Annotated in this window: 47 protein-coding genes and 1 pseudogene (1 of these 48 running past the window's edge); 32 read left to right on the top strand and 16 right to left on the bottom strand. The window is 42.9% G+C overall.

What is annotated here, in order from left to right; all coding sequences use genetic code 11:
• Nucleotides 1–1,733: the 3' portion of a glucans biosynthesis glucosyltransferase MdoH gene (mdoH, locus tag H5114_RS00240; RefSeq protein WP_259395197.1), read on the top strand. It extends 406 nt beyond the left edge of the window; the window shows 1,733 of its 2,139 coding nt (coding positions 407–2,139); its start codon lies beyond the left edge, outside the window; the stop codon is at nt 1,731–1,733.
• Nucleotides 1,734–1,865: 132 nt separating this feature from the next.
• Here the strand turns inward: mdoH and H5114_RS00235 are convergent, their stop codons facing one another.
• Together H5114_RS00235 and H5114_RS00230 are read right to left on the bottom strand one after the other, a co-directional pair.
• Entirely contained in the window at nt 1,866–2,867 is a 1,002-nt protein-coding gene (locus tag H5114_RS00235; protein WP_182721907.1) for an NADH:flavin oxidoreductase, read from the bottom strand.
• Between the two features lie 9 nt (nt 2,868–2,876).
• Nucleotides 2,877–3,491: a LysE family translocator gene (locus tag H5114_RS00230; protein WP_182721906.1), complete on the bottom strand. Its 615-nt coding sequence runs from the start codon at nt 3,489–3,491 to the stop codon at nt 2,877–2,879.
• 213 nt (nt 3,492–3,704) lie between these two features.
• On the opposite strand from H5114_RS00230, the gene H5114_RS00225 reads away from it, so the two are divergent.
• Together H5114_RS00225 and H5114_RS00220 are read left to right on the top strand one after the other, a co-directional pair.
• A complete protein-coding gene (locus H5114_RS00225; RefSeq protein WP_124016245.1) occupies nt 3,705–4,190 on the top strand; it encodes a DTW domain-containing protein in 486 nt (161 codons plus the stop codon).
• Between the two features lie 96 nt (nt 4,191–4,286).
• Nucleotides 4,287–5,918, top strand: coding sequence for a methyl-accepting chemotaxis protein (locus H5114_RS00220; RefSeq protein ID WP_182721905.1), 1,632 nt, complete (start codon nt 4,287–4,289; stop codon nt 5,916–5,918).
• Nucleotides 5,919–6,019: 101 nt separating this feature from the next.
• Here the strand turns inward: H5114_RS00220 and H5114_RS00215 are convergent, their stop codons facing one another.
• The 10 genes from H5114_RS00215 to H5114_RS00170 all read right to left on the bottom strand — a co-directional run bounded on the left by H5114_RS00215 (nt 6,020) and on the right by H5114_RS00170 (nt 22,496).
• Entirely contained in the window at nt 6,020–8,671 is a 2,652-nt protein-coding gene (locus H5114_RS00215; protein ID WP_259395196.1) for a glycoside hydrolase family 3 protein, read from the bottom strand.
• Nucleotides 8,672–8,686: 15 nt separating this feature from the next.
• The gene (locus H5114_RS00210; RefSeq protein ID WP_124016243.1) at nt 8,687–9,412 is read right to left on the bottom strand and encodes a DUF6445 family protein; all 726 of its coding nucleotides are present in this window, start codon (nt 9,410–9,412) and stop codon (nt 8,687–8,689) included.
• A 5-nt stretch (nt 9,413–9,417) separates the two neighbouring features.
• Nucleotides 9,418–10,911, bottom strand: coding sequence for a tryptophan halogenase family protein (locus H5114_RS00205; protein WP_182721904.1), 1,494 nt, complete (start codon nt 10,909–10,911; stop codon nt 9,418–9,420).
• A 37-nt stretch (nt 10,912–10,948) separates the two neighbouring features.
• A complete protein-coding gene (locus H5114_RS00200) occupies nt 10,949–11,968 on the bottom strand; it encodes a cupin-like domain-containing protein (protein WP_310736377.1) in 1,020 nt (339 codons plus the stop codon).
• A gap of 45 nt (nt 11,969–12,013) precedes the next feature.
• On the bottom strand, nt 12,014–12,736 hold the full coding sequence (locus H5114_RS00195) for a SapC family protein (protein WP_124016240.1): 723 nt from the start codon (nt 12,734–12,736) through the stop codon (nt 12,014–12,016).
• Nucleotides 12,737–12,857: 121 nt separating this feature from the next.
• Nucleotides 12,858–14,453, bottom strand: a complete 1,596-nt coding sequence (locus H5114_RS00190; protein ID WP_182721902.1) for a tryptophan halogenase family protein — start codon at nt 14,451–14,453, stop codon at nt 12,858–12,860.
• 365 nt (nt 14,454–14,818) lie between these two features.
• Entirely contained in the window at nt 14,819–17,758 is a 2,940-nt protein-coding gene (locus H5114_RS00185) for a TonB-dependent receptor (protein WP_124016238.1), read from the bottom strand.
• Nucleotides 17,759–18,681: 923 nt separating this feature from the next.
• Complete coding sequence (locus tag H5114_RS00180; RefSeq protein ID WP_182721901.1) at nt 18,682–19,686, bottom strand: LacI family DNA-binding transcriptional regulator; 1,005 nt, start codon at nt 19,684–19,686, stop codon at nt 18,682–18,684.
• Nucleotides 19,687–19,741: 55 nt separating this feature from the next.
• Entirely contained in the window at nt 19,742–21,070 is a 1,329-nt protein-coding gene (locus H5114_RS00175; protein WP_124016236.1) for a glycoside-pentoside-hexuronide (GPH):cation symporter, read from the bottom strand.
• Between the two features lie 94 nt (nt 21,071–21,164).
• A complete protein-coding gene (locus H5114_RS00170; protein WP_182721900.1) occupies nt 21,165–22,496 on the bottom strand; it encodes a GH1 family beta-glucosidase in 1,332 nt (443 codons plus the stop codon).
• A gap of 383 nt (nt 22,497–22,879) precedes the next feature.
• On the opposite strand from H5114_RS00170, the gene H5114_RS00165 reads away from it, so the two are divergent.
• The 7 genes and pseudogenes from H5114_RS00165 (at nt 22,880) to H5114_RS00135 (ending at nt 31,165) form a co-directional block, all read left to right on the top strand.
• Entirely contained in the window at nt 22,880–24,187 is a 1,308-nt protein-coding gene (locus tag H5114_RS00165) for a sugar MFS transporter (RefSeq protein WP_182721899.1), read from the top strand.
• A 10-nt stretch (nt 24,188–24,197) separates the two neighbouring features.
• Entirely contained in the window at nt 24,198–26,819 is a 2,622-nt protein-coding gene (locus H5114_RS00160; protein WP_182721898.1) for an exo 1,3/1,4-beta-D-glucan glucohydrolase, read from the top strand.
• A 372-nt stretch (nt 26,820–27,191) separates the two neighbouring features.
• Complete coding sequence (gene cysQ / locus H5114_RS00155; protein WP_182721897.1) at nt 27,192–27,992, top strand: 3'(2'),5'-bisphosphate nucleotidase CysQ; 801 nt, start codon at nt 27,192–27,194, stop codon at nt 27,990–27,992.
• Between the two features lie 72 nt (nt 27,993–28,064).
• Nucleotides 28,065–28,970 (top strand): fructokinase, encoded by a 906-nt coding sequence (gene mak, locus H5114_RS00150; RefSeq protein WP_124016231.1) that lies wholly within the window; start codon nt 28,065–28,067, stop codon nt 28,968–28,970.
• Between the two features lie 216 nt (nt 28,971–29,186).
• Nucleotides 29,187–29,951 carry a YdcF family protein gene (locus H5114_RS00145; protein WP_182721896.1) on the top strand — a complete coding sequence of 255 codons (765 nt, stop codon included), beginning with the start codon at nt 29,187–29,189 and terminating at the stop codon, nt 29,949–29,951.
• Nucleotides 29,952–30,016: 65 nt separating this feature from the next.
• Nucleotides 30,017–30,700 carry a DUF2982 domain-containing protein gene (locus tag H5114_RS00140; protein WP_124016277.1) on the top strand — a complete coding sequence of 228 codons (684 nt, stop codon included), beginning with the start codon at nt 30,017–30,019 and terminating at the stop codon, nt 30,698–30,700.
• Between the two features lie 39 nt (nt 30,701–30,739).
• Nucleotides 30,740–31,165, top strand: a pseudogene (locus H5114_RS00135) (GFA family protein).
• Here the strand turns inward: H5114_RS00135 and H5114_RS00130 are convergent.
• The 3 genes from H5114_RS00130 to galE all read right to left on the bottom strand — a co-directional run bounded on the left by H5114_RS00130 (nt 31,162) and on the right by galE (nt 33,415).
• Nucleotides 31,162–31,521, bottom strand: coding sequence for a polymer-forming cytoskeletal protein (locus H5114_RS00130; RefSeq protein WP_124016228.1), 360 nt, complete (start codon nt 31,519–31,521; stop codon nt 31,162–31,164). The pseudogene H5114_RS00135 and the gene H5114_RS00130 overlap by 4 nt on opposite strands.
• A 112-nt stretch (nt 31,522–31,633) precedes the next feature.
• Entirely contained in the window at nt 31,634–32,119 is a 486-nt protein-coding gene (gene napF / locus H5114_RS00125) for a ferredoxin-type protein NapF (protein WP_182721895.1), read from the bottom strand.
• A gap of 273 nt (nt 32,120–32,392) precedes the next feature.
• A complete protein-coding gene (galE, locus tag H5114_RS00120; RefSeq protein WP_182698863.1) occupies nt 32,393–33,415 on the bottom strand; it encodes a UDP-glucose 4-epimerase GalE in 1,023 nt (340 codons plus the stop codon).
• Nucleotides 33,416–33,710: 295 nt separating this feature from the next.
• Here galE and phhA point away from each other — a divergent pair, with 295 nt between their 5' ends.
• The 7 genes from phhA to ompW all read left to right on the top strand — a co-directional run bounded on the left by phhA (nt 33,711) and on the right by ompW (nt 40,175).
• Nucleotides 33,711–34,508: a phenylalanine 4-monooxygenase gene (gene phhA / locus H5114_RS00115; protein WP_182721894.1), complete on the top strand. Its 798-nt coding sequence runs from the start codon at nt 33,711–33,713 to the stop codon at nt 34,506–34,508.
• Nucleotides 34,509–34,591: 83 nt separating this feature from the next.
• Nucleotides 34,592–34,933, top strand: coding sequence for a 4a-hydroxytetrahydrobiopterin dehydratase (locus tag H5114_RS00110; RefSeq protein ID WP_124016224.1), 342 nt, complete (start codon nt 34,592–34,594; stop codon nt 34,931–34,933).
• Between the two features lie 161 nt (nt 34,934–35,094).
• Entirely contained in the window at nt 35,095–36,633 is a 1,539-nt protein-coding gene (gene tyrR / locus H5114_RS00105; RefSeq protein WP_182698861.1) for a transcriptional regulator TyrR, read from the top strand.
• Between the two features lie 236 nt (nt 36,634–36,869).
• Complete coding sequence (locus H5114_RS00100) at nt 36,870–37,856, top strand: fumarylacetoacetate hydrolase family protein (RefSeq protein WP_124016222.1); 987 nt, start codon at nt 36,870–36,872, stop codon at nt 37,854–37,856.
• Between the two features lie 99 nt (nt 37,857–37,955).
• Nucleotides 37,956–38,606 carry a maleylacetoacetate isomerase gene (gene maiA, locus H5114_RS00095; RefSeq protein ID WP_182721893.1) on the top strand — a complete coding sequence of 217 codons (651 nt, stop codon included), beginning with the start codon at nt 37,956–37,958 and terminating at the stop codon, nt 38,604–38,606.
• Nucleotides 38,607–38,616: 10 nt separating this feature from the next.
• Nucleotides 38,617–39,297 carry a nucleotidyltransferase family protein gene (locus tag H5114_RS00090; RefSeq protein WP_310736370.1) on the top strand — a complete coding sequence of 227 codons (681 nt, stop codon included), beginning with the start codon at nt 38,617–38,619 and terminating at the stop codon, nt 39,295–39,297.
• A gap of 230 nt (nt 39,298–39,527) precedes the next feature.
• Nucleotides 39,528–40,175, top strand: coding sequence for an outer membrane protein OmpW (gene ompW / locus H5114_RS00085; RefSeq protein ID WP_124016219.1), 648 nt, complete (start codon nt 39,528–39,530; stop codon nt 40,173–40,175).
• A 90-nt stretch (nt 40,176–40,265) separates the two neighbouring features.
• Here the strand turns inward: ompW and H5114_RS00080 are convergent, their stop codons facing one another.
• Nucleotides 40,266–41,018 (bottom strand): SDR family oxidoreductase, encoded by a 753-nt coding sequence (locus H5114_RS00080; protein WP_124016218.1) that lies wholly within the window; start codon nt 41,016–41,018, stop codon nt 40,266–40,268.
• 431 nt (nt 41,019–41,449) lie between these two features.
• On the opposite strand from H5114_RS00080, the gene metA reads away from it, so the two are divergent.
• The 15 genes from metA to H5114_RS00005 all read left to right on the top strand — a co-directional run bounded on the left by metA (nt 41,450) and on the right by H5114_RS00005 (nt 57,468).
• Complete coding sequence (metA, locus tag H5114_RS00075) at nt 41,450–42,394, top strand: homoserine O-succinyltransferase (RefSeq protein WP_182698857.1); 945 nt, start codon at nt 41,450–41,452, stop codon at nt 42,392–42,394.
• 460 nt (nt 42,395–42,854) lie between these two features.
• A complete protein-coding gene (locus H5114_RS00070) occupies nt 42,855–44,048 on the top strand; it encodes an acetyl-CoA C-acyltransferase (RefSeq protein ID WP_124016216.1) in 1,194 nt (397 codons plus the stop codon).
• 162 nt (nt 44,049–44,210) lie between these two features.
• A complete protein-coding gene (locus tag H5114_RS00065) occupies nt 44,211–45,704 on the top strand; it encodes a CoA-acylating methylmalonate-semialdehyde dehydrogenase (protein ID WP_182721891.1) in 1,494 nt (497 codons plus the stop codon).
• A gap of 198 nt (nt 45,705–45,902) precedes the next feature.
• The gene (locus H5114_RS00060; RefSeq protein WP_182698854.1) at nt 45,903–47,060 is read left to right on the top strand and encodes an acyl-CoA dehydrogenase family protein; all 1,158 of its coding nucleotides are present in this window, start codon (nt 45,903–45,905) and stop codon (nt 47,058–47,060) included.
• 72 nt (nt 47,061–47,132) lie between these two features.
• Nucleotides 47,133–47,915: an enoyl-CoA hydratase gene (locus tag H5114_RS00055; RefSeq protein WP_182721890.1), complete on the top strand. Its 783-nt coding sequence runs from the start codon at nt 47,133–47,135 to the stop codon at nt 47,913–47,915.
• Nucleotides 47,915–49,033 (top strand): enoyl-CoA hydratase/isomerase family protein, encoded by a 1,119-nt coding sequence (locus tag H5114_RS00050; RefSeq protein ID WP_182721889.1) that lies wholly within the window; start codon nt 47,915–47,917, stop codon nt 49,031–49,033. The genes H5114_RS00055 and H5114_RS00050 overlap by 1 nt, the downstream gene beginning before the upstream one ends.
• A gap of 13 nt (nt 49,034–49,046) precedes the next feature.
• Nucleotides 49,047–49,946, top strand: a complete 900-nt coding sequence (mmsB, locus tag H5114_RS00045) for a 3-hydroxyisobutyrate dehydrogenase (protein ID WP_182721888.1) — start codon at nt 49,047–49,049, stop codon at nt 49,944–49,946.
• 12 nt (nt 49,947–49,958) lie between these two features.
• Nucleotides 49,959–50,717, top strand: coding sequence for an SDR family oxidoreductase (locus H5114_RS00040; RefSeq protein ID WP_124016210.1), 759 nt, complete (start codon nt 49,959–49,961; stop codon nt 50,715–50,717).
• A 138-nt stretch (nt 50,718–50,855) separates the two neighbouring features.
• Complete coding sequence (locus tag H5114_RS00035) at nt 50,856–51,059, top strand: hypothetical protein (RefSeq protein WP_124016276.1); 204 nt, start codon at nt 50,856–50,858, stop codon at nt 51,057–51,059.
• A 10-nt stretch (nt 51,060–51,069) separates the two neighbouring features.
• The gene (locus H5114_RS00030) at nt 51,070–52,074 is read left to right on the top strand and encodes a DMT family transporter (protein ID WP_182721887.1); all 1,005 of its coding nucleotides are present in this window, start codon (nt 51,070–51,072) and stop codon (nt 52,072–52,074) included.
• Nucleotides 52,075–52,112: 38 nt separating this feature from the next.
• Nucleotides 52,113–53,033: a M14 family metallocarboxypeptidase gene (locus H5114_RS00025; protein ID WP_124016209.1), complete on the top strand. Its 921-nt coding sequence runs from the start codon at nt 52,113–52,115 to the stop codon at nt 53,031–53,033.
• Nucleotides 53,034–53,223: 190 nt separating this feature from the next.
• Nucleotides 53,224–54,174 (top strand): hypothetical protein, encoded by a 951-nt coding sequence (locus H5114_RS00020; protein ID WP_182698849.1) that lies wholly within the window; start codon nt 53,224–53,226, stop codon nt 54,172–54,174.
• Between the two features lie 358 nt (nt 54,175–54,532).
• The gene (locus H5114_RS00015) at nt 54,533–56,125 is read left to right on the top strand and encodes an ABC-F family ATPase (RefSeq protein WP_182721886.1); all 1,593 of its coding nucleotides are present in this window, start codon (nt 54,533–54,535) and stop codon (nt 56,123–56,125) included.
• Nucleotides 56,126–56,267: 142 nt separating this feature from the next.
• Nucleotides 56,268–56,633, top strand: a complete 366-nt coding sequence (locus tag H5114_RS00010) for a hypothetical protein (RefSeq protein ID WP_165870084.1) — start codon at nt 56,268–56,270, stop codon at nt 56,631–56,633.
• A 22-nt stretch (nt 56,634–56,655) separates the two neighbouring features.
• A complete protein-coding gene (locus tag H5114_RS00005) occupies nt 56,656–57,468 on the top strand; it encodes an alpha/beta fold hydrolase (RefSeq protein WP_124016205.1) in 813 nt (270 codons plus the stop codon).
• The last annotated feature ends 203 nt before the right edge of the window (nt 57,469–57,671 follow it).

Here is a 57,671-nt window from a genome sequence, read left to right as displayed (position 1 = left end):
CTATTTTACTGCCGATTTATAATGAAGATCCGCTGCGCATTAGGGCCACAATTGAAGCCATGAGTGCAGATCTCATTGCCACTGCGCCAGGCAAGTATGCTTTCTTCATTCTCAGTGATACTAATCGAGCTAATGCTTGGATTGCTGAAGAGGCTACCTTCTTAGCACTTATCAATAAATATCAACCAGAGTGTCCAGTGTATTATCGTCGTCGTCACCAAAACAGTGAACGTAAAGCCGGTAACATCGGTGACTGGGTGCAACGTTGGGGCGGTGATTATGAAGCCATGATAGTGCTTGATGCTGACAGCATTATGAGCGCAAAGTCGATGGTGACACTATCACGTCGTTTAGCCGCCGCGCCTGGTGTCGGCCTTATTCAAACCTTGCCGACACTTGTTTTCGCCAATACCCTATACAGCAGGCTACAACAGTTTGCTAATCAATGTTTTGGTCCCATCTATGCTGCGGGCTTGTCGGCTTGGCATGGTTTGTCTTCAAATTTTTGGGGACACAATGCCATCATTCGCACTAGAGCCTTTGCTGAAGCCTGTCATTTGCCTATTCTGCCCGGTAAAGCACCTTTTGGCGGCCATGTATTAAGTCATGATTTTATTGAAGCGGCGCTGCTGCGCCGTGCGGGGTGGGGGGTACGTTTTGATACCGATATTGAGGCTTCATTTGAAGAAGCCCCTCCTTCGTTACTTGATGTGATGATCCGCGATCGCCGCTGGTGTCAGGGCAATTTACAGCATTCGGCATTTATGTTCGCCCGAGGGTTTTCCTTGCCAACCCGTTTGCATCTTTTGTCTGGGGTCATGTCTTACCTAAGTGCCATTTTTTGGTTAGCGTTAATTATGGTGGGGCTGGCGATTGCCGTTCAGGCGGCTTTTATTCGCCCTGAGTATTTTGCTAATCCATCGCTGTTTCCAACCTGGCCAGTGTTTGACTCTGAGCGCGCGTTAAGTCTGTTTGTGGTTTCAATGGCAATTGTATTGGCCCCCAAAGCCTTTGGCTGGTTTGCTGCGATGATTAATATTCCTCGGTGCTTAAGATTTGGTGGTCCCATCTTGTTAACCTTGAGTACCTTATTCGAAATGGTAATGTCTGCTCTGTATGCGCCAATTCTGATGGTGTCGCAGTTTGGCGTGGTGTTATCTATATTTCGAGGTAAAGACAGTGGCTGGATGCCCCAATCAAGAGATGACGGCGCATTGAGCTGGATACCAGTGATGCGTGCACATCTTGGCCATACTGTGTTTGGTGTTGTACTTGCTTTGACTGCAATGTTGCTAAGTAAGGAATTGTTTTACTGGTTATTACCGATCACCATAGGGTTAATGTTATCGATCCCACTTTCATGGTTGAGCGGCGGCGCGCGGCGCACGAAATGGATTAAAACCATTGGGTTACTGCGAGCGCCAGAAGAAAAGAAACCAGTTCACATTCTGGTTGAATTGAAAGCCAACCTGGCTAAAATGCCACATCTACAACACATGCATCCGTTCAGTCGACTGGTGAATAATCCACAGTTATTTACATGGCACCTTGCTCAGTTACCTGACTTAGATGAGCAAAAACCGTTGTTTTATGCTCCGAGGATCATTGCCGAGTGGAAATTGGAGCATGCTGAAAGCTTACCGCAATTAGAATCATGGTTAGAACCGGCAGAAGTCATAGCCTTACTCAGCAAAGCGGATTATCTACAAAAGCTGCAAACAATCGGCAAGTAATGTCTGTCATAGAATTAAAAAGGCCCGAATAACGCGTTATTCGGGCCTTTTTTACTACTCAAGCTTAGACTCTAGATGATGATTTCATATCGGCTATTATGACGTTGAGCCATGATGGACTTTACATCATGATTAATTGTTAACCATTACACGTGTTGCAAAATCAGTTGGCCCTGCCAAAATGGCGCGGCCAACTGCCACCAGATCTACTTGCTTGTTCGTTAAAATGGTCTCAATGTAATCAAGGGTTTCAATGCCGCCAACACCAATAACCGCAGCAGCAGTTTTACCTGTTAATGGCGCAGCATCGGCAACTAAAAAGCCTTCGCCGCGGATATCTTTAGGTCTGTTCCAACCGCCAATGCCTGACGACACATTGAGTATTTCCACGCCCGCATCAACTAACCACTGGCTAACTTGGCCCATATCGCTGTGGGATAGGCCTCCTGGGTAACCATCTTGACCGGGAATACGGGTCATTATGGCTAATCTAGGCGCGGCTTGTTTTATCTGACTGACCATCTCTAGCAAGATTCTGGCACGATTTTTAACACTGCCACCGTATTGGTCTGTACGTTGATTGGTTAGCGGCGATAACCACTGATTGATACCATAACCATGAGCACAATGGATTTCGACTAAATCAAATCCAGCTTTGTCGGCACGAATAGCGCTATTGACGAAGTCTTGCTGCCATCTTGCTATATCATCCTGTGTCATGGCGCGCGGTGTGGGTAATACGCGATCGTATGCTGGCACTACAATGCCAGAAGGACCCATAATATCGGTGCTAATAGCAGCACTGTCTTTGCCGCCGCAATGGGTAATCTGTAAGCCTGTTTTAACATCCATTTGGTGTAATAGCTTGGCAATTTGACTCAGTCCAGGTAAACAGGCGTCATCATGGGCGCCAAGCTGATTTGCTTCGCTGCGACCTGCTAGATTGACATGGCTATACTCTACCATCACTAAGCCCGCACCAGACTGGGCTAAGCCTTGATAATGGCTAAAGGTTTTCTCGGTGGCTAAACCATTATTGTCTGCCGTTTGGGATGCCATTGGCGGTACCACAACACGGTTTTTTAAGGTTAATCCATTGACTAATGTAAGGGGAGTAAAGCGTACTGCGCTCATTGCAACATCCTAAATATTTAACACAATCAATATGCCAGCAATCAACATAATACTGCCTGCGGTTCGATTGATTATGGTGACCGCATTGGGTGAGGTAAATACATGCTTTGCACTAGAGGCTAAATAAGCATAAGTCAGATTAACAGAACCAAAAGCCAGGGTTGCAGTAGCCAGTATGATAATAACATCGGTCACATCTACTTGGTTCATCGGCACAAAGGCAGGGAAGAAACTGACGTAAAATATTAAGGCTTTAGGATTGCCTAGCGCAATTGCTGTGCCGGTGATGATATTCTTAAGCTGACTGACCTTGGGCGTGGTGGCTAACTGAACGCCCCTTGCTGTGTTTCGCAGCATACTGACGCCAAGCCAGCATAAATACAGCGCACTAGCGTATTTTATTAGCTCAAATGTTGGCCCCATGGCGTTAGCTATTGCCGATAACCCAAACAGTGCTAATAGGATATAAATAAAATCCCCCAGCAATACACCAAAGGTAATGGCAGTACCATGATTAAATCCATTCGAAAATGATCGCGATACCACCGCAAATACAGCCGGACCTGGCACTATGGCTAAAATGAGCATAGTGAAAAACAGCGCGATAACTTGTTGTAATAGCATTATCTCAGCTCAACTCATATTAAGGGGTAGGATAACTTAGCAAAATATTTTTGCGATTATAGCGTAAAGTGATGCTGGTAATGAACAGGTTAACGCTAAAGTATCCATCTAATTTTTATTGATTTTTTTATCTATCTTGAGTTTATTCTATCGTTTTTGCATCTGTGTTACATTGCGAAATTAAATTAATCATTTGTTCAGTTGAGTATTGTTGTGAATATTATTTTGTTAACTCATCCTCGCGAAATGTTACGAGCCAATAATACGGGCAAGTTAGTGTCTCAGGTGTTAGGCGAGCGCGCTCGTGTGGTTGAGTGGCACCGTAAACAGCCTGATGCTGAATTATTACGTTTGATTGCAGCTGGTAAGGTGGGGTTAGTTTTCCCCAGTGATGATAAAAATATTTCGCAAAAAGTATGCGAGATATCTCAAAGACTATTATATTTAGTGCTTATTGATGCAACTTGGCAAGAAGCTCGCAAGATGTTTAATCAAAGTCCATATCTCAAAGCACTACCTAAAGTGTTATTAATTAATTCACCCAAGTCGATATACCCACTGAGGCGAAACCAAATAGAAGGAGGATTATGTACGGCAGAATGTGTTATACATTTATTGACCGAGTCAGAAAACATAATCGAAGCACAGCAGTTAAGTGAGTTATTGATGACATTTATTGACACTAAGGCCGGTGTTTGAATGGGGAATAAGCGTTAGCCATTATAGATTGATAAATTTGTTGTTTAATCACAAATAATAAAAATACCTAAATTACAACATTCATCGGAGGTTGCTATGTTTAGCACTATTCGCGCTAAATTCTCATTGATATTCATTATATTTGCAGTAGCTGTAGCCATTATGGCCATTACTAATGCCACTCAGAGTCAAAATCAACTAGAGCAGATCCATGAGCTCAGTCGTCAATTTAATCCTGCTATTTCAAGCATTATCAATGGTGATCGCGATTTATATCAAGCTCATTTAAGTGAAGTTCTTTTGCTTAGTAGTGAACTAAGTGCGCAGCAAAGAGATGATCAAATCAGTAATTGGCAAGAGAATGCCGATCAAGCTAAGCAGCGAGTTGCCGAATTTAGCCGTCTGTTAACACTTTACCCAGATGTGGTCAGTGGGCTAAACGGCTTTGATACTCAATATGACAAATGGTTTACGGCCTCGTCGTCGGTAATCAGTGCAGTTAAAGCGGGAGACTATCCCACTGCAAAACAACGTTATAAGGACGTGTCTTTATCTGAGTTTTCAAGATTGCGTGATATTTATAATACGGCCGGCGAGCGTGCCGATGAGCAAGTTAAATTAATCGACCAAAATAATACTCAAACAGCAAAAAATCAGCTAACAATATTATTTACAGTGTCTGGCATTCTGATTATTTTGACCATCTTCTTGGCTTATTACGGCCCTAAAGTGGTGGTGGATAGAATTAATGATGTGAACGATCGTATCACTGATATTAGTCGAGGTGATGGTGATTTAACCCGTCGATTAATCATTAGGCAACATGATGAAATTGGCGAGCTAGCCACAACATTTAATCATTTCATTGATCATTTACAGCAAATGATTATTGCTATCGATAAACAGTCTAATGAGGTTAATAGCAGTATTGGACAGCTAGCGGGCAATGCTGCAACTGCCAGCCAAATTAGCCAAGAACAGCATTATTCAGTGGATAGTATTGTTACCGCCGTCAATCAAATGAGCTCAGCGGTTCGTGAAGTGGCTAAAAATGCATTGGATACCGCATCTGAAATTAATAATGTGAATGATCAGACGGTTGAAGGTAAACGCATTCTGTCGTTGTCTATCGATAATATTCAACAACTGTCGACGTCTGTTCAAAATGCTGTGGTGGTTATTCAAGCCTTGTCGACTAATTCGTCACAAATTGCGTCGGTTCTTGATGTGATCCGCGGTATTGCAGAGCAAACCAACTTGCTGGCGTTAAATGCGGCAATTGAAGCGGCTCGCGCTGGTGAGCAAGGCCGTGGATTTGCGGTGGTTGCTGATGAGGTACGAACCTTGGCCAGCCGAACAGAACGATCAATTCAAGATATTCAGAATATGATTGAGCAGCTGCAACGTGGTGTTAACGATGCCGTTCATACCATTGAAGCGGGGGCGAGTTTAACCGCGACTACGGTCGAGTTATCTTCACAAACACGAATTTCCCTTGATTTAATTTTGCAAGCCACAGCCAAAGTGACCGATATGTCGACACATACCGCCGCGGCAACTGAACAACAAACCCATGTAACCGAGGAGATTAATCGTAATCTAACTGAGTTATCTGATAAAACCCGTCATTGCAATGATGTGATTGCTGAAAACCAACAAATTGCGCTAAAAACAGCTTCAGTGTGTCAATCATTACGCTCAGAAGTGGCTCGATTTAAGGTTGTTTAACACGAGATTGAATTGAGAGTGTAACGTTATAAAAATGGCTTAATGTTGATTACATTAAGCCATTTTTCGTTAGATCTTTTGAATATAATGATTTATTTTACTTACTGATACTCAAAGGTTTTACGTAAGCGTATGTCTGCAACCGATGCTCCAATCATCACTTCAAATGTGCCAGATTCTGCTAGCCAATCATTGGTGTTAACGTCCCAAAATGATAAATCACGTTGAGTTAAGGTAAAGCTAGCTGTTTTAGTTTCGCCGGCTTTTAACCACAGTTTATCAAAACCTTTTAGCTCTTTAATGGGGCGTGGGACGCTGGCTTTGACATCGTGTAAATACAGTTGAGCCACTTCTGCACCATCGACTTTACTGGTGTTAGTAATATCGACTTTGACTGTGATGGTGTCGTCGCCTGCAATACTCGCACTTGATAGACTAATGTTTTGGTAACTAAATTTGCTATAAGACAAACCATGACCAAAAGCAAACAAAGGCTTAATTTTTTGTTGCTCAAACCAGCGATAACCAATAAACACACCTTCGGAATATAATGACTCAGTTGCATTGTAATCATTTAACGCAATAGGTGCGGTATCGATGAGTTTTTTAGGCAAGGTTATCGGCATTTTACCGCTAGGATTAGTATCCCCAAATAACATGTCGGCATAGGCGTTGCCTGCTTCCATACCACCATACCAGCCCCACACAAGCGTACTTGCGCTATCGGCCCATGGCATTTCAACCGCCGAACCGCCAATCATAAACACGATTGTGTTGGGATTCGCTTTCAGCAGCTTGGCAATAACCTCATCTTGCTGACCGGGTAAGATCATGTCTGGACGATCAATTGATTCTCGGTCATCGGCATGGCTTAAGCCTGCAAAATAAAATACTGCATCAGCCTTCTTCGCCGCGGCTAAATATTCTTTTTCGCTATTGTACAAGCTGTTGGGTGTTTCCCAGCCCAAGGTGGCTTGTTGGTCGCCCTGATAGCGTAAGCTAACTGCATAGGTTTCGCCTGCTGTTAGCTTTATTGCTTTAGTGATGATGCTATCTGACTGTGCCGTGGTTGAGGTTAATAAAGGTTTATCATTGATAAATAGAGCAATGTTTCCGTCTGCTTTGATATTAAAGCTATGGCTGCCGCTTTCGATTGGTTTAAGGTTGGCTTTTATCTCCACAAATTGACGTTGGCCTTTTGCATCAAACTGCGGATCGGCAATCCAAGATTCACTGGCAAGCTTGGTCATTGCTTTATCAGTATAATAGTTAATTTGCCAAGACGGGGTGCCAGTCCAATGACGAGTAGTCAGATAGTCATTAGGAATAGGCATAAACTTGCTGCTGGCAGCTCGCATTAGGGTAATATCAACCTTGTTACCTAGTTTAGCTTTTAATCCCTCTAGCGGGCTAATTTCATATAAGGTTTTAACCTCGGATGAACCTCCACCAAAGCCGTGACGCTTGTCGGCATTGGGGCCTAAGACTAATACTCGTTTAAGTTTGTTGGCGTTCAATGGCAGGATATTGCTGTCATTTTTGAGTAGCACTATGCCATTGGCTGCAATAGTGCGAGCATCATCACGATGTGCCTGAGTATTACGCTCGCCCGATAGGCGCTGCTTATCCATCATGCCGATACTGAGTTCTAATCGTAAAATACGACGAACTTTGTCATCTAACACCGCTACTGGGATTTTGCCTGCATTAATCATTTCCAGTAATGGCTTGGCAAAAAAGTAGTCGTCAAAATCAGCGACATCGGTGCCCATCTCAATATCAAGACCGTTCATCGCAGCATCATAAGTGTTTATGTCGACATTCCAGTCAGTTAATAACACCCCTTGAAAACCCCATTCGCCTTTTAATATTGTATTAACCAGATGTGCACTTTGGTTGGCATTCGTGCCGCGAAACTCGTTATATGAGCCCATAATAGAATGGACATTGGCTTGTTTTACTGCCGCTTCAAATGCAGGCAAATACACTTCACGAAGTGTGCGTTCATCAGGTTTGGCATTCACTCCAGTGCGGTTGAGCTCTTGAGTATTTAACGCATAATGTTTTACGGTTGCACCGACATCATTAGCTTGAATCGCAAGCACTTCAGGTACCACTAGACTGGCAACTAAAAATGGGTCTTCTCCCATGTATTCAAAGTTACGCCCATACAATGGCAATCTTGCTAGGTTAACACCAGGACCAAGAATAAGGTCTTTATTACGATGACGCGCCTCTGCACCTAAAATATTGCCGTGCAGGCTGGCCATGTTTGGGTCCCAGCTGGCGGCTACTGCGGTTAATGGTGGTAAATAAGTGGAATAATCGTTAGTCCAGCCAGCAGGTGCCCATGAATTACGGTCAATTTCATAACGCACGCCGTGTGGGCCGTCAGACATCCACATTTCATGTATTCCTAAGCGTTCAATGGCTGGGATGTGAAACTTGCCCGCAGCATGTACTAATGACACTTTTTCAGCCAATGTAAGCTGTGGTAATAAGCGGTTAACCTCGTCTTCGACTTGGCTGATACGATCGCCAATACGCAACTTCTCGCTATCGGACAATACTGTTAATGCATGCAGGGTTTCAGGCGTAATATTAGGGTGTTCGGCAAGCGCTGCTGGACTGATGGTGACAAAACTGCACATCAACAGGGCGCTATAAAGAGGGCTTAAGGTGGTGCTAGACGCACTGTTTTGTGGCTTATTTTTATGGCGAATAGGCATTATTATCCCAAGAGGATTAACCATAACGTGTTCCTTATGTTATTGAAAATTTATAAAAATATTAGTGGTGAGCCGACCTGAACTAGGATTTGCATCAATGTCAGTTTGTGGGTTTACTATGGTTGAATGTAATAAGTTACCGGGGTAAATCACTAAGCGATTTGGGCGATATTCGATTTGATGATACAAGCTGTAATGCTCGTCGCTGGCAACAAAGTAACTGGCTGGTGTTTGGGTTTTGCTGTCGAGAAAAGGCTGCGCTTTGGTAAAATAGTCTTCGATATTTTCCGCCGTTATCCGCTCAAGATCGGTGAGGTTATGCCTAAAAAAGCCTGTATTGCCATGTGGACCATCGTTAAGATAATGCAAAATGGCAAAGTAATGCGGGTTTGTCGCATCGAAGTGAGGCAAACATTGTAGTGGAGCCAAGGTTTCTGGCTGTTTGTCGATTAATGAATAGACATATTGCTGCGGCTTTAATCGTAATGATGCTGGAATGCGATAAACGTCGTAGATCAGTTTGTACAGCGCATTGAGAACCTCGATAACATATTGCTTGGGCAATGATGTACGACATCCTGGGTAGTATGAGCCTTTATCTTGACGGAATGTGCTGTCATTGACCGCAATAGCGATCAACTGAGCGATATCTTCAGCAAAATTATCAATCACAATCACAGGTGTTTGTTGTTGGCCAATCAATTGCACCTGCGGTGCAATATGATTGACCTTGATAATGGGCTTGGTTGTTGCTGATACAGACATCAGGATTAGCCCTGCATCGCCGTTGATTTACAATAATGCTGCACAAAATCATGGTGTACAGGCAAGGTATCAACTTTGCGTTTTACGGTGGCTTTAATACTGTTTAAAAAGCTCTGTAATTCAGCATCGTCCATCATGTCGACAATTGGATGGTACTCTTTAGGTTGTAGACCTTGGCCCATCATAACTTGGATCCATGAGCTCTCACCAAACAGCTCACTGCCGTATTTGTAGACTTTGCCTGATTGGCTAAACATGTCGATACGATGTTGTAATGACGTTGGGATCGGCATGTTTTTGCAATAACGCCAAAAGCGGCTGTCTTCACGGTCAGTGACTTTGTAATGCAAAATAATAAAGTCGCGAATGTTGTCTAATTCAATCTTGGTTTGTTGATTAAATTCATCAATGTCGGCTTGAATTATCCCTTGAGATGGGAACAGTTGCAGTAAGCGGACAATGCTTCGTTGGATCATATGAATGCTGGTTGACTCTAACGGCTCTAAAAATCCCGCTGATAAGCCAATGGCAATACAGTTTTTATTCCAATGTTGACGACGCGTACCGGTTTTGAACTTAATGACTCTAGGCTTATTGATTGGTTGACCTTCAATATTGTTGAGTAACAGTTCGGTGGCATCGGCATCAGAGAGGTACTTGCTGCAAAATACTAAGCCATTACCAGTACGAGTTTGCAACGGAATGCGCCATTGCCAGCCAGATTCACGGGCAATTGAACGTGTGTAAGGTATGGGGTTTTGCACGGCTTCGGTTTGTACGGCAATAGCACTGTCGCACGGTAACCAATGACTCCAGTCTTCAAAACCAGAGTTTAAGGTTTGCTCAATGAGTAAGGCTTTAAAACCAGTACAATCGATAAATAAATCACCTTCGATGAACTCACCATTTTCAAGTTGTAATGCGCGAATATTGCCCGTGTCTTCATGTTGCAAAACATCGGCTATCTTGCCTTCAATGCGCCTCATTCCATGTTGCTCAGCAAATTTTCGCAGAAACTTGGCGTAAAGACTGGAGTCCATGTGGTAAGCATGGTTGTAATCTTGATTGGGCAGCACAGCAAAACGGCCTTGGCGAGCGGCTAAATGTTCGGTGCAGTAATCACCAATTTCGCTGACCATGTTTTTTTGTTGGCCTTTAAGCCAAAAGTGCTGAAAACCACAGGCCCAGCAGTCTTTGCCTAAAAAGCCAAATGAATGCAAGTAGTCTTTATTAACATCATGCCAGTTTTCAAATTGGATACCGAGTTTAAAGGTGGCATTGGTAGCTGCCATCACATCTTGCTCTTTTAATCCCAGTAAACGATGAAAGATATGCAGGGTAGGGATGGTAGCTTCACCGACACCAATAGTGCCGATTTCATCTGATTCGACTAAGACAATATCAAGATTTTTGCCCAATAGTTTGCTGAAGGCGGCAGCGGCCATCCAGCCAGCGGTACCACCACCGGCAATCACTACTTTTTTGACTGTTTTATTCATCTTGAGCGTCCTGTTTGATATCTTGCTGTTCGCAGCATTATCGTTTTAATTTGTTGATTAAATCTGCGCGTAACTTACGGGCGTTGAGTTCATCTAATGGCTTGGTTAACATGCCTTTAGCTTGATCTGGTATATGGCTGTCATCAATATCGTCGTGGTTAAAAATGTAATGTTCAAAAAGTGCTTTCCACGCTTGGCGTTGTGCTTTAGGTAATGATCGAAGGCTTAGCATGCTGTGAAGCAGGGCATTGTTGGGTCTGCCTAAATAGCCTGGTGTGTCACGCCACCAATGGGTAATGAGTACGTTAAAGTCGTCAACTCCGCGCACGTGATGCCACCACATGCTGGGAATAAACAACACATCACCCGGATTCAGTTGTGCGGTCAATGATGCCGCAAGTGCCTGCTTAAACTTAGGAAAACGCTCGAAGTCCGGTTCTGCAAAATCTACCATGCTGATGTCTTGTCCACCTGGAGCGAATTCCATTGGGCCGACATATAAATTGCTGATTTGCTCAGGCGGAAATAAGGTGAAAGTGCGTTTCCCCACAGCGTTACACGCGAGGTTGAGCGGAAAGTCAAAATGCGCTGCTACCTTGGTTTGGTTACCAAGCCAAATACTCGTCAATGGTTGCGTTGGCGATAAATCTAAACTGTTTTGTTCACCCAGCCCCGGCAGACATTGGTGTATGTCTGTTGAGCCCATGTAGATCCCAGCAGGTGTTTGGCTGGCATTTTCTTGTTTTAAGCGGCTTAATAATTGGTTGAAATCCAGGCGACCTGCTTGGTAATTAAAACCATTAACCTCTTGATTGTAAAATACCCGTCCATGTTGCTCGTGGGGAAGATAATATGCGGTCACCGCCGAGCCTTGATAAAATTGACACAGATAATCCATTGCCTTGTCTGCTGACTCAAGACCCGCTTGGACTAAAGGCCAGTGATGGCATAGGCCTTTAAATACCATGGGCTTATCTGCATGCTCAATATGAGCGAGCACTTGCTCTAAGGTCCAACCGCTTACGCTGTCGACAGCTTGTGTCGAGTGAGCTTGTATCGACTCTGATAGGTTTGGATTTGTATTGTGGCTCACCATTATCGATTAACCTTGAGCATTTTTAAGGTTAAGTAGCTCGCGAACTTTGCTTTGCGATGCCAGAGCCATATAAATGGCTTGTAAATAACCTTGCTGATGCAAAGTGCCTAGCACTTCTGCAGATAACGCGGCTAGGGTGTTTTCATTAATGGTATAAAAACCAATCATTTGATGTTTTTGGCCATTGTCTAGTTCGAGGTCTAAGGTAAACGATTCCAGTAACTCATGCTCAATTAATACATCGATAAAACGATTACTGTCACTGAGCCCATGATGAATCGCTTCAAGCATTTCACCGACTTCATCTAATAAAGGCGTGTTACCACCATAAGGAAAAAACAGCGCTTCACCGTCGTTATGGCTTACTCTTGGGTGGTCTAAATCGATGTGAATAACCCGTTGCTGACGCTCAATGCCATCTTCTTGAACGGTTTGTTGTCCTATCAAAAATGGCTGGCGACGCACACTTAGAGGAATATAAGATGCATTCCAACCAGCGTCAGATAAAAACAGATTCTCATTTTGCTTAAAACCAAATAATGCCACCGCATAAAACTGGCCAGTGGTAGCGTCTTTATGAAAGAAAATAGGGTAATGAGCTTGAATGCTACGAAATTCTTGCGGAAAGGTTAAGCCGAACCAAAGATTATCGCCTAACGCACTAGAACGGGTAGTGATAACCTTAAGGTCTTTATGATCGATGCTATTTAGTAATACATGTTGGCTCATTTTGATGTCCTATCTTGTTCGTTCAAATACGTTATGTAGTTATGATTATTGTAGGTGATCTTAGTTAGTCGTTTGATATTAGCTGTCTGCCATCCTAGCAACCCATCTGAGTTAATCTAGATTACAGCTTAGCAAATCCATATTGCACGACTTTGGCTAGCAAATCGCGATTGCTCAGTAAGCTTTTACTTAATACTTGAGTGCGCTGCTGATTATCATTAAACAGTTGCTGTGCCTGTTGTTGCATTGATGGTTTTACATGGCTGGGTAATTGAGTATTAAAACCCATGCCATAGAGCACATATTGAAAACTGGCAGCCGGAAATAAGGCTTCTTTATAGCTAATATCGTGTTGGTTTGGCACTTGATAGCGCCATAATTCAAGTTGCGCTTGCAGACTATCGGGTATTGATTGCTTATCGCGATGATCGCGCCAATAGCGGTCAACTTCACGTTGACTTATTACATAGTGCAGCTTTAAAAAGTCGATAATTTGTTGCCAGTGCAGTTGATAGCGCTGATTAACCCTTGCCGCAATCGTATCCATCACTTGGCGATTAGAGGGGAGTTGTTGGGCTAGGGTAGCTGCTGTCCATTCAATTAACGCTAATGCTGAGGCTTCTAGCGGTTCGATAAATCCTGCAGCCATGCCAATGGCAATACAGTTATTTTGCCAGCATTTGGCTCTATAGCCTGGATTGAACGATAATTTTCGTGGCGTTAGTTTGTCGGCCGTGGCGCTATCAAGCCCTAAATAAGTTAATAGGCTTTGCTCGGCGTCAGCGTCATTAGTATGGCTTGATGAATACACATACCCCACGCCCTTGCGTGTCGGCAAGCCTATGTCCCAAATCCAGCCATTTTGCTGAGCCGTTGAATGAGTACAAGATGCGATAGGGCTGTCTGCTTGCTCATAGGGTACCTGTACAGCAAGGGCGCTATCATTAAATAACACTGACTTTTGAGATAAAAATGGTACTTGTAAATGCTCACCTAATAACAGTGATTTAGTGCCAGTACAGTCGATAAATAATTGCCCGTGGATTTCACCATGTGCTGCAGTGATCACTTTGGCTATATCACCATTATCATGATTAATAATATGACTGACATGATCACGAATATGACTAACGCCAAGCTTTTGGGTGCAATGTTCGCTTAACATCTGGCTAAATTTGCCAGCATTAAGGTGGTAGCCGTAATTATTTTGAAAATGATATTGCGCCGATGCAATGGTTTTGGGCGCTAATCCAAGTTGAGTCAACACTGCTTGACTACTGACCGCCTCAGCAAAGCTGACTTGATCTGCATGGGGTAACCAAAATGGGCATAAGTCGAGTTCTTGGTGACCGTGAGGTAGGCTAAAAGGGTGTAAATAGCTGTTTGACTGAGTCGGCGCTTTGCTGTCGGCATCTTTGCTTGGGTCATTGCGCCAATCAATAAATCTTGAACCTTGCTTAAAGCTTGCGTCACAGCAGCGAATAAACTGGTTTTCATCAATGCCGATTTTGCTTAAAGTTGAACGCATCGAAGGCCAAGTGCCTTCTCCTACGCCAATGGTGGCAACATCTGGTGATTCAATAAGGGTAATGTTGAGCTTAGGAGAGTGGGCCAGGACACCTTTGTCGACATTATGCTCTGCAGCCAGTAATCCAGCGGTTATCCAACCGGCTGTACCGCCACCAACAATGACTATTTGGGTGATTGGTTTATGCATTATCTCTACCTACGCCTTTGGCACTATTGTTATTATTAAGTTGTTATCAATATTTTTATTGCAGATTTTATTATGTTGAAGTCTCATCATAAGTAGAATTTAGAAAAATGTAACCACTTAATACGTATTGGTTATTCATCTTCTCTTAGCAATGTTTTTAGTTCTTATAAGCAGCATAAAAATAGTAACGTCCTTGTTACTCAATATGTTGCAATAAAAAGAGGTGACAAATTACGTGCACCTCAACGACCTAAAAGGGAAACTTATATGGATAACACCTAACACTGAGCGTGTTAGGCACCATAGTATAAGGTTAAATCATTGAGCTAAGTGGTGCTTAGCTCAATATTGCTAACGTTATTCACTTAGAAGGTATAACGAGCACCTAAGCTATAACGTGCGCCGGTTTCAGTCAGGTTTAACACTTGCTCTTCAGCACGGCCGTGAACACGGACATACTCTTCTGTAATGTTAAGTCCTTCGAAAAACACGGTTAAGCCTTCAACTGATTCGATATCATAACTAACAGACAAATCGATTTGTGAGTAGGCTTCAGTATACTTAGGGTTTGCCCCAGTATCTTGACCACGTGAGTTTAAGAACTCATCACGCCAGTTATAAGCAACACGAGCTTGGAAACCATAGTTTTCATAAACTAAGACTGCGTTAGCGGTATCACTAATGCCGATAAGTGCTGATTGGTCTGCTAATGAGTAGTTGTTGTAGGCTTCATCACTATTAACCAAGGTATAGTTGGCTATGACACCAAAACCCGTTTCACCGAAGAAATGTTGCGCAGCAAATTCCCAACCATCGATCACCGACTTACGTGGGCTGTTTGACGGGGTATCGATATTGAAGGTCAATAGATCATCATTATTTGCAGCACTACCGGCGATAGTTTGATTAGCAACATCTACCGCAGCATTGTCAGCATAGTTTGCGAAAATATAATCACGAACAGCCCCAGCTTCGGTTGTACCCGTTGCTGCCACAGCAGCTTTATATAAATCACCAGATGCTGGGTTATAAATACCGTTAGTCGTTTTAACAATACCATTGCTAATGAAGTTTGCAGTATCCTTGCGGAAATAACCTACAGACACATAACTTGACGGTGCGTAGTACCACTCTGCCGAGAAGTCGATATTTTCCGATTCTAATGGCAATAGTGTCGGGTTACCTGCAGATCCACCACCATTAGTTCGGTTTGCGAGAGTTGCTAATACCGTACCACCTTGGATATCTGTGTAGTTAGGGCGCCCAATGGTTTCGCTATAAGCTGCACGTAAGATCACATCTTCAACCACTTCAATGTTGAAGTTGAAACTAGGAAGTAAGTAGTCGTAATCACCCGTTTTAGTTTCAAATACTTGTTCACCGGTGGCAGCAAGTGCTATTTCAGTTTCTGCAATCCAAACTGCGCCATCATAGCCCGCTACAGCAGCTGTTGATGTCACGTCAGTTTTTTCATAACGCAAACCAAAGTGAACATCATATGGCATGCCGGCAATTTCGTTGTCGTAGTTGTACTGGACGTAAACTGCTTGTGACTCTTCTTCAGTATAACGGTCTGTTTGAGCCGCATAATTAGTAGAAGGACAGAAACCATTACCACAATCACCACTAACAGAAGAGGTGTAATTAGCTGCTGAGAAGTCACGAACAGCAGCAAAGTCCCACATGAAGATGGTATTTAAAATGTCAAAGTTGCCATCAGCGAGTGAGAAGTCACCACCATTGGCATCAAATTTGTCAGTAATCGTATCGGCTGGGAACCATGATTCGTCGAAATCACCAGCAGAACCTACACCACCCCAATCGTTACGTTGTACGTCAACTTGCTGAGAGTGATTGTTGACATTAGTAAGCTCAACACCAAAGTCGATACTACCTGCGTCTTCAAACAAGTACTCGCCATCAAACTGATATTGATCAATTTCAGATTTGTTGCGTGCATTAGAGAAGTTGGAACCAGTAAGTAACATGTCTGCAGGAGTCACAGCATTACCACCACCAACCGCAAGCACTGGTAAATCACCGCTAAAGTCAGTAGCCGCGCTGGTACGTATAAATGCAGCGGTACTTAAATTGTTGCTAGAACCATAAATGTTATTGGGTTTAAATTCGGCCGTTGAGTTATGTGCATCGAAAGTCAGTTTTAAATTATCTGTCGCTTGCCATTCAATGTTAAAGCCTAATGAGCCACTCTCGTTACGAACACCAAAATCGCCAGCTGCCATCGATAAGTCTACAGGTGAGCCGTAAGTTTCAGAATAAATGAGCGGTGATGCGACTGGGCCGTCACTCCACACGTTTTCAGATGGTACAAAGTTAAACCAAGCTGATACATCATGAGATTGAGTGTCGATATCGTTACGCATGTAGGTATAGTCTAGGCTGGTGACTATGCTATCTACTGGGCTGTACTGTAAAACTAACTGGCCATTGGTACGAGTACGTTGTTGCTCTTCAAAACGATAAACGGTTGTCTGCGGCACTGAGTAAATATCATCATCACCAGGACGGTTTACTTGAGTGTCGTCTTTAGCGACACCGCCCCATTGACTATTGTTGTCATCTGTACCAGCAAAACTACGCCAGCCTGTACCAACTTGCGCTTGTTGGTTACCGCTTTCGCGTTCTTGATAACTGGCCGATAGCGAAATACCAAATTTGTCGTCAGCAAAAGTATTTGAATATAAACCGGACAATTCTGGTGTCATTGAGCCTTTATCTGTTGATTTATCATCAACAGCTTTTACCCCAAATGTGGCTTTCAATCCAGGAGAGCTAAATGGTTTGTGAGTCAAAATATTGATAGTAGAACCGATACCACCAGTGGAGTTTGACGCTGAGCTGGTTTTATATACTTCAACACCGCTAATACTTTCAGATGCGATATTGGCAAAATCAAATGAGCGCGAGCCAGTCGTTACTGGCATTTGACGACCATTGAGGGTGATCAAGTTGTAGTCTGGGCCAAAACCACGCACGGACACTTTGCTGCCTTCACCGTTAGAACGGTCAATTGATACACCAGTAATACGTTGTAATGATTCTGCTAGGTTGGTATCAGGAAACTTACCAATGTCTTCAGCAGAAATAGAGTCCACGACACCACTTGATGAACGTTTAACGTCCATTGATTTAATTAAACTGCCACGAATACCTGTAACTTGGAGTACTTCAATATTCTCATCACCAGCTTCATCAGCTGCGTAGGCAGGTAACATACTGCTTACACCAAGCACTAGCGATAAACTGGTCGCTAGCTTGGTTTTTGTAAATTTTGTTGTTTTCATCTAGGAAATCCCCATTGACTAGATTTTGCTTCTCTCAATATTGCGGGTTAGGCGCAAATCGTTTTTTTAATTCTCCATCAACGCTGTAGTCATTATTTATAATGGTTATGTTATAAAACAGCTAATGTAAGCGCTTACATAAAGCTAGTGTAAATTGTGACCGCCGTCAACAAAAACAAGTTTTAAATATTACATTTCATTAACCATAATAAGAAGCTATTCAAGATTTGTTTTATTAGTTGTTGTTTAGTAAGCTTTTTATTTTTTATGAACATTTCAAATAAAAATGTAAGCGCTTTCTTTTGTTGGTTGAATTGTTACCACTTAGGTTGGGTTTTATCCGTTACTGAGAACAAGTAAGGTTATTCTAGACTAACTTTCTAGCGCGTTAATATTTTGTGCATGTTGCGACAGTGAATTGATGTGGTTGTTGCTTATGGTGTTAGGGCTTATTTCAGTGTTATCGATAACAAAAGTATGAGTCATTAAGATGCATGTGAATGACCACAGGACTTGAGACAACATATTATCCAAAGGTTAACTGATTAATCATTGCGCGGCTGATAGCTTGCATAGGTCGATTGAAATCTCACTATTGCGGTATTTTATGGCCATGCTTGTTCTCTCATTACTCATAAGGTGCGTTTATGTGTGGTTAAGTTGTTAGTCTATAGCGCATATTGCATTATTTGTTTGCGAGCAGATGCTTGATGGCACGTCACAGAGAGATGGTCAGTATCAGTACTTTTTAATCGCTACGAGATACTATCATCTCTGCATAAGGAATCGTTGACTCACTCGTGATCGATTACTGACTTGGGGCAGCCACTTATGGGAAGAGGGACTAATCATCTGGCTTTTTTGGATGTCGTTTATCGACATTGCAGCTGGATAGGTTAACCGCTAAATGGTTCGGTTGACTCTTACTGATTGATTGCTCTTGCTGATTCACGCACAAATAGCTCTGGTGTAAACGAGCTTTCAACTAAGACGGCTTTATCGTTATACACTTGTTGTAATACCCAGAGGGCTGCCATTTTACCCATTTCGTGAATAGGGTTGTTAACGGTCGATAATTTCGGTGAGATGTACTGTGGAAATGGAATATTATCGTAACCAATAAATGAAATATCATCGGGTACGCGGAGTCCGTGTTCTAAACACACCGCAATTGCCCCTGAGGCCATTTGATCATTCGCACACACGACTGCTGTGATGGTTTTATTCATCGACAGTAAATGCTCCATCGCTTCACAACCGCCAGCTTCTTTAAAGTCACTTTCAATGCAAAGGGTGTCATCAAAATCGATATTGTATTGTTGCAATGCTCGTTTATGTCCTTTTAGACGATCTCGTACGTCGAGCTTAAACAATGGCCCTGAAATGTAAGCGATGTCTTTATGACCAAGTGATAATATGTGCTCGGTAGCCATGAAACCGCCTTGCTCATTTTCAAGATAAACACAACGTTCCTTGATGGCGTCGATATAGCGGTTAATAAATACCACTGGTGTTGGGCCTTTACTCAATTCAATCAAGTAATCGTCTGATACCGCCTCAATGTCCAAAATAAGAGCATCACAACCGCGACTCATCAAAAACTCAACCCCTTCTTTTTCTTGCTTCTCGTCGCTATGACCAGCAGCAATAATCACGTGCTTGTTAGCTGTTCGAAGGGCGGTTTCGATTTCTGTCATCATGGGACCATAAAAAGGACCGTCAAGCTGAGACACTAAAACCCCAACACTGTTGGAGCAATTTGAGGCTAATGATTGGGCAATAGTATTAGGGCGATAGCCTAAAGAGGCCATCGCATCGAGAACCTTTTGTTTGGTTTTATCGCTGACTTTGGTGTTGTTATTCATCACTCTAGACACGGTCGCTAGAGACACACCAGCCATTACGGATACATCGTAAATTGTTGCCATATAATTAGTTTTTAAAAGCCGTCTTGGAGCACATGGCTCCAAGACTATCATGCTTTTATTTTACTTCTCTATTTAATTCTAAGTGTATTTGGTCCACTTTTTCATTGTCCAAGGTGTACCAACGCATAACAAAGGCCACTACCAATGAACCGATAGCAGGGTATACAGTGAATGAAAGTAATATTCCTTGTTGAGTCTGTTCAGTTTGGATGATATCTGGCTGATAACCATAACCTGCCAGTAACCAACCAGCTGCCGCACCACCAATAGCAACCCCAAGTTTGATAAAGAATATGACCGATGAGTAAATCATTCCGGTAATGCGTACACCGTTTTTATGTTGACCATAGTCGACCACATCAGCCATTTTTGCCCAAAGCAGTGGTGTAGCCATATTGAAAGTAAAACCCCATATGACATACATCCCAAAGGCCAGTATCACTTGATCGCTTGGCACAAAGTAGCTTACGACACACATGGCCGCTGCCAGCAGTTGCAAGGTAATATAGGCTTTTACTTTACAAAAACGTTTTGCTAAAGGTTGAGCTAAAATACAACCGAATATATTACCAACCATGCCAAGAGTGATGAAAAGGGTAATAGAATCAGGCATGTTTAAGAAATATTTTACATAGTAAATCGCTAAGCTGGTACGCAATACCATGCCTGATAATAGACACACTGCTGCAATGGCCAATACTCGCCACTGATCATTTTTTAACATGTCGGTGAAGTCTTTTTTAAAGCTTGTTTGTTGGTCTATAGGTGGATGTAGACGCTCTTTGGTGCCCCAAAAGCAGGCTAAAAACATCGCAACACCCAAAATGCTCATCGCGGCAATCGTCAGTTGATAGCCTTTAGCCTGATCGCCTTTACCTAAAAACTCCACCAAAGGTAAGGTTAGGCCTGACACCAATAATCCGCCCAGCATCGCAAACACAAAACGGTACGATTGCACTGACACGCGTTCTTTAGGATCCGCCGTTAATACCCCGCCTAATGCACAATAAGGAATATTAATCGCGGTATACACCATCATCAATGCGGTATAGGTGACGAAGGCATAAATCATTTTACCGTCTTCAGACAAATCCGGCGTAGTAAAGGCTAATACGCTGATAAAGCCAAAGGGAAGGGCAAACCATAATAGATAAGGTCTAAACTTACCCCAACGAGTGTTGGTTCTGTCTGCTAGCGCGCCCATTAGTGGGTCGGTTATCGCATCAATTAAGCGAACAGCTAAAAACATTGTGCCCACAAATGCAGGCGAAATACCGAAAATGTCGGTATAGAAAAAAGTTAGAAATAGCATCACGGTTTGAAACACAATATTACTGGCGGTGTCCCCAAGTCCGTAAGCTATTTTTTCTCTAGTGCTAATCATACATGCCTCAATTATTGTTGTTATTGCTTAAAATGATGCAACTATTTGAATAGAATAAAGCCGTTTATATAACGGCTTTATTCTGGTTAACATATTATGTTCTTGCGTTAATAAAGTCTCTATACGCGTATGCACTGGCTTTTAAGGTACGTTCTTGGGTTGCATAATCAACATAGACAATACCGAAGCGTTTTAAATAACCTTCTGCCCACTCAAAGTTATCCATCAAACTCCAAGCAAAATAACCCACAACATTAACACCTTGTTCAATGGCATTATTTACCGCATTTAAGTGAGCGTTATAGTATTCGAGTCTGTCTTGGTCATCCACTTTACCGTTTAACAATTTATCATCCATTGCCGCACCGTTTTCGGTAATGTAGATCGGTGGTAAAGGATAAAGTGCATCTAAAGAGGTTAATAAATCACTAAAGGCTTGTGGGTAAATTTCCCATCCCATGTCTGTTTTAGGTTTGCCGACCATGTCTACTTGGCTAAAGCCATTAACTGGGTCGGCTTTATAGACTGCACGGGTATAAAAGTTGATGCCTAGAAAGTCGATAGGTTGAGCAATAATATCAAAGTCGCCAGCTTCAATAACCGGCACATCTTCTGCGGCAAAGTCATTGATAATCTCTGGGTAGCAGCGGTCAAACAAGGGTTTGATGTACCACTGATTGAAATATTGGTCGGCTTTACTTGCTGCGTCAATATCTGCGGCAGAATCAGTGGCGCTATAGCAAGGCGTAAAGTTAAGCACGATACCATTTTGGCTGTTAGGGCTGTTTTTTTGCAGCACTTTCATGGCTAAACCATGAGCCAATAATAAGTGGTGTGCAGATTGACGGCCATAAGCTTTTTTAGCTAATCCAGGAGCATGAATGCCAATTTCATAACCTAAGTATGAACTGCAAAAAGGTTCGTTGAATGTGGCATATGAGTAAACTCTGTCACCGAATGCTTGGGTTATTTTGTCGGCATAGTCAGCAAATAAATAGGCTGTTTCGCGATTTAACCAACCACCATTATCTTCAATATGTTGTGGTAAATCCCAATGGTACAAGGTCACAAAGGTTTTAATGCCACGACGGTTTAGTTCATCGAGTAAGTCGGTATAAAACTGCACACCTTGTGGATTCAGGCTGCCATCTTTGTGCATAACGCGAGGCCATGAGATCGATAAACGGTAGGCGTCGACACCTAGCGATTCTATTAGATCGACATCTTCACGCCATAACTTAACGTGTTCGCATGCTTGCGAGCCATCAGACCCATCACGAATTTTGTCAGGCGTCGCACAAAATGTGTCCCAAATACAGGGCAGGCGAGTTGCCACAGCACCTTCAATTTGAAATGAAGCTGTCGCCACACCAAAGGTGAACGCTTTTGAATGCATTTTTGAATCGGCTGGTAACATAATTTTCATATTTTAATTCACTTAGTATTGATTAATTTTGTCTTTTTTTATTACTAACTTATTAGCTTAAAACACACTGATAAAAGGCCTAGTGTCGCATTGTCCTAACCGTAAATATTATGCTCTCGCGTTTAAAAACCGTTGACATCAGTTATCGATATGTTAAAAATGAAAGCGCTTACATTGAGATTAGTGATTAATTATCCAAAGGTCAATAATTGATTTGGTTAAATATTGAATCCTCATCTGCTTGCACAAGTGTGGGAATAGCGATATGGAAAATGCCTAGCGTTTACGGGGAGTTAACTCTTAGGTAATGACAAAGAGCATCCAGTTCAGTGGCGTTATGTACTGCAACCCAAGATAACTATTAACAACAATAAGGGAATGTCATGACGACTTCGCAGCTTCAACTCGAATCGACTCCGGTTAATTCAACTCATCAGCAAGGAAACTTTCGCTTTGCGTTAGTGGCGTTAACATCATTATTTTTTATGTGGGGTTTTTTAACCTGTTTAAATGATATTTTAATCCCTTATCTAAAAAACATGTTCGACCTTAATTACACTCAAGCGATGCTGGTGCAATTTTGCTTTTTTGGTGCGTATTTTGTTGTGTCGATCCCTGCCGGTGCGCTAGTCGGTAAAATTGGTTATCAAAAAGGCATTATTACCGGACTGGTTATTGCCTGTATTGGATGTTTATTATTTTATCCGTCAGCAAGTTATGCTTCTTATAATATGTTTTTGTTTGCCTTTTTTGTATTGGCATCAGGCATTACTATTTTACAAGTATCTGCCAACCCTTATGTCAGTGTTTTAGGCCCTGCAGAAACGGCATCGTCTCGTTTAACCTTAACCCAAGCATTTAATTCATTAGGTACAACAGTTGCGCCATTTTTTGGCAGTTGGTTAATTTTATCAACGGTTGAGCATGATGAGAGCATCACTGAGGTAGGTGAAGTTATTGGCCGATTATCAGTAGAGCAACAAGCCAGTGCCGTTCAAACCCCTTACTTAATTTTAGCCTTGTCATTGTTTGCATTGGCATTGATTTTTGTGATGCTAAAACTACCGCTATTGGGCAAAAAAGATGCGGCATCGACCACCTCTGCAACGGGAAGTGCTTGGCAGTATCCGCATTTGGTGATGGGCGCGGTAGGGATTTTTGTATACGTCGGTGCTGAAGTTGGTATTGGCAGTTTTCTGATTAGCTTTTTAACTCAAGATCATATTGGTGGTGTGTCTGAATCGCAGGCAGCCCATTATATTGCTTATTACTTTGGTGGCGCTATGGTCGGCCGTTTTATTGGCGCCGCTGTGATGCAGAAAATTAATGCAGGTAAGGTGTTAGCGTTTAACGCACTGTGCGCGTGTATTTTAGTGGCTGCAGCCATGATGAGTGTTGGCACGGTAGCCATGTGGGCCTTGTTGTTGGTCGGTCTGTGTAACTCAATTATGTTCCCAACGATTTTCAGTTTGGCACTACAAGATTTAAAACAACACACTAGCCAAGGCTCAGGCATTTTGTGTTTAGCCATTGTTGGCGGTGCGATTTTGCCCTTATTTCAGGGCATGCTGGCTGACATCATGGGGATTCAATTAGCCTTTATTGTCCCCTTGCTATGTTACTGTTTTATCGGGTACTACGGTTTAATTGGCTGCAATGCAAAACGTCCTGTATCAACAGAAAATGCGTAAGGGAAATACAATGAAACTGACTCAAATACAGCGTACAACGAGATTAAAAATGCCGATGAAAACCACTGTAATCACTTTGGGGCTTTTTCTTGGCGTTAGCGGGTGTGGTGATAATCAAAGTGCTCAGCAACAAACGACAGAAGCCGCTGTAACTTCGGAGCAAACGGCATCAACAATATGGCCTGCATTACCCCCAGCTATCGCTAAAGATGAAGCATTAGAGGCCAAGATAGATGCCTTAGTTGCCAAGATGACGCTAGAGCAAAAAATTGCCCAAATGATCCAGCCAGAAATTCGCGATATTACGGTTGAAGATATGCGTAAATACGGTTTTGGTTCTTATCTCAATGGCGGTGGTGCTTATCCTAACAACGACAAGCATGCCACGCCTGCAGATTGGGTTGCCTTAGCGGAATCATTTTATCAAGCATCTGTCGATGACAGTATCGATGGGATTAATATTCCTACCATGTGGGGCACAGATGCGGTACACGGTCATAACAATGTTATTGGCGCAACCTTATTTCCGCATAACATTGGTTTAGGCGCTGCCAACAACCCAAAATTGATTGAAAAAATAGCCGCCATTACGGCTCAAGAAGTCATGGTGACTGGGATTGATTGGGTATTTGCTCCTACCGTTGCCGTGGTGCGAGATGACCGTTGGGGCAGAACCTATGAAGGGTATTCTGAAGATCCACGCATAGTAAAAGAGTATGCTTATGCCATTGTTGAAGGCTTGCAAGGTTCTGTCAGCGGTGACTTTTTATCAGACCAACATGTTATTTCAACGGTAAAACACTTTATCGGTGATGGTGGAACTGAAAACGGAATCGATCAGGGCGAAAACCTTGCTAGCGAACAAGATTTATATGACATTCATGCCCAAGGCTATGTCGGCGGACTTAATGCTGGGGCACAAAGTGTTATGGCGTCATTTAATAGTTGGCAGGGGGAAAAAAATCATGGCAATCAATACCTATTAACCGATGTACTTAAAGATAGATTAGGCTTTGATGGCTTTGTAGTCGGCGATTGGAATGGTCACGGACAAGTCGCTGGTTGTACTAATGAGTCTTGTGCTAAGTCAGTCAATGCTGGATTAGATATTTTTATGGTACCGACTGATGCATGGAAACCATTGTATGAAAATACTATCGCCCAAGTTAAAAATGGTGAGATCAGCCAAGCGCGTATAGACGATGCGGTTAGCCGTATTTTACGAGTGAAATTTCGTGCCGGCTTGTTTGATAAACCTAGCCCAGCCAATCGTCCGTTATCAGGTAAAACTGAGTTAATTGGTCAAGCGAGTCATCGCGAGGTTGCTCGCGAAGCGGTGCGTGAGTCATTAGTGTTGCTTAAAAATAATCAATCGATATTGCCGCTTAAGCCTAATATGAAGGTGCTTGTTGCCGGCGATGCAGCAGATAATATTGGTAAACAATCAGGTGGTTGGTCAATTACTTGGCAAGGTACTGACAATAAAAATAGCGACTTTCCTGGTGCAACCTCCATTTACTCAGGTATCGAGCAGGTCGTCACCCAAGGTGGCGGCAAGACAACCTTAAGCGTAAACGGTGACTTTAACCCTGAACAACAACCTGATGTTGCTATTGTTGTGTTTGGCGAAGAACCTTATGCCGAGGGCAATGGTGATATTGATAACCTTGAATATCAGCGTGGCGATAAGCGTGATTTAGCATTATTGAGAAAACTTAAAGCGCAAGGTATCCCAGTTGTATCAGTATTTATCAGCGGCCGTCCAATGTGGGTTAATGCTGAATTTAACCAGTCAGATGCGTTTGTTGCAGCTTGGCTTCCTGGCACCGAAGGCCAGGGCATTGCAGATGTATTATTTACTAAGGCAGATGGAACGGTTGCATATGATTTTGTGGGTAAATTGTCATTCTCATGGCCAGCTACACCACAACAAACTCAGGTCAATGTGCCATTAGTGCAAGATAAACGTGCGCAAGCACAAGCTGACTATCAACCACTGATCCCTTACGGATATGGATTAACCTATCAGTCTGTTGCAACCGATGCGATAAGCTTAGATGCGTTATCAGAAGATAATTTAGCCGCCAGTCAAACACTCGAAGACTTAGCCCTATTTGAACGTGCAGTGAAATCTCCTTGGTCAATGTACATTGCCACTGATAATGAACAGCAAGCCTTAACCAGCAGCGTGGCGAGCAACAGTGCGCTTAATATCCGCACCATGGATCGCGCCGTGCAAGAAGATGCCCGCTTGGTGTCGTTTAATGGCACCGAGCAAGGTACCGTCGGCTTAATAAGTAGTTTTCCACGTGACTTAAGAGCTTACAGTAATAGTGATTCAGCATTGTCTCTTAGTATCAAAGTTGAACAATCAGTGTCAAAACCTCTGTGGCTAGGTCTCGCATGTCAAGGTGATTGTCGCCAACAAGTGGATATTGCCAAGCTGGTGAATACTAAATTAGCTGAATGGCAAAACGTAAGTATTTCGCTGGCTTGTTTTGCTGGAGAACCGATGGACTTTGGTAAAATTGCCATGCCGTTTTATCTTAGTACTGACGCTAAAGTCGATATTAGTTTTAGTGATGTCGTCATTAAAGCGACTGCAAACGACCATACTATCCAATGTCACTAGAACCCTAATCCAGCTAGACCTCATTTAGGTCGAGCTGGATTTAGTTTGATTATCTTCAGGGCGTCAGTCGATAATCGTCGGCCGTTTGACTGCAATCACGTCAGATTTGAGCGGTCTCATAGACTGCTGAATACGAATGCAAAAACGCACTGTTTGCTTTGAGCAAAGCGGCGCTTAGCTTAGTATCGAGCAGCCTTTGAGGTATTGCAGCTATCTTGTGTCCCCGCGGTGGTTTTTTTCGGTCAGTTTTTTGAGTCGATTTTGAATCAAGTGCAATCAAAAAGTTATCAATCTATGATGTTAACAATGGCATAATAGCGTATCGATAGTGTATTGATCGCTAAAGCGATATGAATTTGATAAGGAATTGATTTGTCTAATATTGTATTTTCTAAAGCAGACTTACAACAGATAGTGCTCCTCGCCAAGCAAGCCGGCGAAGCAATTATGCAAGTTTATGCGCAAACTGATTTACAGATTGAAGTGAAACAAGATGATAGCCCAGTTACTGCAGCCGATATTGCCAGTCACAATGTGATCATCGCTGGGCTTAAGCAGCATTTTGCTGATATTGCTGTCATGAGCGAAGAAGACGCTGATATTAGTTGGGCTGAACGCCAGACTTGGCAAACCTATTGGTTGATCGATCCACTCGATGGTACTAAAGAATTTATTAAACGTAATGGTGAATTTACGGTTAATATTGCGCTGATCCATCAGGGACAAGCTATCGCAGGCGTGGTGTATGCGCCCGTATTAGACAAATGTTATAGCGGTATTGTTGGCCAAGGTGCATGGCTAGAGCACAACGGATCGACATCAATATTAGATATTCGTCTGCGACCATTACAGACACCTCCTGTTGTCGTTGGCAGTCGTTCTCATATTAGCCCTGATGTCGCCGCCTATTTACAGACCATCGGCGAACATCAAATGCTTAGCGTTGGTAGCTCATTAAAGTTTTGTATGGTGGCCGAAGGTCAAGCCGATGTGTACCCAAGATTAGGCCTCACCAGTGAATGGGATACTGCAGCAGCGCAAGCTGTATTGGAAAGTGCTGGTGGTAAAGTGGTTGAGTATCCAGCACTCACAGCGCTGCAATATAACCAGAAAGAAAATATTTTAAATCCGTATTTTATTGCCGCGTCCTTGGCGTGGTTTGAACGTAAATAATTGTGCTTTAAAGTAATTTGCGTTAATCGAACATTGAATCTAATTAATAATAAGTAAATGGAGTAATAAGTTATGATGCGTATGGGCGTCGATCTCGGTGGTACCAAAATAGAATTAGTGGCGTTGGCCGATGATGGCGCTGAGATATTTAGAAAGCGCATTCCTACTCCAAGAGACTATCCAGCGACATTAGCAGCGATTGTGGGCTTAGTCGCCGATGCTGAAACCGCAACAGGCCAAACGGGTTCTGTGGGTGTTGGTATTCCTGGTGTTGTGTCACCGTTTACTGGTTTGGTTAAAAACTCTAATTCAACCTGGATTAACGGCCATCCGCTTGATAAAGATTTAAGCGAAGTGTTGCACCGTGAAGTGCGTGTAGCCAATGATGCCAATTGTTTTGCCGTATCTGAAGCCGTCGACGGTGCCGCTGCCGGAAAAGGTGTTGTTTTTGGCGGTATCATTGGTACAGGTTGTGGTGCTGGTATCGCTATTAATGGTCGTGTGCATGGCGGTGGTAATGGTATTGGCGGTGAATGGGGCCATAATCCTCTTCCGTGGATGACGGCTGATGAGTTTAATTCGACTAGCTGTTTTTGTGGTAATCGTGACTGTATCGAGACCTTTATATCGGGTACTGGCTTTGTGCGTGATTTTCGTGAAGCAGGCGGCGATGCAATCAGTGGTATCCAAATTTCTGAGATGATGCAACAAGGCGATCCGTTGGCTACCGCAGCATTTGAGCGTTATATCGATCGATTAGCGCGCTCACTTGCGCACGTGATCAATATGATGGATCCAGACATGATTGTATTAGGTGGCGGTGTATCAAATATTGATGCTATCTACACTGAATTACCAAAAGTGTTACCCAAATACGTAGTTGGTCGCGAATGCGGCACTCAAGTGGTTAAAAATAAGTTTGGTGCATCTTCTGGCGTTCGTGGTGCGGCCTGGCTTTGGGGCAAAGACGAAAAGTAGGCTTAACTTGTATAGTAGAGCCTTGTTCAAGATAGAAGTTTGTGAGAATGAAGCCAAAGGTCATTTCGATTCACTCGGCTGAGCGTTCATCTGGCAATATGGTTAATTCATCAAACGGCACTTAAATAGTGCCGTTTTTGTTTGCTTGATAGGGTTTGTATTCAGACTTTATAACGATAAACTAGCGACAGTTTTCATTGTTCAAGTGATATACCGATGTTTTGGCTTAAAAAAATCTTATCGCAATTAGTCATGCCCATTCCGCTTAGCATTATGCTATTAGTTATAGCAGCCGTGTTATGGCGCACAAAAAGAACACGGTTGCTGCAATTTGGGCGTATTGCCTTGGTGGCTGCGATAGCGCTACTGGTATTAACCAGCCAAGCGAAAGTAAGCTATTATTTAGCGGATTCGTTAGAGTCACAGTATCAAGTTAACCATCAGCCAATAACAGGGGCTTGTGTTGTTATGGTATTGGGATCGGGTAACCGTGAGCAGCAAGGCCATACCGCAGTGCAGCAATTATCATCAACAGCACTGGCTCGATTAACTGAAGGCGTGCGTCAGTTTAGCCTTGGCCAACACTGCACCTTAGTGGTCAGTGGTTGGAGCGGCGGTAATCAGCCAACTGCTCATGCCACTATTATGGCTCAAGCGGCCCAAGAATTAGGTATCCCCAAAAAGAGTATTACGGTCTTCAGTCAACCTAAAGACACCATTGAAGAAGCCAATGCACTTAAGCAATTTTTGGGCACTCAGCCTTTTAGATTGGTGACGTCGGCAACACATATGCCAAGGTCTATGCGCATATTTAACGCTTTAGGGATGCAACCCCAAGCGGCGCCAACTGACTTTATTGCTAATAGTAGCGATTGGTGGCGTTTAAATGCGGATAATTTGTTAGATTCACAGCGAGCCATTCATGAGTATGTCGGTATATTATGGTTGTGGGTTAAAGATCTATTAGTGAATAATCACTAGCGTTGTTTACTAAATAGTTGGGTAGCAGTATTTTGAATAATTTATCAATCAATTCCAAGGACACTATTGTGAGTGATGAGCACATGTTAATTAGTCCTTATGCTAAGCGAAATGGCATCACGCTTACAGTTGTTGGCGCGTTAAGTTTAGTGACTAGCTTGATTATTTTTATTGGGCTTAAAGGCTTTTTTGTGCCTGGTATGTTGTGTTTTGCCTTAGGCTCAGTCGCACTGGTGTTAGGTGTCGCTAAAGTGTATCAGCCAGCGGTCAGCTTCAAACTAATGCCTACAGGAGTGGTATTTTTTCATCGTCGTGGTCAGGTATTTATTGAATGGCATAATATTCAGCGGCTTGATAGCGTGCGGGTAAATCAAAATATGGAGATGATTGAACTGCCTTATATTGGCGTCAAACTTAAAAAGATTAATCCCATATTAGATTGTATTTCACCGCGTTTGGCTACCGGATTACTAACCGAACAGCGGCCACTTTTGATGACCGCAGCCACACAAGATGAGGACTTACAAAGTTTAGAAGGTTACTTAGGTGCAGAATTTACCCCGCTAGTGGTTAACGGTGAACGTTATCGTGGTGTTCTGGCGATGTTCGGTCATCGTTGCCAAACCTTGAATGAGCAGCTTGGTTACCATGTGTACCTATCCATTGACAGTTTAGATCGAGAGCCCAAAGAGTTTGTCGCTTTGTTGCGTCAATGGCAGCGACAAGCACTAATCAATAGTGATGAATAAGCCATTATTAAAGGATGTGGTGATCTTCTAGGAGGTAACATGGCACAGCTTGAGCTATTACAAGGAGGGTGTTTATGTGGCGCCATCCGTTATCAAGTTAATGGTTTGCCATTTGATGCCGATCACTGCCACTGCAGTCAATGTCGAAAAAGTGCCGGTGCGGTGATGATGAGCTGGATGGATTTTTGTTATGAACAAGTTGAATGGCTACAAGGGCAAGTCACAGAGTTTGCTTCATCAAAGGATATTCGTCGGGGTTTTTGTCAACACTGTGGTTGCTCACTGACTTACCGACATCTGGATTATCCGTAGTACATAACATTATCGATTGCATCGCTTGATCTACCACAAAAAGTGCAGCCAACTTACCATATACACACTGATGAGCAGGTTAGCTGGTTAAATATCGATGACAATTGTCCGCGTTATAAGGCAGGAAAAACGCTGACAAAAAGCTCAAATTAGCTTTTTGATGAAATCAGAGTCAATGGTTCTACGTGGCGATAACCTAAAAACTGGCCACCGTCTAAAATTTCGATGTTTTCACAATACGCATCCCCTTCAAAAATACCTTGCTCATGGAGGGTCATTTTTTTACAGTGTGCCTTACCTGTTAGTTGGCCTGCAATCATTAAGTTTCGGCACAAAATATCACCATCAACTGTGCCATTGGGTTCAATCGTCACATTGCCTTGTGCTTTAATATCGCCGTTGATATGCCCTGCAATGAGTACATCACCGCTGAAAATAAGTTTGCCGGTTAAGTGACATTCTGGGGCGATAAAACTCAGCGGATTTGCAGCTTGTTTTTGACCAAACATCTCAGTGCTCTTATGGCTATATTTTGGCTGATAATATAGCGTTAAAGGCAAATAAATAACACCAAAATCGCTCGCTATATTGCTAACTGATTAACATACCGTATTTGATAAATCAGCTCGGTTTGCCAATCTGTATGGCATTAGAAGGGCAGGGAGATACACAAGCACCACAACCCGTACAGGCATCAGTATCTATCAAGGGTTTAGGCACTTGTCCTACTGCCATGATAAAGCTGATTGCGCGTGGATCGCAGGCATCTTTACAACTCTGGCACCAAACACCTTGATAGGTTAAGCAGCTGTCTTTTATGCTGGCTCGAATTGACCAAGGTAAGGACTGGGCGAGATCGAACACCGGCTCTGGGCACACATCAACGCAAAGCTGGCAAAAAGTACATTCACCAAGATTAAAATCTATTTCAGGAAACCCACCTTCACCGCGTTTAATTATTTGGGTTTCGCAGGCGGTAATACACTTGTCACAGCGGGTGCAATTGTCAGTAAATTCTTGCTCTGTTTTGCTCCATGGCGGGCGGGTGACATTGGATTTTCTGCGACTAAATAGATTACGCCGACTTTGATTAATACTTTGGCTCATGGCTATCCTAATTGGACGTAAACGCATTAGCTGGCGCTAGGGGTTGTCGCTCTATCAGGCTGAAAATGGCTTCGAGCTAAAACCTGTGCTAACAAGGGCGTTTAATCGCAAGTTTTGGGCGGATTGTGGCTTGTTTCTACTGGGTTATCGCTAATTCATGTTAAGTCGCTACATGAATCAGCTCCGCCTAGTATAACATCACCACACAGCCGCAAAATTTACTTTGAAAGATTAACACACCCTGATATTAGCATTCGCTGCAGCTAAAAATTGTTAAGCGCTAGGCATTTTATAACCATCAGGGTTATGTGATTGCCATTTCCAACTGCTATTGGCCATATCTTCAACGGTATGAGTCGCACGCCAGTTAAGTTCTGTTGCTGCAAAACTCGGATCGGCATAACAAGCGGCAATGTCACCAGGACGGCGTGGACTGATTTGATAAGCAATGGTTTTACCACAAGCTGTTTCAAATGCTTTGACCATGTCTAACACACTGTAACCGATACCCGTACCGAGATTATAAGTCACCAATCCAGGTTTTGTTTGCAGCTTTTTAAGCGCTTGTAAGTGACCCACAGCTAAATCAACAACGTGAATATAATCGCGGACACCTGTGCCATCTGGTGTGTCGTAATCATCGCCAAACACGCTTAATTTTTCGCGTTTACCGACAGCAACTTGGGCAATAAACGGCATCAAGTTATTCGGAATGTCGTTAGGATCTTCACCAATTAAGCCACTTTCGTGAGCACCAACAGGATTGAAGTAACGTAGTCGAGCAATATTCCAGCTGTTATCTGAGTTGTACAAGTCGGCTAAAATATATTCAACCATCAATTTTGACTGACCATATGGATTGGTCGCGCCCGTTGGGAAATCTTCTTTAATGGGCAGACTCGCTGGATCGCCATAAACCGTGGCGGATGAACTAAAGACTAAGTTTTTAACGTTATTTTCGGCCATGACTTGGCATAAAATAATCGTGCCAGTCACGTTGTTTTCATAATACTTTAATGGTTCGGCGACTGATTCACCGACGGCTTTTAAGCCTGCAAAATGAATAACAGACTCAATGCTATGGTCTACAAATACTTTTTGTAGCAAAGCTTTATTTAAAATATCGCCTTGATAAAAAGTGACATCCTTACCAGTAATAGTATGAACACGGGCTAGGGCTTCGACACTTGAATTTGATAAATTATCAACAATGATCACTTCCTGTCCGGCATTTAATAGCTCAACGACTGTGTGGGTACCAATATAGCCGGCGCCACCGGTTACTAAAATTGCCATAAATAAATCATCCTATGAATTAATGAGTCATGTGTGAATGATATTGTAAATTATCCCAGCTCTATCGTCAGTTAAATTATCGATGGCGCGCTAAATTAACTTGGGTTAAGTCTTGCTGTAATGTGTTCATTTATGGTGATAAAACCTTAGCCTACTCATGGGGCTTACAGCTCGTTTGTATTTATTTGTTTACGATTAAAGCAACATAACCGCATGAAATAAACTGTGAGGGAGTTAACAAAACGTCAACGTTAGCACACTATGTAGGGAGTGAAGTTGACGTAAAGTGGAACCTATGAGTACAGCAACAAAGTATATTGCCCATCAACCTGATGCCCAGGGTTACATTGATTATTCTGAGCATGAGAATCAATTATGGCAACAATTGTATCAGCGCCAAGTGACGAATATGCCGGGTAAAGCTTGTAATGCTTATCTGCAAGGACTCGATGCCTTAGGCATGTCGAGTGACCGTATTCCGCAGTTACCCGAAATCGATAAAGTGTTATTAGATGCTACGGGTTGGAAAACCGCAGCGGTACCAGCATTAATTTCATTTGGGCGTTTTTTTGAGTTACTGGCCAATAAAGAGTTTCCAGTAGCGACGTTTATACGTAGCAAAGAAGAGTTTGATTACCTGCAAGAGCCTGATATATTTCATGAAATATTTGGTCATTGTCCATTATTGACTAATCCATCATTTGCACATTTTTCGCATATGTATGGCCAGTTAGGACTTGCGGCATCCAAAGAAGAGCGAGTGTTTCTAGCGCGGCTATATTGGTTCACTATTGAATTTGGTTTGGTACAAGCGAAAAATGAGCCATTAGCCATTTACGGTGGTGGTATTTTAAGCTCTCCTGGTGAAACGCTTTATTCGCTAAGTGATGAGCCAGAACGTAAACCTTTTGACTTACTTGATGTGCTGCGTACTCCTTATCGTATCGATATTATGCAGCCTATCTATTACGTGATTAACCATATTGATTATTTAGATGAAATTGCCCGTATGGACATTATGAGCATGGTGACCAAGGCCCGCCAATTAGGCATGTTTGAGCCTAAGTTCGCCCCTAAAATCAATGCAATTTAATCGATTTACTGCTACTGAATAGAGGGTTGTTTTCTCATCAGTATGCAAGTTAGACATTATTATAATTAAGCCTAGGAGTAAAAATGAACGCATTAACCGAGATGAAGTGTGAAGCATGCCAAGCCGATGCCCCGAAAGTGAGTGATGCTGAGTTGGCTGAACTTGTCGGTATGATCCCCGATTGGGGCGTTGAAGTTCGTGACGGTATTATGCAGCTTGAGCGGGTTTATAAATTTAAAAACTTTAAGCTGGCCATGGTGTTTACCAATAAGTTAGCTGATTTAGCCGAATCTGAAGGTCATCATCCTGGAATATTAACCGAATGGGGCAAGGTCACGGTCACTTGGTGGTCACACTCAATTAAAGGTTTACACAAAAACGATTTTATCATGGCTGCCAAGACAGACCAGTTGTTAGACGCGTAATTATCGTCATCGATTTCAGCACATTACGTTAACGTAATGTGCTGAAATAATCGCTCTGTTACAATTCTACTGTAAACTTCACTTGCCACCGAAGCAATATCCCTCTAACGTTATGCCAAATTTCCGCAATAAAACTTCAATAAATAGGGAATCGTTACATTATGCGTTTGGAAGTCAGCTGTATTGATCGCGTGGGTTTAGCGAAAGACATCCTCGTCGTGCTCGAAAAACATGGAATTAACTTAATCGCAATTGATGCCAGTAACAAGGGGTTCTTATTCCTGCAATTTGCTGAGATCAGTTTTGAAACATTACGAGAGTTAATGCCGCAAATTCGTAAGGTTGAAAGTGTACATGACGTCCGTACTGTGTCTTTTATGCCGTCAGAACAAGAGCATTATGCCCTTAAAACCTTACTTAAAACCTTACCCGACTCAGTGTTTTCAACTGACGCTAAAGGGCGAGTGCGCATCGCTAATGAATCGGCCTTGTTGACGCTCGGTATGGCTGAACATGAAGTGGTAGGGGAGTCACTTAACCATTGGGTTCAGGGGTTTAACTTTGCCCGTTGGATGAGTGAAATACCTGTATTGGCTCAAGCCACTCGAGTGCAAATTAACTCGAACGAGTATTTGGCCGAAATGCTACCCATTTATTTACCTGACGATGATGACAAAACCATTTTAGCGGGGGCCGTTATTTCGCTCAAATCACCTGCTAGAGTCGGTAAACAATTTAACGCGCTGCAAAATCAAACCACAGGTTTTGATAATGTATTAGCGGTTAGCGATAAAATGAAAGACATACTCAAGCAAGCTAAGCGCATGGCACAGCTCGATGCGCCTTTGCTGATAACCGGTGAAACGGGGACGGGTAAAGAGCTCATGGCGCGTGCTAGTCATGATGCCAGTATGCGCCGCGAACATCCGTTTATTGCGATTAATTGTGCTGCACTGCCAGACAGCGTCGCAGAAGAAGAATTATTTGGTTTTGTCAGCAATGGCACAGTTGTAAAACGCGGGTTATTTGAAGAAGCCAAAGGCGGGACGGTTTTTCTGGATGAAATTGCCGAAATGTCCAAAGCGGCGCAAGTTAAATTACTGCGTTTACTTCAAGACGGTACCTTTAGGCGCATTGGTGGTGATGAAGAAGTTCGCGCAGATGTGCGTATTATTTGCTCAACCCAAAAACATTTAGCTGAGCTCTGCCAAGCGGGTGAGTTTAGAGAAGATTTATATTACCGTATTCATGTATTAAGTTACCACATGCCATCCCTGCGTGAGCGCCGAGTCGATGTGCTGCCATTAACCGAAATGTTCTTAGAACATTATAGTCAGCAGTTATCGAGTCCATTAAGACGGATCTCGGCAACTTGCCGCGACTATCTGTTTACCTATGCGTGGCCAGGTAATGTGCGTCAATTGAAAAATGCTATTTTTAGGGCGGTATCCATGTGGGATGGTTCGACAGAGCTGACCGTTGAACAACTCAAATTACCATCCTATGCCGAAGGTTTTGGTTACTTCGATGAAGAGTTTGAAGGCACCTTGGATGAAGCCATGAAAGAATACGAAGCGGGTTTATTGCGTCGATTGTATCCTGCGTACCCAAGTACACGACAGTTGGCGAAGAAACTTGGGGTGTCACATACCGCAATTGCTAATAAATTACGCGATTATAATATTAGTAAGAAAAAGTGATGTAACGATTTAATGCCAGTATTTTGCTGGCATTTTAGTCACATAAACGCTGTAAATCAGTATTTGCGGTGCGTTTTTATTAATGTAACGAATAATTTACAAATAGCCGTGAGCACCAACAAAATGTGATTGAGCTCACGCTATAGGTTTTTCTGCCGTGATCGGTTATTTGTATCGTCAAATTGAGCGTGTAGTGTGGATAATCCGCTGCGCTCACCCAGTATTTAGGAGCAATAATGAAACTTGCAAGTTATCACAACGGACGTCGCGACGGCCAATTGATGTTAGTCAGTAAAGATTTGAGCAAAACCGTCGCCGTACCTGCTATTGCACATACTATGCAGCAATTATTAGATGCTTGGGATCTGCTTTACCCACAATTGAATGAGTTATATGAAGCGTTAAACGCTGGGCATATGGATAATGCGGCAGATTTTGACGAAAGCCGTTGCTTATCACCTTTACCACGAGCTTATCAATGGGCCGATGGCAGTGCTTATGTCAATCACGTTGAATTGGTTCGCAAAGCGCGTGGCGCTGAAATGCCGGCATCTTTTTGGACCGACCCTCTGGTGTATCAAGGTGGCTCAGACAGTTTTATTGCGCCTAAAGCTGATATCGAAATGGCCAGTGAAGAATTTGGTATTGATTTTGAATCTGAAATTGCCATTATCACTGATGATGTCGCCATGGGTGTTAGCAGCGAAGATGCCGCTAAGCACATCAAACTATTGATGTTGGTTAACGATGTATCACTGCGTAATTTAATCCCTGGCGAGTTAGGCAAAGGCTTTGGCTTTTTCCAATCAAAGCCATCAAGTGCGTTTTCACCCATTGCTATTACCCCTGATGAATTAGGTGATAAGTGGCAAGACAGCAAGGTGCATTTACCCCTAGTAACACATTTAAATGGTGAGTTGTTTGGGCGTCCTAATGCGGGTGTGGACATGACTTTTAACTTTAGTCAGTTAGTATCACATGTGGCTAAAACACGCCCATTAGGCAGCGGTGCGATTATTGGTTCTGGCACCATTTCAAACTATGACCGCAGTGCTGGCTCAAGCTGTTTGGCTGAAAAGCGCATGCTTGAAATTATCGCTGATGGTAAAGCCTCAACACCTTTTATGCACTTTGGCGATACGGTACGTATCGAAATGTTTGATGAAAATGGTGTGAGTATTTTTGGTTCTATCGATCAAAAAGTGGTTGAGTACAAAGCCTAAGATTATTAGGGTAATGTAAACCGACATAATTAAGGCAATAGCGTTCAGTCGTTATTGCCTTTTTGTTAGGCAAAATAAAATAAAAATAAGGAAATTGACATGAAGCTCTATGGTTATTGGCGCTCAAGTGCGGCTTATCGGGTTCGTATAGCATTAAACTTAAAGCAGTTATCCGCAGAACATATTTCGGTGCATTTAGTTAATAATGGTGGTGAGCAACACAGTGCTAGTTTTCATCAATTAAATCCACAGCATTTAGTGCCAGCCTTTGTTGATAGCGGCGAGCAGGGTGAGCTGACATTGTCGCAATCACTGGCCATTATTGAGTATCTTGAAGATAAGTATCCAGATCATCGTCTACTGCCAAGCAATATTGAAGATCGTGCCATTGTACGTAGTATGGCTCAGGCCATTGCGTGTGAAATTCACCCTTTAGACAATTTGCGAGTATTACAATATTTAGTCAACGAAATGGGCGTGTCTGAAGCCGATAAAATGCGTTGGTATCATCATTGGATCCATGTTGGTTTTGCTGCGCTGGAAGTGCAACTAGGCCAATATTCTGGACGCTTCTGTTTTGGGGATACGCCTTCGCTGGCTGATATTTGTTTGATCCCCCAAGTGTATAATGCCAAACGCTTTAACTTAGAGCTGGCCGCGTACCCCAATATTGTCAGGATTTGGCATGAGTGCCAGCAATTAAGTGCTTTTGCTGACGCTGCACCAGAGCAGCAGCATGACGCCAGCTAATGAACCCTGTGTGAGTAATGAGTTGCAACGACTAGGGGCTGATGCGTTACAGGCGCAGTTATCGACATGGTTGCAACAAGATGCTCAGCGTCTAAATGCCTTGCAAGTATGCTGTGAAGTGTTAAATCATTTCAATATTGGCGATTGGTATATTGCTGCCGGCTTTGTACGTAATTTGGTATGGGATAAATTACATCATATTAGGTCACAAGCATTAAATGATATCGACGTGATTTACTGGTGTGATAGTGATGTATCTGTAGAGCGTGATCGCGCGATTGAAGCTAAACTAAGGCAGCAAGCCGATTTGCCATGGTCAGTGAAAAATCAAGCCAGAATGCATCTCAGAAATAACGATCCTGCTTATTTATCATGTCTTGACGCCATGTCTTATTGGCCTGAAAAACAGACAGCAGTCGGGGTTAAGTTAGTCAATACCAGTCCTGCTGTCGCTGTCCATATTAATCAAAAAGTGCCTTTTACAGGCCCAAATTCTGCAACAGTGTTAGCCCATGACTACGAGATTAAAGTGGACGCTGTTTTTGGATTAGCCTGTCTTTTTTCTCTGAGTTTGCATGCTAATCCTAAACGCGACATCAGTGTGTTTAAATCTAGAGTCATTCAAAAGAAATGGCTACTCCAGTACCCTAAATTAATCATGATTACTGAGCCATTTCTAAGCTCTAAATAATGCTCTTTGTGACCTCTCATATTTTCTCAATATGCGCTTAACAGTCTGATTTACTCAGTTTGATATGTGATCTAAATCAAGCTAACTCAATTAAGTTGTTATCTCTAAAGGGGTATTATGCTTTTGTTGATCTATGTCAATGTTACTCATAGATTACTTATGTAGGTTGTTGGCAAATGTTGAGGATGCACTCAACTGCATCTAGTTGTCATTGCCAAGGAGTGTTAAAAATGAATAAGAAAATTACCCTAAGTTTAGTTGCCGTGTCTTTATTATCTGCCGGCCTGTCATTTAGTGCTGCGGCCCATCAAGCTGGAGATATTATTGTCCGTGCCGGTGTGGCGATGGTTGCTCCAAATGAGTCAAGCCCAGTAGTGGCAAATGTTGCTGAATTTAGTGTCGATAATGATGTTCAGCTAGGGCTAAACTTTGGTTATATGTTAACTGATAATGTCGGTATTGAATTACTTGCAGCATCGCCTTTTAGCCACGATGTTTCATTGGGCGCATTAGGTAAAATTGCAGACTCAAAGCAATTACCGCCAACACTAGTCGCACAATACTACTTTGGTGATTCACAGTCAGCTTTACGTCCATATGTGGGTTTAGGCGTTAACTTTACTAATTTCTATGACAATGAATTTACTCAAGATGCGAAAGATCTTGGCTTAGAAAATTTAAGCTTATCGAATTCTTGGGGACTTGCGGCTCAAGTTGGTCTTGATTATCAAATTGACAAAAAATGGTTAGTTAACGCGTCAGTTTGGTATGCACAAATTTCTACTGATGTGAGCTTTGATATGGGTGCCGATCATGTTGTGGTTGATACCGATATTGACCCTTGGGTTTACATGGTCAGCGTGGGTTATACGTTTTAAGTCGTTCAAGTTACTTAGAATACCTCTGCGATAATGGCAGTGATAACGAAACAGGAACCTAAGGGTTCCTGTTTTTGTTGGTGTTGCTTATTAAGATTTTTTACGTGGTTTCCAATGGCGAGTGTTGTAAATATATTCAGGTAATAAGCGATTAATCCACGCCACAAAACGCCAGCGTTTAGTGACATACACTCGGCGTTTACCCTTTTTAAGGGCGGTTAATATTTGTTTGGCGACCTTGTCTATCGGCGACAATAAAAAGCGCGTATTGAGAAACATCGCTTTATCATATAAGCCGAGCTGGATATCACTAATCGTAATAGGTAATTTTAATCGTTGTGCATGCATGCACAAACCTTGCAGATAATTAGCGGCAAACGCTTTAGAGGCATGATAAGCCACATTTGGACCACCACGTTGGCCCGCTATTGAGTTAATCGCCGCCAGTTGTCCATAACCTTGTTGACACATCAACTTAAACACACAGTTACTGATGGCGGCAAATCCTCTGACATTGATATCAACAATATCTTGTTCAATCGGCCAAGGTAGTGCCGCGTCATAATGATTCACACCCGTATTGACGATCACTAGATGAGCACCATTGTGCTGCTCCCATGCAGAAGTGAGTTGCTTAATTAAGGTTTCGGGCTCAAAAATACTTAACGGGTAAACGCTCACTTCCCCTGGTAAGGTTCGACAAAAATCGGTTAATACATCAGGATCTGGCACAAAAAGCACTAGGGATACATTTTGTTCCGATAACTGTCGTGCAAGCGCTTGGCTTAATTGCGAAGTCGCCCCAATAATCATTGCCGTTGCGGTAGGCGTGGTTGTTAACATAGTCAGCATCATCGTAATGTGGTGTCTTATAATAGGAATATCGGCTATTGATAACAAGCGAGAAAATATTTCAACTAAAGACGTGTAGACTTCTAGACATCCTTGTGTATGATGAAAGCGACTAACAATGAGTGGTCAGTTAGATGACAATAATGGGCTGTCAAAGCGTATCCATCGCCTTAGCGCTAAGTAAGACATTATTTTCAATGATAATGTGCTGACAGTCCTGAGAATATCTAGGTGTTATTTTAGGCGAATATTTATTGTGATTTTGTGATCTTAAGCGGTGACTCACCCACGGCTAAATACGCTTATCACCTCGGCATGCTCTATCTGTGGCAGTGATAGTGCGATATGGTCGATATGACAAATTCATCATTATGGCTAAATACACAAGATAATTTATTTTCTTCACACAAAAGGTAATCAGTATGCCGGTTAGAATTCCAGATAACCTGCCAGCAGCAGGTATTTTAGAGTCAGAAAATATCTTTGTGATGTCTGAAACCCGTGCGGCTAATCAGGACATTCGTCCAATGCGGGTATTAATCTTGAATTTAATGCCCAATAAAATTGAAACTGAAACCCAGCTATTGCGCTTATTGGGTAATACGCCATTACAAGTCGGGGTTGATTTATTACGCATCCATGATAAAGAGTCAAAGCACACTTCTGTGGATCACATGAATACTTTTTATCGTGATTTTGAAGAGATCAAGCACAACAATTACGATGGCTTGATTATTACTGGCGCGCCTTTAGGCCAAATTGACTTTAAAGATGTGGTCTATTGGGACCATATTCGCGAGATCATTGATTGGTCTCAGCAACATGTGACATCAGTATTATTTCTGTGCTGGGCTGCTCATGCGGGTTTCTATCATCTTTACAATTTAGAACGTAAGTTATTGGCCACTAAACGTTCGGGGGTGTTTAATCATCGTCGCACCAGCGATCCACATCCATTATTGAGGGGTTTTGATGATGAATTTTTTGCGCCACATTCTCGCTTCGCCGAAATGGATATTGAACAAGTTCGCCAACATCCTGATTTAGACGTGTTGGCAGAGTCTGATGACGCTGGAGCCTATATTGTTCTCAGTCGCGATAATCGAAATGTGTTTGTTATGGGTCATCCTGAGTATCAAAAAGATACCTTGAATGACGAGTATGTGCGCGATAAAGGCCTAGATCTTAATCCTGATATTCCACAAAATTATTATCGTCAAGACGATCCAAACCAAGATCCTATCGTGCGTTGGCATAGTCATGGCAGTTTATTGATCAGCAATTGGCTTAATTATTATGTCTATCAGTTAACGCCTTATGATCTGTCCGACATGAACGCCAAAACGCCATGGGAAAGTAAAAAATAATTACTTATTATTCAATTTTATAGGCGTTTATTTTGTTGCGTTGAGGTGACTTTTATTAAGGCTATTACGCGATAACGTGAAATAGCCTTTTTTGTTTATCTACTCTCCAGAATGTCACTATTCTGATGTATTGCTATCAGCCGTTAAAACACGATTAATCATTAAAATTTACCGTCAATTATCAGCATTCATAGCACAATTGTTCATGCTGGGGCCACTTCATAGACTAAAGTGTAATCCAATTTTCCACAGTAAGACCTCCTGATAATAACTAATTTATAAACAGTTAGTTAGCTACCATTTTTAGTGTTTTTTTATCCAGTGTAAATCTTCGATGACAACGCCATGAGATTAACATCACCTTTTAGACCATTTTTTACTTGCTTTACGTTAGCGTCAACGTCAAAGTGGTGTGATATTATTTTCAATAATTTTTAAAGCGCAGTGAATTGGAGTGGTTATGAGTACAGAGCAAACAGGTCAAGATATCGTTATTGTTGCCGCGAAGCGTACACCAATGGGTGGGTTTCAAGGTGCATTGTCTGAGGTCGCGTCGCCAGTGTTAGCGGCCACGGCGATTAAAGGCCTTTTAGCCCAAACGGGGATCAGTGCCGATAGCGTAGATGAAGTGCTAATGGGCTGTGTGTTGCCTGCTGGTCTTGGCCAAGCACCAGCTCGTCAAGCCACATTAGGTGCCGGTTTACCTCTAAGTGTTGGTGCCACAACAGTGAATAAAGTCTGTGGTTCAGGTATGAAAACCGTCATGTTAGCTCACGACTTAATTAAAGCTGGCAGCAGCCAAGTGGTCGTGGCTGGCGGCATGGAAAACATGAGCAGAGCGCCATATTTACTCGATAAAGCTCGAAGCGGAATGCGTATGGGTCACGGTAAAGTAATGGACCATATGTTTTTAGATGGCCTTGAAGATGCCTACACTGGTGGCGCTATGGGCACGTTTGCACAAAAAACGGCCGACGACTTTGGCTTAACCCGTGAACAAATGGATGCTTTCGCATTATCATCACTGGAAAAAGCCAATGCAGCGATTCAGTCGGGAGCGTTTAAAGATGAAGTGGTATCTGTCACCGTAAGTGCTCGCGGTGGTGATATCAGTGTTGATATCGATGAACAGCCTGGAAACGCACGTCCTGAAAAAATCCCCAGCTTACGTCCTGCTTTTACTAAAGACGGCACCATTACTGCGGCTAACTCAAGTTCAATATCAGATGGCGCTGCGGCACTGATGTTAATGACCCGTGAGAAAGCCACTCAGTTAGGTCTAACCGTTATGGCGACCATTAAAGGCCATACTACTCACTCGCAAGAACCATCAATGTTTACTACAGCTCCTGTTGGCGCGATGCAAAAACTGTTCGAAAAAGTGCAGTGGAGTAAAGATGACGTTGATTTATATGAAATCAACGAAGCATTTGCCATGGTAACCATGCTTGCCGTGTCTGAACTTGGTTTAGATAACAGCAAAGTCAATGTTAACGGCGGTGCTTGTGCATTAGGTCATCCAATTGGTTGTTCTGGCGCCCGTTTATTAGTGACATTGATTTATGCCTTAAAAGCCCGTGGTCTTAAGCGCGGCGTGGCATCACTATGTATTGGTGGTGGTGAAGCCACCGCGATGGCGATAGAAGTGGAATAAAGCCACACTCGCTAAGTTCAATAAGACCACTGCGCAGGTAAATGTACATCCAGCCACTCAATGAGTGAGACTGACAAACATAATAAACGGCATTACCTGTGCAATAACTCAATACGAGTGATGTTACTCACTCATAGATGTTCAAGGATCGAGGAAAACCACATGACTACACAAGTTAAGCATTATATTGATGGCGAATTCACCTTTGGTAGCGGCGATCGCAATATTGATGTGACTAACCCTGCTAACAACAGCGTTATCGCAAAAATAAACTGCGCTACTACCGCCGAAGTCGAGCTGGCTATTCACAGTGCTAAAGAAGCGTTTAAAACCTGGAAAGAAGTTCCCGTGTCTGAACGTGCTCGGGTTATGTTGCGTTACCAACATTTGCTCAAAGAGCATCACGACGAATTAGCGACAATTTTAGCGCAAGAAACCGGTAAAACCCTTGAAGATGCTAAAGGTGATGTATGGCGCGGGATTGAAGTTGCTGAACATGCTTGTGGTGTTGCGTCGTTAATGATGGGTGAAACGGTAGAAAACGTTGCTCGTAATATCGATACGTATAGCTACACGCAACCATTAGGTGTGTGTGCCGGTATTACTCCGTTTAACTTCCCAGCAATGATCCCATTATGGATGTTCCCATTATCAATTGCTTGCGGTAATACCTTTATTTTAAAACCGTCTGAACAAGATCCCATGACGCCACAACGTTTAGTGGAGTTATTTGTTGAAGCGGGCGCACCAAAAGGCGTGTTACAACTTATCCATGGTGACAAAACCGCGGTTGATATTTTACTACGAGACCCAGCAATTAAAGCGATTTCGTTTGTGGGGTCTGTGGGTGTGGGCCAATACATTTATAAAACCGGCACTGACAACCTCAAACGGGTACAAGCGTTTGCAGGGGCAAAAAATCATTGTGTGATCATGCCTGATGCGAACAAGCAACAAGTGATCAATAACATGGTCGGAGCCTCGGTTGGCGCTGCAGGTCAGCGTTGTATGGCCATTTCAGTAGCCATTTTTGTCGGTAAAGCCAAAGAGTGGATCCCTGAATTAAAAGAAGCGTTAGCTAAGGTTCGTCCTGGTTTATGGGATGACAAAGATGCTGCTTACGGCCCTGTTATCAGCCCTGCGGCAAAAGAGCGTGTCCTAAAACTGATTGCTCAAGGCAAAGCAGAAGGTGCTGATTGCTTACTCGATGGAACCGATTTCACTGTTGCAGGTTATGAGTCTGGTAATTGGGTTGGCCCAACCATGTTCACCAATGTCACCACCGACATGAGCATTTACAAAGAAGAGATTTTTGGTCCAGTACTGTGTTGTATGGAAGCGGATAACTTAGACGATGCTATCGAACTGGTTAACAACAGTCCTTATGGTAACGGTACCTCAATCTTTACCGCATCAGGCGGCGCAGCGCGTAAATATCAACATGAAATTGAAGTAGGCCAAGTGGGGATTAACGTTCCTATTCCTGTGCCACTACCTTTCTTCTCATTTACAGGTTGGAAAGGCAGTTTCTATGGCGATCAACACGCATATGGTAAGCAAGCTGTACGTTTTTGCACTGAAACCAAAACCATTACCACACGCTGGTTTGATGCAGAAGCGGTTAGCGGTCCTAACATGAGTATTGACCTCAAATAAGCTCATTGGCCGCGGTATGATAAAACCTATCGCGGTTATTTTTATCTGCTAATACAACAAGACCATTTTGACTCGCACCATCGGATGGTGATGTCGTAAGCTCAAACATCACCATTTAATGACTAAGTAGCTCAAGCTGCAGGTGGGCAAAATATCAAATGACCCGAGAGTCATCCAAGATAATATAAGGACTCCAGTATGGATTTTAATTTAAATGAAGATCAGCGTCAGTTTGCTGATTTAGCCCGTCAATTCGCAGCAGAAGAGCTGGCGCCATTTGCCGCCAAATGGGACGAAGAACATCATTTTCCTAAAGACGTAATTCAAAAAGCCGGTGAGCTGGGTTTTTGTTCACTTTACTCACCAGAATCAGAAGGTGGTATGGGTCTGTCTCGGTTAGATTCTTCAATTATTTTTGAAGAATTAGCCCATGGCTGTACAACAACCACAGCAATGCTAACCATCCATAATATGGCCACTTGGATGGTTACTACTTGGGGCACTGAAACCTTACGCCAACAGTGGTCAGAAGGCTTAACCACAGGGCAGTTATTGGCGTCATATTGCTTAACTGAACCAGGAGCTGGCAGCGACGCTGCTTCATTGCAAACTAAAGCGGTGCGTGATGGTGACGATTACGTGATCACAGGTTCGAAAGTCTTTATTTCTGGAGCGGGTGAAACTGAGCTTTTAGTGGTGATGTGCCGTACCGGTGAAGCTGGCCCTAAAGGGGTTTCTGCCATTGCAGTACCAGCCGATGCCGCAGGCGTTACTTACGGAAAAGCGGAAGATAAAATGGGCTGGAACGCCCAACCGACGAGAATGATCAGCTTCGAAAATGTGCGCGTCCCAGCGGTTAACTTACTTGGCGAAGAAGGCCAAGGTTTTACCTTTGCCATGAAAGGTTTAGATGGCGGACGGATTAATATCGCCACCTGTTCAATTGGCACTGCACAAGCGGCCTTAACGCGCGCGACCGAATATATGAATGAGCGTAAACAGTTTGGTAAGCCATTAGCGGCTTTTCAAGCACTACAGTTCAAATTAGCGGATATGGCAACAGAGTTAGTTGCTGCACGTCAAATGGTGCGTTTAGCGGCATTTAAACTCGACACTCAAGACCCTGAAGCCAGCGCATATTGTGCCATGGCAAAACGCTTTGCCACCGATGTGGGCTTTCAAGTGTGCGACAGTGCGCTGCAAATTCATGGTGGTTACGGATACATTCGTGAATATCCATTAGAGCGTCATTTCCGCGATGTACGTGTGCACCAAATTTTAGAGGGCACTAACGAGATCATGCGGTTAATCATTGCTCGTCGTTTGTTAGCCAGCGATGCACATCCTATCCTGTAACGGGTGGCTCACTGCTGACTGATCCACAACTGAATGATCCATAAATGATTACTAACATAAGGACATAAGGTTATGACTGCTCAAACCAATATACTGGAACACATAATTGGTCACACGGCCATTTTGACGTTGAACAACCCGCCAGCCAATACCTGGACAGCTGACAGTTTACAAACGTTGAAACAGATCGTGCTTTCATTAAATCAACGCAAGGATGTTTACGCGCTTGTTATCACTGGCCAAGGTGATAGGTTTTTTTCTGCCGGTGCCGATTTAAATTTATTTGCCGACGGTGATAAAGAAAATGCCGCTAATATGGCCAAACACTTTGGTGAAGCCTTTGAAACTTTAAGTGCATTTCGCGGTGTATCAATCGCGGCCATTAACGGCTATGCCATGGGTGGCGGCTTAGAAGTCGCATTAGCGTGTGACTTACGTATTGCTGAAACCCAAGTGAAAATGGCGTTACCAGAAGCCACTGTAGGTTTATTACCTTGTGCCGGAGGCACCCAAAACTTAACCGCACTAGTGGGCGAGGGCTGGGCGAAACGGATGATTTTATGCGGTGAACGGATTGATGCAGCCACAGCTGAAAAAATAGGTTTAATTGAAGAAGTGGTTGAACAAGGCCAAGCCCTCGACGCAGCAGTCGCATTAGCCGCTAAAGTGGCTAAACAGTCTCCTGGCAGTGTCAGTGCATGTAAAACGCTGATAAATGCAGGGCGTACAATGCCAAGAGTTGAGGCATTACCGCTTGAACGTGAATTGTTTGTTGACCTGTTTGGCAGTGAAGATCAAGCTGAAGGTGTGAACGCCTTTTTACAAAAACGCGCCGCAAATTGGAAGAACAGCTAATGACTCAAGAGGTAATATTTCAAACGTTAGGCACACTATCTGGCCAATCTATTGGCGTAGTGACCCTGAATATCGAAAAAGCGCTCAATGCATTAACGCTTAACATGGTTGCAGCGATGCAAAACCAGCTCACGCGCTGGAAAAACGATGACAGTATTGCTTGCGTGGTTATCAAAGGCGCTGGCGACAAGGCTTTTTGCGCTGGCGGTGATGTTCGTGCGATTTATCATGCGTCTATCGCTAATCCCAATAACATCACCGATGAAGCCTGTGAATTTTTTACCCAAGAATACCAACTGGATTACTTACTGCATCAATTCGGTAAGCCTGTACTAGTATGGGGCGACGGCATTGTCATGGGCGGCGGATTAGGACTCATGGCTGGTGGTAGTCATCGCATTGTGACTGAGCGCAGTCGTATTGCGATGCCAGAAGTCACCATTGGTTTATATCCCGATGTCGGTGGCAGTTACTTTTTAAATCGTATGCCAGGAAAAACAGGCTTATTTCTAGGCTTAACGGCTTACAACATGAACGCCTCAGACGCCTTGTACGTTAACTTGGGTAACTATTACTTAACCAGCGATGAAAAACAGCCGCTGTTTGATGCTATGGCCAAACTAACGTGGAGCCAAGATAACGATACAAATCATCAGCTATTGAGCGACTTGCTTTCTGGTATGACACAACCGTATCTAGCGTCGCTTACAACCAGTCATTTACAACAATTTCAAAGTCAAATTGATTTATTAATGACAGGTGACATTCTGGATGTTCATCACCAATTATCGACGCTAGATACTGAGCTTGATTGGCTTAAACGCGCGCAGAAAACAGCATTAGCGGGGAGTCCGATCAGCTGGCATCTGATCTTTTCTCAAGCGGCATTAGGTTCAGCGCTGAGCTTAGCCGAATGCTTCAAGTGGGAATTGGGTGTTAGCGTTAATTGTTGCTCTATGGGGGATTTTTGTGAAGGTGTAAGGGCATTACTGATTGATAAGGATCGCAACCCTCAATGGCTGTTTACCGATGTTGAAGCGGTTGAACCGAGTAAAATAGCCCAACTTGTCACATCTCCTTGGGCTGCAGATAAGCACCCATTAGCAGACTTTTTATAAAAGGATTATCAACATGGCAACAGTAGCATTTATTGGTTTAGGCAATATGGGCGGCCCAATGGCGGCCAACTTAATTAAGGCGGGTATGACAGTCACAGTGTTTGACTTAAACCCGGCCGCAGTCACAGCGTTAACTGATCAAGGTGCATTAAGCGCTAAAACTGCCTGTGGCGCAGCAGCCGCTGCCGATTTTGTGATAACCATGCTTCCCGCGGGCAAACATGTACGCAGCTTATATTTAGGTGACGATGACAATAAAGGCCTGCTTGATGTTGTGTCAAAGCATGCACTATTAATTGATTGTTCTACCATAGATGCAGATAGTGCCCGTCTAGTGGGAGCTAAAGCTGCGGAAAAAGGCATAGAGTTTATGGATGCACCCGTTTCTGGCGGCACAGCAGGCGCAGCCGCCGGCAGCTTGACCTTTATTTGTGGTGGTAGTGATTCAGCTTATCAACAAGCGCAAACCGTACTGACTGTTATGGGCGGCAATATTTTTCATGCTGGCGCTGTGGGTGCTGGGCAAATTGCCAAGATTTGTAACAACATGCTGTTATCTGTGTTGATGGTCGGTACTAGCGAGTCATTACAATTAGGTTTGGATAATGGTTTAGATCCTAAAGTGCTATCTGATATCATGAAAGTCAGCAGTGGCGGTAACTGGACTCTCGAAAAGTATAATCCATGCCCAGATGTGATGGAAAATGTACCGTCGTCGAAAGATTATCAAGGCGGCTTTATGGTCGATTTGATGGTAAAAGATTTAGGCTTGTCGCAAGAAGCGGCAGTCGCGTCTAACTCAAGCACACCGATGGGATCTTTGGCTCGCAGTTTATATGTTAATCATGCTCGTCAAGGCAATGGCCGTCGCGATTTTTCAAGTATTTTTGAACAGTTTTCAAAGAAAAAATAAAGGATTCAGTTGATGGAATTAAAAGATAAGGTTGTCGTCATTACTGGCGGAGCAGGTGGATTAGGTCTGGCAATGGCGCAAAATTTGGCTGCACAAGGGGCTAAATTGGCACTTATCGATGTCGACCAAAGCAAACTTGAACAGGCTTGTGCTGATTTAGGTTCAATCACTGAAGTGCAAGGTTACGCCTTAGACATTACTGATGAAGAAGACGTCGTTTCTGGTTTTAAATTTATTGTTGAAGATTTTGGCCAAGTTAATGTGTTAATCAACAATGCAGGTATTTTACGTGACGGCTTAATGGTTAAAGCGAAAGACGGCAAAGTCGTTGATCGCATGTCATATCAACAATTTCAGTCCGTCATTAACGTCAATTTAACCGGTACTTTTTTGTGTGGTCGTGAAGCCGCTGCAGCCATGATTGAGACTGGTCAAGCTGGGGTTATCATTAATATTTCTAGCTTAGCTAAATCCGGTAACATGGGGCAGTCTAATTACTCAGCCTCTAAAGCTGGCGTTGCAGCTATGTCTGTTGGCTGGGCCAAAGAGTTAGCGCGCTATAATATTCGCAGCGCCGCGGTTGCGCCTGGTGTTATCGCCACTGAAATGACCGCAGCAATGAAGCCTGAAGCATTAGAACGCCTTGAGCAAATGGTACCCGTCGGTCGTTTAGGCCAACCGGAAGAAATTGCCTCTACAGTGCGTTTTATCATTGAAAATGATTACGTCAACGGCCGAGTATTTGAAATTGATGGCGGTATTCGTTTATAAGCCGGTAGTATTTCGCTTAATCAGTTTGTTATGATGCTGTCACGCCGAGTGAATACCATGTGTATTATCTTGGCGTGACTTTTTTACTTTTTAAGGATTAATTACGTGGCCAAATTAGAATACCTGCTTAAAAAAATCATGTTAATAGTGGGGATCTTCGGCGTCATTATTATTTACGGCGGCTTTTTATATTTACAATTCTCAGGTCGCTCGACAGCTGCGTTACCTTGGTTTTTACTTATCTCTCCGTGGATCTGTGTTTATTTTGGCTTAACTCACGTTCAACAAGTCGGGGTAATACAGTGGTTTGTGCAAAAGTTTACCTTTAAGAAAAAAGCATAGTCGCCTGTCTATGTCTGTTCTATTAGCATATTTATCGACGCTTTCTGTGGCCTTGTATACCCTAGTGGCTCTGGTCGCATTTGCGGCTAATTCGGTATTGTGCCGCATGGCATTATCAGTTCAGCAAACCACACCATTAATTGATCCAAGCAGTTTTACCGCTATTCGTTTAACTGCAGGGGCGTTGGTGTTGTGGCTATTAATGTCATTGCGAACCCGTCGCCTCCACACCAATACAAGTGACGTTAATACAAGTGACGTTAATAAAAGTGCTGCCAATAAAACCAAGGCAGCAACATCAGCGAGTCACGGCAGCTTTCTAGCTGCGGGATTACTGTTCATTTATGCAGTCACTTTTTCATACGCTTACGTGCTTCTTGATACCGCAACTGGCGCATTAATTTTATTTGCCGCAGTACAAATGAGTATGATGCTGATGAGTTATATTCAAGGCCAGCGGTTAACCTTACTCGAGGTTATTGGCGCCTCATTGGCATTTGCAGGTTTTGGATATTTAGTTTTACCGGGCGTCAGCGCTCCTTCAATCATAGGCCTAATATTAATGGCCATCAGTGGCTGTGCTTGGGGTGGCTACACGTTATTGGGTAAACAGTCGCGCAAACCACTGTTTGATACCGGCTATAATTTTATTCGCACCTTGCCGTTAGTTGCGGCAATGATAGGTGTAGTCTGGTTACTGCCATTATTTAGCGTTGTTGAACCCATTAATCACCTTATCTTGTCGCCCGCAGGCATTTTATTGGCCGTATTGTCAGGTGGGCTGGCATCTGGCGTCGGCTACGCATTATGGTATCAAGCTTTACGTGGGTTAACAGCAACACATGCGGCAGTACTACAACTGACCGTTCCTGTTATCGCCGCCTTTGGCGGGGTACTATTTTTAGATGAAGTGATCAGTATTCATCTTAGTATTTCGGCCAGTATCATTTTTTTAGGCATAGGCTTAGTTATTTTAGCTAAACCTAAATCCGTCACAATAAATAAACTAACGTAATAGATTAACTCAATAAAACAAACGATTAACGAGGTTATATGAGCAATTCAACAGCGTATCCAATTGGCATTCCTGGACAAAAATGGACCGATGATCACAAAGCCCAATGGTTAGCACAAGTGACTATCAAGCGGTCATATCAAGATGAAGTAGTCAGTAAGTTAACCCCGCTTGCGGCTCAATTTGAGCAAATACAGTATGGCGCGTTATCTTATGACGTCGACAAGTATCCTTTATTTGGTTTTAAGCCACTCAAGTGGGACAGTACTAAAAAAACCATTTTGATCACCGGCGGCGTACATGGATATGAAACCAGTGGTGTACAAGGTGCCATTCAATTTTTAGCCACTAAAGCGCAAGATTACGCTCAGTATTTTAATGTGGTGGTTGCGCCATGTATCAGCCCGTGGGGTTATGAAACTATTAATCGTTGGAACCCAAAAGCCATCGATCCTAATCGCTCTTTTTACCCTAACAGTCCAGCGGAAGAATCAGCGGCATTAATGGCATTTGTGGCCACACTGGGTGAGGTTTATGCACATATTGATTTACATGAAACGACCGATACTGACGAGATAGAGTTTAGACCAGTATTGTCTGCTCGCGATGGCGTTGATTATGCTAAAGGCATTATTCCTGACGGTTTTTATTTGGTGGGTGACAGTGATAATCCAACTCCCGCATTTCAAAAAGCGATAATTGATTCCGTTGCCAAAGTGACCCATATTGCACCAGACGATAATGGGCAACTAATTGAAGTGCCGATTGAGCAATTTGGGGTGATTAACTACCCGGTAAAAAAACTCAGTTTATGCGCCGGTATCACTGACAATCACTTTAACACCACGACTGAAGTTTATCCTGATAGCCCTCTGGTCACAGCGCAAGAATGTAACGATGCCCAAGTCGCCGCTATCACTGGTGGATTAGACTACATTATTGAGTATTTAAAACGATAAAAATGCTCCTAGGCTAGTCGCGCAACTATAAGCGCTATGGCGTTGTTGTCTGAGCATTTTTTAGTATAATAGCGATGAGTATTTGTATGAAGGGAATCTAAAAGACTCATTGCGATTACAATTTGTGGTTCCGCTGTTCACTGCTTGGTCTGATCACTAATCAGCTATTTTTTATTCATAAAGGATTAAAATGAAAAATATTTTCTTACTATTGCTATTCTGCTTGCTTATAACCGCTAATATTTCGCATGCCAAAGCGGGATTAATTTCTTTTGGTGGGGAAAACATTATTACCCTAGTGGAACTTCCCGATGACGAACGATTTCAAACACCAGAGGGCGATAACGTCGATATTGGCTATATCTATAAATCGGTTGAAGTATTATTTATTCCACTGTGGAATTATGATGGCCGTTTTGCTGGCATGCTGCCAGAAGATGATCTATACATCGATCTGATGCCGCTAGAGGTTGAAGCGCTAACCTTGGAAGCCGGGATTACTTTACCGGATGCGCCATACCTAGATTTTTGGCATCGTATTGGTGGCAAAATCGTCTTTTTAGTGCTTTGTGGTGCCCTAGCGGGTTACATGAGACACAATATTCGCAAGAAAGAGGCGTATTTTAGTGCATTGCCGACAGCCCGTGAGCGTTTAAAAGACATTTTAATCAATAGCAACGGCTTTGTAGAGTTAGCGCCATCAACACTCGAGACAGACGGTTCAGCTAAGTTTGAAGGGCTTGAGTTTATTGCGGCGCAAAAGTATATCAATAGTGTTATTTCAATATCCGTATTTGATATGAGTAAAGTCTCAATTGCGCAGGTTCAAGCACAGAATGAGCAATTAGTGACTCGCTTAGTAGAGTTAAAGAAAGTGCTCGGAATGAAGTCTCAAAATACGATTCATTATTTGTATTTTACTTTTGACCATTCGCCTTCGAATGCCGATATCAGCGCATTGAAAAAATTAAGACAGCGTAAAATCACCAAAGCGAGCCATTTTATTCCTATTGTTGTCGATTTTGATGCGCAAATAATTGATAGCACAGCAAGTATGTACCCATCGAAAAAAGTGCTACAAAACTGCTTTATCCAAGCAGAAATTCACCCAGACCATGTAACAGATCCAGCAAGCGCCTAAGCTGAGGCAATATTTTTACTAAATACTTCACACGGTTATCATTGATACCGAAAACATATTGATGTTTTCGGTGTTAAGCCACCTTAGTGTATTTATCGTCCCTGATATATTCATAATGGTTGGCATATACTTGCTTGTATCTCAAAAGTGGCCAGTATTTGTCTGCGCTATTGTTGATTGCTAGGTTGATAAATAGGCCAAAAATCCTTACACTATCGCGCTTCGTATTTACCTCGGCTTTGCCGTATTCTAGTTTCAATATCATTTTTGCTTGCTTGAGTCATATAGATGTCAACTTGAGCGAATACACTATAATTTGATATCGGCTTCAACACACAACACGATTTGGAATTTCATTTTGATTACAACAGCTAACATCACAATGCAGTTTGGCGCTAAGCCACTGTTTGAAAACCTCTCAGTCAAATTTGGTGGCGGAAATCGCTACGGTTTAATTGGCGCGAATGGTTGTGGTAAATCCACCTTTATGAAAATCCTTGCCGGTGATTTAGAACCATCAAGTGGTAACGTCTCAATAGATGTTAACGAACGTATGGGTAAATTAAACCAGGACCAGTTTGCATACGAAGCCTTTTCTGTCGTAGACACTGTGATCATGGGCCACCGTGAGTTGTGGAAAGTAAAGCAAGAGCGCGACCGTATTTATTCTTTACCTGAAATGAGCGAAGAAGACGGTATTAAAGTATCTGAACTTGAGATGGAATTTGCCGAGATGGATGGTTATACCTCTGAATCTCGTGCCGGTGACTTACTTTTAGGTGTCGGTATTGGTACCGAACAACACTTTGGCTTAATGAGCGAAATCGCTCCAGGTTTTAAATTGCGTGTGCTTTTGGCACAAGCATTATTCTCCGACCCGGATTTACTGTTACTTGACGAACCTACCAACAACTTGGACATCGATACTATTCGCTGGTTACAAGATATGTTGAACCAACGTAACAGCACCATGATCATTATTTCGCATGACCGTTATTTCTTAAACTCAGTCTGTACTCATATGGCTGACTTAGATTACGGCGAATTACGCGTGTTCCCAGGTAACTACGACGAATACATGATGGCTGCACAGCAATCTCGTGAACGTTTAATGAGTGACAACGCGAAGAAGAAAGCACAAATTGCAGAGTTACAAACCTTCGTTGCGCGCTTCTCGGCTAACGCATCTAAAGCTAAGCAAGCGACATCACGCGCCAAGCAAATTGATAAAATTAAGCTAGATGATATTAAAGCATCAAGCCGTGTGAACCCGTTTATTCGTTTTGAACAAGAAAAGAAATTGTTCCGTAATGCCTTGGTTGTTGAAAATTTAGCCAAAGGTTACGATGCCCCGTTATTTAGTAAATTCGACCTTATGGTTGAAGTGGGCGAGAGAATTGCTATTTTGGGCCAAAACGGTGTCGGTAAAACGACTTTGTTACGTACTTTGGTACACGACATCCCACAAGATGAAGGCACCATTAATTGGTCTGAAAATGCCAATATTGGTTACTACGCCCAGGATCATGAAGCTGATTTTGCCAATGACATGACCTTGTTCGAATGGATGAGTCAATGGCGCAAAGAAAATGACGATGACCAATCGGTACGCGGTATTTTAGGCCGTATGTTGTTTGGCGCCGATGACATTAAAAAGTCAGTCAAAGTGCTATCTGGTGGTGAGAAAGGCCGTATGTATTTCGGTAAACTTATCATGCAAAAGCCGAACATCTTATTACTCGATGAGCCAACCAACCACATGGATATGGAATCGATTGAGTCATTAAACAACGCGCTTGAAAAGTACGAAGGTACATTAATGTTCGTATCTCATGACCGTGCATTCGTATCATCGTTAGCCACTCGTATTCTTGAAGTGACCCCGACAGGGATTAACGATTTCAAAGGCACATACGACGAGTTTTTGGCGAGTAAAGGTATTGACGCATAATTCTGCTTTATCGTTACTAATATCGCACTAACACCATTAGCCCTGAACATTTGTTCGGGGCTTTTTGTTTTTATTTATTCAGCTAAGCCATATACTCTAGTGATATAAATCAATGACATTACCCAGCACAGGCATCCACTTTATGAGCATCACCCTTGAACAAGTTGCATCAACCTTGAATGAACTCAAATGTCGTACTAATTTTAATATTAAGAATGTCACCGAATACATGCTTCCTGAGTTAAAAGAGCCGGTTTATTTACATGTTGAAGGTAAAACCCCATTACTGATCATTCGTCCGGCATTTGAGGTTTTTTCTACTGAACTGGCCACTATTGATGGCGTCCATGCCAAATACGATTATTACCACAATGCTCAAATGACTCGTTTTCCAACACGCCGTAACAAAGGCTTAAGTGAAATTCATTACGGTTTAGCATTTAGGTTTGATACGACAGATGCAATCATATTATTTATTAATAGATTGATTGAAATTGTAAAAGGATAGACAGATAGGAGAACCACAGGCCATGACAGAGCAATTTAATATCAATCAGTTTAATTGTTCCATTAGCGGTAAGGGGCAAGCCTTGGTTTGGGCCCATGGTCTGTGTGGCTGCATGCAAAGCGAAGATGCTATTGGCGTGTATGCTTGGCATCGGTTTCCTAAAAAGTTACAACTTATTCGTTATGATGCAATCGGTCATGGATTATCTACTGCGGGTGAGTCTGTTGACGATTACCTTTGGCCGTCTCTTGCTAAAGACATGTTGAGGGTCGCGGCGCATTATCAAGCACCGACACCAATGATTTTGGGTGGTCAATCCATGGGCAGTGCAACCAGCTTGTATGCAGCATTGGCCAATCCAGAAAGCATTCAAGGACTCATTTTAATGACCCCGCCTATCGCGTGGCAGGCTAGAGCCAATCAAGTTAATTATTATTATAAAATAGCCAAAGCCGCACGCATACTTGGCGGTAAAGGCTTAGCCCAAATGAATGCCAAGCATTTAGACAAGATGTTACCTCGCTGGTTAATCGATGCCCACAAGCACAGTGTTTTGGGGATGTTAGATGGACTAAAGTCGATGAAACGCCAGACATTAAGTCAGTTATTTACCGCGGCCGCTCAAAATGACCTCCCAAGTAAGCAGCAACTTGCCAGCATTAGGGTGCCAACGCTAATTCTTGCTTGGCAAGATGATGATGCTCATCCCATTGAAACAGCTATTGAACTTGAAAAGGCGTTACCCAATGCCAAACTGCATATCGCTAACTCTATGGATGATGTTGATGATTGGCCTGAACTGATTAGTGATTTTTGCTTAGCATTGCAGCAATAGTGTATCGGTTTACTATTGCTGAGTACTAGTTAGTGGCGAACGAGGCTAAATCAGCTTGGGGCAGGTGAAATAAGTTGTCATTGAAGTCAGCCTTGAAACAGGAGTTGATAATCATCGGCGATCGCTAACCAACACGATAGTAATCAGTTTAGGTATTAGCTGGTTTTTACTGCTAGAGACGATAAAAGTTTAATTTTAATTTA

The sequence above is a fragment of the Shewanella sp. SR43-8 genome, from assembly GCF_014163775.1.
GTDB lineage: Bacteria > Pseudomonadota > Gammaproteobacteria > Enterobacterales > Shewanellaceae > Shewanella > Shewanella vesiculosa.
This window is presented reverse-complemented; position numbering and strand designations above follow the sequence as displayed.

Coding starts and splice junctions, on each gene's coding strand:
- H5114_RS00170 (WP_182721900.1), bottom strand. CDS start 22,496: ATGAAAATTATGTTACCAGCCGATTCAAAAATGCATTCAAAAGCGTTC.
- H5114_RS00010 (WP_165870084.1), top strand. CDS start 56,268: ATGAGCATCACCCTTGAACAAGTTGCATCAACCTTGAATGAACTCAAA.
- H5114_RS00030 (WP_182721887.1), top strand. CDS start 51,070: ATGTCTGTTCTATTAGCATATTTATCGACGCTTTCTGTGGCCTTGTAT.
- H5114_RS00235 (WP_182721907.1), bottom strand. CDS start 2,867: ATGAGCGCAGTACGCTTTACTCCCCTTACATTAGTCAATGGATTAACC.
- ompW (WP_124016219.1), top strand. CDS start 39,528: ATGAATAAGAAAATTACCCTAAGTTTAGTTGCCGTGTCTTTATTATCT.
- napF (WP_182721895.1), bottom strand. CDS start 32,119: ATGAGCCAAAGTATTAATCAAAGTCGGCGTAATCTATTTAGTCGCAGA.
- H5114_RS00230 (WP_182721906.1), bottom strand. CDS start 3,491: ATGCTATTACAACAAGTTATCGCGCTGTTTTTCACTATGCTCATTTTA.
- metA (WP_182698857.1), top strand. CDS start 41,450: ATGCCGGTTAGAATTCCAGATAACCTGCCAGCAGCAGGTATTTTAGAG.
- H5114_RS00080 (WP_124016218.1), bottom strand. CDS start 41,018: ATGTTAACAACCACGCCTACCGCAACGGCAATGATTATTGGGGCGACT.
- H5114_RS00040 (WP_124016210.1), top strand. CDS start 49,959: ATGGAATTAAAAGATAAGGTTGTCGTCATTACTGGCGGAGCAGGTGGA.
- H5114_RS00185 (WP_124016238.1), bottom strand. CDS start 17,758: ATGAAAACAACAAAATTTACAAAAACCAAGCTAGCGACCAGTTTATCG.
- maiA (WP_182721893.1), top strand. CDS start 37,956: ATGAAGCTCTATGGTTATTGGCGCTCAAGTGCGGCTTATCGGGTTCGT.
- H5114_RS00020 (WP_182698849.1), top strand. CDS start 53,224: ATGAAAAATATTTTCTTACTATTGCTATTCTGCTTGCTTATAACCGCT.
- H5114_RS00070 (WP_124016216.1), top strand. CDS start 42,855: ATGAGTACAGAGCAAACAGGTCAAGATATCGTTATTGTTGCCGCGAAG.
- mmsB (WP_182721888.1), top strand. CDS start 49,047: ATGGCAACAGTAGCATTTATTGGTTTAGGCAATATGGGCGGCCCAATG.
- H5114_RS00055 (WP_182721890.1), top strand. CDS start 47,133: ATGACTGCTCAAACCAATATACTGGAACACATAATTGGTCACACGGCC.
- H5114_RS00035 (WP_124016276.1), top strand. CDS start 50,856: ATGTTAATAGTGGGGATCTTCGGCGTCATTATTATTTACGGCGGCTTT.
- H5114_RS00175 (WP_124016236.1), bottom strand. CDS start 21,070: ATGATTAGCACTAGAGAAAAAATAGCTTACGGACTTGGGGACACCGCC.
- H5114_RS00195 (WP_124016240.1), bottom strand. CDS start 12,736: ATGAGCCAACATGTATTACTAAATAGCATCGATCATAAAGACCTTAAG.
- H5114_RS00130 (WP_124016228.1), bottom strand. CDS start 31,521: ATGTTTGGTCAAAAACAAGCTGCAAATCCGCTGAGTTTTATCGCCCCA.
- phhA (WP_182721894.1), top strand. CDS start 33,711: ATGAGTACAGCAACAAAGTATATTGCCCATCAACCTGATGCCCAGGGT.
- H5114_RS00110 (WP_124016224.1), top strand. CDS start 34,592: ATGAACGCATTAACCGAGATGAAGTGTGAAGCATGCCAAGCCGATGCC.
- tyrR (WP_182698861.1), top strand. CDS start 35,095: ATGCGTTTGGAAGTCAGCTGTATTGATCGCGTGGGTTTAGCGAAAGAC.
- H5114_RS00190 (WP_182721902.1), bottom strand. CDS start 14,453: ATGCATAAACCAATCACCCAAATAGTCATTGTTGGTGGCGGTACAGCC.
- H5114_RS00065 (WP_182721891.1), top strand. CDS start 44,211: ATGACTACACAAGTTAAGCATTATATTGATGGCGAATTCACCTTTGGT.
- H5114_RS00220 (WP_182721905.1), top strand. CDS start 4,287: ATGTTTAGCACTATTCGCGCTAAATTCTCATTGATATTCATTATATTT.
- mak (WP_124016231.1), top strand. CDS start 28,065: ATGATGCGTATGGGCGTCGATCTCGGTGGTACCAAAATAGAATTAGTG.
- H5114_RS00050 (WP_182721889.1), top strand. CDS start 47,915: ATGACTCAAGAGGTAATATTTCAAACGTTAGGCACACTATCTGGCCAA.
- H5114_RS00205 (WP_182721904.1), bottom strand. CDS start 10,911: ATGAATAAAACAGTCAAAAAAGTAGTGATTGCCGGTGGTGGTACCGCT.
- H5114_RS00165 (WP_182721899.1), top strand. CDS start 22,880: ATGACGACTTCGCAGCTTCAACTCGAATCGACTCCGGTTAATTCAACT.
- H5114_RS00145 (WP_182721896.1), top strand. CDS start 29,187: ATGTTTTGGCTTAAAAAAATCTTATCGCAATTAGTCATGCCCATTCCG.
- H5114_RS00215 (WP_259395196.1), bottom strand. CDS start 8,671: ATGGTTAATCCTCTTGGGATAATAATGCCTATTCGCCATAAAAATAAG.
- H5114_RS00060 (WP_182698854.1), top strand. CDS start 45,903: ATGGATTTTAATTTAAATGAAGATCAGCGTCAGTTTGCTGATTTAGCC.
- H5114_RS00005 (WP_124016205.1), top strand. CDS start 56,656: ATGACAGAGCAATTTAATATCAATCAGTTTAATTGTTCCATTAGCGGT.
- galE (WP_182698863.1), bottom strand. CDS start 33,415: ATGGCAATTTTAGTAACCGGTGGCGCCGGCTATATTGGTACCCACACA.
- H5114_RS00210 (WP_124016243.1), bottom strand. CDS start 9,412: ATGTCTGTATCAGCAACAACCAAGCCCATTATCAAGGTCAATCATATT.
- H5114_RS00180 (WP_182721901.1), bottom strand. CDS start 19,686: ATGGCAACAATTTACGATGTATCCGTAATGGCTGGTGTGTCTCTAGCG.
- H5114_RS00025 (WP_124016209.1), top strand. CDS start 52,113: ATGAGCAATTCAACAGCGTATCCAATTGGCATTCCTGGACAAAAATGG.
- H5114_RS00100 (WP_124016222.1), top strand. CDS start 36,870: ATGAAACTTGCAAGTTATCACAACGGACGTCGCGACGGCCAATTGATG.
- H5114_RS00160 (WP_182721898.1), top strand. CDS start 24,198: ATGAAACTGACTCAAATACAGCGTACAACGAGATTAAAAATGCCGATG.